Here is a 41,626-nt window from a genome sequence, read left to right on the forward strand (position 1 = left end):
CGCCAACGACGTCGCGAAGTACTTCGCGATCATCCCCGCGATGTTCGCGGTCGCCTACCCCGGCCTGGACAAGCTCAACATCATGAGCCTGCACTCGCCGCAGTCCGCGATCCTCTCGGCCGTCATCTTCAACGCGCTGATCATCGTGGCCCTGGTGCCGCTCGCCCTCAAGGGCGTGCGCTACCGGCCGATGAGCGCGGACGCGATGCTCCGGCGCAACCTCTTGATCTACGGACTGGGCGGCCTGATCTCCCCGTTCATCGGCATCAAGATCATCGACCTGCTCATCTCCCTCATCCCTGGCATCGGGTGACGTCATGAACAACTCCGTACGCAGCACGGCACGCCTGCTGATGGCGGGGCTCCGGGCCCTGCTGGTGCTCACCGTGGTCTGCGGTGTGATCTACCCGCTGGTCGTCACCGGCATCGCCCAGGCCGCGTTCAACGACAAGGCCAACGGCTCCGAGATCAAGGTCGACGGCAAGTCCGTCGGCTCCGAACTCCTCGGCCAGAGCTTCTCGCTGGACAAGAAGGACAAGGACGGCAACCCGCTGCCCGACCCGCAGTACTTCCAGCCGCGGCCGTCGGCGGCCGGGCCCAACACCGAGAACACGCAGTACAAGCTGCTGGTCTCCGGGGCCTCCAACCTCGCCGCCGACAGCAAGGTGCTGCTCGACAGCATCAAGCAGCGCCGCGCGGACATCGCCGCCTTCAACGGCGTCTCGCCGGCGGACGTCCCGACGGACGCGGTGACCGCCTCCGGCTCGGGTGTCGACCCCGACATCTCGCCGGCGTACGCGCGGCTGCAGGCCGAGCGGGTGGCCAAGGCGAATCACCTGCCGGCGGCCAAGGTGCGTCAACTGGTCGAGGACCACGTCGACGGACGGCAGCTGGGCTTCATGGGCGAGCCGCGGGTGAACGTTCTCAAGCTGAACGTCGCGTTGCGGGAGCTTGCGAAGAACTGACGGTCGTCGGTGGCTGATCACGCAGTTCCCCGCGCCCCTTGACGGGGCGCGGGGAACTTGTCGTTCACCAGACGTCGCCCGGACGCCAGTCGCACACCAGCTCCCCGTCGAGGGCCGGCTCCGAGCGCATGGGCAGGACGTAGATGTGGCCGTCCTCCTCCGGTGTGCGTACGACGCCGTCGGGGCTGAGGACCGCGGTCCGCCCCCGCCACTGCTGCCAGCCGCGGCCCGTGTAGAGGGGGACGGCCGCAGCCGCGGCGCCGAGTGCGCCGATGTGGTAGCCGCCCGAGTGCAGCACGCGCTCCAAGGCCTCCATCACGGCGCTCGCCAGGCCCTGCCGGCGGTGGCCGGGGTGGACGGCCACCGCCTCCACATAGCCCGTGCGCAGCGCCCGCCCGCCGTGCAGCAGCCGCCGCTGCACCAGTGAGCCGTGGGCCAGCAGCTCGCCGCCGTCCCCGTGGACGGTGGCGTGGATGCCGCAGAGGGTGTGGTCCCAGTCATCGGCGGTGAAGTCGCCCTCGAAGGCGAGGTCCAGCAGGGCCCGGATCCTCTCCAGGCCGGCAGGTGTGAATTCCGACGTGTGAGCCGTGGATGCCCGGTGCATCGGGGCATCCTCGCAGAAGGACACGGCGGGCGGCGTCAGAACTGCGTCAATACCCGGCCCACGACCGCCTTGCGCCCGATATGTCCCGAACCTTGGTCGTAAGGTCGACGTGCGCGCGGCAGTGCTGCACCTCGCGGCGGAAAACCGCCCAGAACACGGCCGCGCATCGTGAAAGACAATGGGGCCATGGGACGCGGCAATCTCCGGATCTATCTCGGCGCGGCACCGGGCGTCGGCAAGACCTACGCCATGCTCTCCGAGGCACACCGCCGCGTCGAGCGCGGCACCGACGCAGTCGTCGGCTTCGTCGAGCACCACGGCCGCCCGCGCACGGAAGTCATGCTGCACGGCCTGGAGGAAGTGCCGCGCCGCGAGATCGTCTACCGGGACTCCGTCTTCACGGAGATGGACGTCGACGCCGTTCTCGCCCGCCGCCCCGAGGTCGTCCTCGTCGACGAGCTGGCCCACACCAACGTGCCCGGCTCGCGCAACACCAAGCGCTGGCAGGACGTCGAGGAGATCCTCAAGGCCGGCATCGACGTCGTCTCGACCGTCAACATCCAGCACCTGGAGTCGCTGGGCGACGTCGTCGAGTCCATAACGGGCGTGCGGCAGCGCGAGACGGTGCCCGACGAGGTCGTGCGCCGCGCCGACCAGATCGAGCTCGTCGACATGTCGCCGCAGGCCCTGCGCCGCCGCATGGCGCACGGCAACATCTACAAGCCCGACAAGGTCGACGCCGCCCTCTCCAACTACTTCCGGCCCGGCAACCTCACCGCGCTGCGCGAGCTGGCCCTGCTGTGGACCGCCGACCGCGTCGACGAATACCTGCGCCAGTACCGCACCGACCACAGCGTCTCGACCATCTGGCACGCGCGTGAGCGCATCGTCGTCGGCCTCACCGGCGGACCCGAGGGCCGCACCCTCATCCGCCGCGCCGCCCGCATGGCCGCCAAGGGCTCCGGCAGCGAGATCCTCGCCGTCTACATCGCCCGCAGCGACGGCCTGACCTCGGCCTCGCCCAAGGAACTGGCCGTCCAGCGCACCCTGGTCGAGGACCTCGGCGGCACCTTCCACCACGTCATAGGCGACGACGTGCCCGCCTCGCTGCTGGAGTTCGCGCGCGGCGTCAACGCCACCCAGATCGTGCTGGGCTCCAGCCGCCGCAAGACGTGGCAGTACATCTTCGGCCCCGGCGTCGGCGCCACCGTCGCCCGCGACTCCGGGCCCGACCTGGACGTCCACATCGTCACCCACGAAGAGGTCGCCAAGGGCCGGGGCCTGCCCGTCGCCCGCGGCGCCCGGCTGGGGCGCGGGCGGATCGTGGCCGGCTGGCTGGTCGGCGTGGTCGCACCCGTCGCGCTCAGCATGCTGCTGACGACCGTCGTGCCCGAGGTCGGCCTCGCCAACGACATGCTGCTGTTCCTGTGCCTGACGGTCGGGGCGGCGCTGCTCGGCGGCCTCTTCCCGGCCCTGGCCTCCGCGGCCGTCGGCTCGCTGCTGCTCAACTACTACTTCGTCGAGCCGCTGCACGAGTGGACGATCACCGACCCGAAGAACATCGTCGCGATCGTGATCTTCGTGTTCGTCGCGGTCTCCGTGGCCTCCGTGGTGGACCTCGCCGCCCGCCGCACCCACCAGGCGGCCCGGCTGCGCGCCGAGTCCGAGATCCTCTCCTTCCTGGCCGGCAGCGTCCTGCGCGGCGAGACCAGCCTGGAGGCCCTGCTGGAGCGGGTCCGGGAGACCTTCGCCATGGACTCCGTGGCCCTGCTGGAGCGGGCCAGCGAGGTGGACCCGTGGACCTGCGCGGCGAGCGAGGTGACCAACTCCGGCAGGCCGCTGCTGCGCCCCGAGGACGGCGACGTCGACATGCCCGTCGGCGACAACATGGCCCTCGTGCTCTCCGGCCGCGTCCTGCCCGCCGAGGACCGCCGCGTGCTGGCCGCCTTCGCCGCCCAGGCCGCCGTGGTCCTGGACCGGCAGCGGCTGGTCGGCGAGGCCGAGCGGGCCCGCGAGCTGGACGAGGGCAACCGCATCCGCACCGCCCTGCTCGCCGCCGTCAGCCACGACCTGCGCACCCCGCTCGCGGGCATCAAGGCCGCCGTGACCTCTCTGCGCTCCGACGATGTGGCCTGGTCCGAGGAGGACGAGGCCGAACTGCTGGCGGGCATCGAGGACGGCGCCGACCGGCTCGACCACCTCGTCGGCAACCTGCTCGACATGTCCCGACTGCAGACCGGCACCGTCACCCCGCTGATCCGCGAGATCGACCTCGACGAGGTCGTCCCGATGGCCCTGGGCGGCGTCCCCGAGGGCAGCGTCGCGCTGGACATCCCCGAGACGCTGCCGATGGTCGCCGTCGACCCCGGCCTGCTGGAGCGCAGCGTCGCCAACATCGTCGAGAACGCCGTGAAGTACAGTCCCGACGGCGTGCCCGTCATGGTCTCCGCCAGCGCCCTCGGCGACCGCGTCGAGGTCCGGGTGGCCGACACGGGCCCCGGCGTGCCGGACAGCGCCAAGAACCGGATCTTCGAGCCGTTCCAGCGCTACGGCGACGCGCCGCGCGGCGCCGGGGTCGGCCTGGGCCTGGCCGTCGCGCGCGGCTTCGCGGAGGCCATGGGCGGCACGCTCACGGCCGAGGACACCCCCGGCGGCGGCATGACCATGGTCCTCACCCTGCGGGCCGCCGCCGGCCTGGCGCCGGTGCGCGCCGACCTCCCGGCGCAGGCCACGACATGACCCCCCGGCGCACCGCCGTACGCACAGCACAGCACGCACAGACCGACAGACCGAGACCGCGCGCCCAGCGGATGGGCCGCATGAACAGCAGAGGTGGTTCAGCATGAACCGGGTGCTCGTGGTTGATGACGAGCCGCAGATCGTCCGCGCGCTCGTCATCAACCTCAAGGCGCGGAAGTACGAGGTCGACGCCGCGCCCGACGGCGCCACCGCCCTCCAGCTCGCCGCCGCCCGGCACCCCGACGTGGTCATCCTCGACCTCGGTCTGCCCGACATGGACGGCGTCGAGGTGATCAAGGGCCTGCGCGGCTGGACCCGGGTGCCGATCCTGGTCCTCTCCGCCCGCCAGACCTCGGACGAGAAGGTCGAGGCGCTGGACGCCGGTGCCGACGACTACGTCACCAAGCCGTTCGGCATGGACGAACTGCTGGCCCGGCTGCGGGCCGCCGTGCGGCGCGCCGAGCCGACGGGGCCGTCGGCCACGGGCGACGACGCGATCGTGGAGACGGAGGTCTTCACGGTCGACCTCGCCGCGAAGAAGGTCAACCGCGACGGGCGGGACGTCCGGCTGACCCCGACCGAGTGGCACCTGCTGGAGGTCCTGGTCCGCAATACGGGCCGTCTCGTCAGCCAGAAACAGCTCCTCCAGGAGGTCTGGGGCCCGTCCTACGGCACCGAGACCAACTACCTCCGCGTCTACATGGCCCAGCTCCGCCGCAAGCTGGAGCGCGACCCGTCGCACCCGAAGCACTTCATCACGGAGCCGGGGATGGGGTACCGCTTCGAGGTCTGAGTGGCCGGGGGTCTCCGGCCGGGGGTCCGGGGGGTGCCCCCGGGAATTGCAGCATCACGGAGCCGGGGATGGGATACCGGTTCGAGGTGTGACGCAAGTGGTCACGGGAGGGGATCGGGCGGGGGCCGCCCCGGTAGGCTGGATTCATGAGCGCCGCACCACGTTCCGACAAGCCGACCGGCCGTTTCCGCCGGATGCTCGACCGGCTGTCCAGCTCGCAGGAAGAGCTGCACCACGCCGAGCTGCAACAGGACACGGAGGCCGCGGGCTGCACCCGGATCTGTGACTGCGACGACCGCCAGATCGTCAAGGTCACCGGCACCCTGCGCACCGTGACGCTGCGCCCCCGCGCCGGTGTCCCCGCGCTGGAGGCCGAACTGTTCGACGGCTCGGCCCCGCTGGACGTGGTCTGGCTGGGACGGCGGTCCATCGCCGGCATAGAGCCCGGCCGCAAGCTGATCGCCTCCGGCCGGATCTCCATGAGCCGCGGCCGCCGGGTGCTGTTCAATCCCCGATACGAACTCCGACCCGTCGGACAGGAGTAGCCGTTGACGTCCCCCGACAAGCCGGTGGTGGACCGGCAGGAGCAGGGCCCCGGCAGCGATGCGAGAGCGGCCACCGAGGCCGCTCTCTTCGAGGCCTTCGGCGGGGTGCGCGGCATGGTGGAGACCACCGTCCCCGGCCTCGTCTTCGTCGCGTTCTACACGGTCAAGCGGGACATCCACCTCGCCGCGATCGCCGCACTGGGCCTGTCCCTGGTGCTGGGCGTGGCCCGGCTGGTGTCCCGGGACACCCTCAAGCACGCCTTCAGCGGTGTCTTCGGGGTGGCCTTCGGCGCCGTCTTCGCGATGATGTCCGGCGACGCCAAGAATTTCTACCTGCCGGGCATGCTCTACACCCTCGGGCTGGCGGTGGCGTACATCGTCACCGCGCTCGCGGGCTTCCCGCTGCTCGGCGTGATCCTGGGCCCGCTGTTCAAGGAGAACCTCTCCTGGCGCACCCGTAACCCCGGCCGCAAAACGGCGTACACCAAGGCCAGCTGGGCCTGGGGGCTGATCCTGCTCGCCAAGTCGGCGATCCTGTTCCCGCTCTACTGGTGGGGCGACGCGACCCAGCTGGGCTGGGTGAAGGTGGCCCTGGGCATCCCGCCGATGCTGCTGTCGGTCTACCTGACCTGGATCTTCCTGGCCAAGGCCCCCGCGCCGATCGACGTCTTCGCGGAAATGGAGGCGGCGGAGGCCGCCGAGCGCGAGAAGGCACAGGCTTAAAAAAGGCACAGGCCTAAAAGCCGAAGGGCCCGGGAACCGATTCGGTTCCCGGGCCCCTTTCGCGCCCTGAAGGGGCGCGGGGAACTGCGCGACCAGCCACAACCGACCCGCAGCCGAAGCACCGCACCCCGGCAGAGCCGCTAGGCGTCCTCGCGCCGCACCGACAGCAGGTCCTCCAGCTGCTCCTCACGTGCCGGGGCGGCGACGAAGAGGAGCTCGTCGCCGGCCTCCAGGACGTCCTCCTTGTTCGGCGTGAGCACCCGGTTGCCGCGGATGATGGTGACCAGCGAGGTGTCCTCGGGCCAGTCCACGTCGCCGACCCGGGTGCCGGCCAGGGCCGCCTCCGGCGGGAGGGTGAGCTCGACGAGGTTGGCGTCGCCCTGGCTGAAGCGCAGCAGCCGCACCAGATCGCCGACGCTCACGGCCTCCTCGACCAGCGCGGACATCAGACGCGGGGTGGAGACGGCGACGTCCACGCCCCAGGCCTCGTTGAACAGCCACTCGTTCTTGGGGTTGTTCACGCGGGCCACGACCCGCGGCACCCCGTACTCGGTCTTCGCGAGCAGCGAGACCACGAGGTTGACCTTGTCGTCACCGGTCGCCGCGATGACGACGTTGCAGCGCTGCAGCGCCGCCTCGTCCAGCGAGGTGATCTCACAGGCGTCGGCCAGCAGCCACTCGGCCATCGGCACCCGCTCCACGGAGATGGCGGACGGAGCCTTGTCGACCAGCAGGACCTCGTGCCCGTTCTCCAGCAGCTCGCTCGCGATCGAGCGGCCGACGGCACCGGCACCGGCAATCGCAACCCTCATCGGTGCGCCTCCTCAGGCCCCTGCGCGAAAGCGGCTTCCACCTTCTCGACCTCGTCGGTGCGCATCATCACGTGCACCAGATCGCCCTCCTGCAGCACCGTCGAGGACGACGGCAGCATCGCCTCGCCCAGCCGGGTGAGGAACGCGACGCGCACCCCGGTCTCCTCCTGGATCAGGCTCACCTTGTGGCCGACCCAGGCCTCCGAGACGGTCACCTCGGCGAGCTGGACGCCGCCGCTCGGGTCGCGCCAGAGCGGTTCGGCCCCGGAGGGCAGCAGCCGGCGCAGCATCTGGTCGGCCGTCCATCGCACGGTGGCCACGGTCGGGATGCCCAGGCGCTGGTAGACCTCGGCGCGGCGCGGGTCGTAGATGCGCGCCGCCACGTTCTCGACGCCGAACATCTCGCGGGCCACCCGGGCCGCGATGATGTTGGAGTTGTCGCCGCTGCTGACCGCGGCGAAGGCGCCCGCCTCCTCGATGCCCGCCTCGCGGAGGGTGTCCTGGTCGAAGCCGACCCCGGTCACCCGCCGCCCGCCGAAGCCGGAGCCCAGGCGACGGAAGGCCGTCGGGTCCTGGTCGATCACGGCGACGGTGTGGCCCTGCTGCTCGAGGGTCTGCGCGAGGGCCGAGCCGACCCGCCCGCACCCCATGATCACAACGTGCACGTCGATGCCCCCGTATTCCGGAATACCGCGCTGACCTGCACCAACACCCTGCTCACACTTCCTTGCTTCGGCTCATGACACACCCATCGGAGCATCATCCGAATCGGTGCACGACACCACCGTATCCGTTGTGCCGCGCCGACCGGAGGCCAGGACGGCCGACCGTGCACCGGGAGCATTTCAACGGGCGGTGAAATTTTTGGCCCCCACCGGGGCCGCGGCCGGAGCCGATCGTCGAGGACCGGCCACCCCCGTCGTGGGCCGGGCGGGGGCTCACGAGGGGTAATGGTCCAGACCGGCACCGTCAACACCGCTGCAAAAGTCCGGAATTGGGCTTTCCTTCGCGCGAACTCCGTGCCGGGCGACCCGAAAGCGGAAGTCTGTTCGTCTTTCGTGACGAAGATCGGACACACGGTCACCCGCGTGGTTAGGATGATCCGCGTATTCCGCTTCTGGACGGGTCGTCAGGTCGTTTCCCTGTCCCGGCGTCCCCAATGCCCCCGTCGTCCAAGAGGAATTGATGTCACATCACATACCGGAGGTGGTGATCTGGTGTCTGGCCATCGCCCTGACCGTTGCGGTCGTGCTCCTGATGCGCCAGCGGACGATCACCACCGGTGTGCGCAGGCGAGCCGACCAGCTGGAGGACGGCCTCCGGGCGCGTGACGAGGAGATCGGACACCTGGTCCGGGTCCGGCTGCCCGCCGTCGCCGACTCCGCGGACCAGTCCGTGCCGCTCCCCGGGCTGCTCGACGAGCGGCTCGCCGGCACCGTGTTCGCCCAGGGCATGCAGTCGGTGATGGAGCTGTTCACCCGGGCCGTGGACAAGGCGCAGGCCCGCGCGGACCAGTCCGCCAAGGCCGCGCTCAAGGCGTCCATGCGCTCCCTCCAGGGGCTGGCCCACGAACAGCAGCTGGCCATCTCCGACATGCAGGACCGGCACGACAACCCCGACGTGCTGCGCGACCTGCTGGAGATCGACCACGCCAACTCCCAGTTCGGCCGCCGCGCCCAGGCCATCGCCGTGCTGTGCGGCTCCTGGCCCGGCCGGCAGCGCGTCGCCTCGCCGCTCACCGACGTCGTCCGCGGCGCGACCTCGCGCATCCGCGACTACCGGCGCGTCCGGGTGCACAGCCAGGCTGACGTCGCCGTCGTCAGCCGGGCCGTCGAGCCCGTGGTGCTGGCCGTCGCCGAGCTCCTCGACAACGCCGCCCGGCACTCCCAGCCGAACACCACCGTCGAGGTCAGCCTCCAGCCGGTGCACAACGGCGCCTGCATCGTCATCGACGACGCGGGCGTCGGCATGGACGGCCAGGAGGTCCAGCAGGCGGTCGCCTTCCTCACCGGACGCCGCACCGTGGACGTCTCCCGGCTCGGCGACCCGCCCCAGTTCGGCTTCCCCGTCATCGGCGTGCTCGCCGCCCGCTACGGCTTCAGCGTCTCCGTCGACACCCGCTCGCCCTACGGCGGCGTACGGACCGTCGTCTTCCTGCCCAGCAGCCTGCTGACCCAGCTCGACGTCGACGGGCCGGACACCACGCCGCTGGCCCCGCCGTCCCGGCAGAGCACCAGGAGCCAGCGCCCGGGCGGCCGTCCGCACCCGCGCCCCGTGGAGCGCACCCACCCCGGCCCCGTGCCGCCCGCGCCGGACGCCCCGCCGCCGGTCACCGGATCCACGGCGGGCGGACTGCCCAAGCGCCGCCGCCGGCAGCCCGCCGCCGGCCACGGCCGCACGCCGTCGGCGCCGCTGCCCGCCGAGGCACCCCAGGAGCGGACCGCGGAGGAGACCGCCCGGCGCATGGGCGCCTTCGCCCGCGGCACCCGCAACGGCCGCGCCGACCGCCACCAAGGACTTGACCGGCACGAAGGCCCCGCCCGGCACCCGGACCGGGCACCCGGAGAAGACGAAGGGAACCCCTACGCGTGAACGACCACATGAACAAAGAGCTCGGCTGGATGCTCGACGAGGTCGTGAAGATGCCGGAGGCGCGCCACGCGATCCTGCTCTCCGCCGACGGCATGCTGCGCGCCCACTCCCGGGGCATCGACCGGGACGAGGCCGAGCGCCAGGCCGCCGCCCTCTCCGGGCTGCAGTCCATCAGCCGTTCCACCAGCGACTTCTGCACCCACCCGGCACACCAGGAGAGCGCCTGGCGGCAGACGCTGGTGGAGTTCGCCCACGGCTACGTCTTCCTCATCGCCGCCGGCCCCGGCGCGTACCTCGCCGTCTCCGCGGGCGAGAACGTCGACATGGAGGCCGTCACCTACCGCATGCAGAAGACGGTCGACCGGCTCGGCAAGGAACTCGTCAGCCCGCCGCGGCAGGACAGCTGGCAGGGCAACCGGGCATGACCCCTCCTGCGCCGAGGCACGAGAGAGGGCTGGTGCGCCCGTACGTCGTCACCGACGGGCGTTCCCACCCGACCCGCAACACCTTCGACCTGGTCACCCTGGTCATGGCGCACGAGGACCGGCCGCTCGGCGGCCTCAGCCCGGAGAAGCGCAGGCTCATGGAACTCTGCCTCGGCGGTGCCCTGTCCGTCGCCGAGATCGCCGGCCACCTGATGCTGCCCGTCAGCGTCACCAAGGTGCTGCTCGGCGATCTCGTCGACAGCGGCCACCTGTCCACCAGGGCTCCCATTCCCTCGGCGCAGCTGCCCGAGGCCCAGATCTTGCAGGAGGTGCTCGATGGACTCCGTGCTCGCCTCTGACGGAGACCTCTATCTGCGACGGACCGTGCAGACCGCCGTGAAGATCCTCGTCGTCGGGCACTTCGCGGTGGGCAAGACCACCTTCGTGGGCTCGCTGTCGGAGATCCGGCCGCTGCGCACCGAGGAGACGATGACGCAGGCCGGCGCGTCCGTCGACGACCTGGCCGGCATCGAGGGCAAGACCACCACCACGGTCGCCATGGACTTCGGCCGGCTCACCCTCAGCGACAGCCTCGTCCTCTACCTCTTCGGCGCCCCCGGCCAGCAGCGCTTCACCCGGCTCTGGCAGGACATGACCCAGGGGGCGCTGGGCGCGCTCGTCCTCGCCGACACCCGGCGCCTGGACCAGTCCTTCGACGTCATGGGCCTGCTGGAGGAGCAGGGCCTGCCGTACGCGGTGGCCGTCAACCACTTCGACGGCGCCCCGGCGTACCCGGAGGAGGAGATCCGCGAGGCCCTCGACCTGCTCCCGGAGACGCCGCTGATCACCTGTGACGCCCGCGACCGGATCTCCTCCACGCACGCGCTGATCACCCTCGTGGAATACCTGCAGAACCGCACCGTCCAGGAGCACGTGTGACCCACCGTCCGCCGCCCGGCTGCCCCGCGCACCAGGGGGACCGACCGGGCCCGCCCGTCACCCCGCTGTACGGGCCGGACTTCGCCGCCGACCCGCAGGCCGTCTACCGGCGGCTGCGCATGTACGGGCCCGTCGCCCCGGTGGAGCTGGCGCCCGGCGCGCAGGCCACCCTCGTCACCGACTACCGGGCCGCGCTCGACGTGCTGCGCACCCCCGAGCGGTTCGCCAAGGACGCCCGCCGCTGGCGCGCTCTGGCGGACGGCCGCGTGGCGCCGGACAATCCCGTCGTGCCGATGATGGCCTACCGCCCCAACTGCCTCTTCTCCGACGGGGACGCGCACCGCCGCTACCGCGAGGCCGTCAGCGACAGCCTCGGCCGGATCGACCCCAACGCCCTGCGCGGCTACGTCGAGCGCAGTGCCGACAGCCTCATCGACCGGTTCACCGCCAAGGGCGAGGCCGATCTGCTCCGCTCGTACGCCAAGATGCTGCCGCTGCTGGTCTTCCAGCAGCTCTTCGGCTGCCCGCCCGAGCTCGGCGACCGGCTGGTGGAAGGTTTCTCCGGCATCTTCGACGGCGTCGACGCCGAGCGGGCCGACGCGCTGATCACCAGCAGCCTCGTCGAACTCATCGCCCACAAGCGGGAGCAGCCCGGCGCCGATATGACGTCATGGCTGATGGCCCACCACGCCGAGCTCACCGACGAGGAGATGATCCACCAGCTCGTCGTCCTCATCGGCGCCGGCACCGAGCCCCAGCAGAACCTGATCGCCAACGCGCTGCGGCTGCTGCTGGCCGACGACCGTTTCGCGGGCGACCTCCGCGGCGGCAGCATGCCCGTCGAGGACGCCCTGGACGAGGTGCTCTGGCTCGACCCGCCGATGGCCAACTACGCCGTCCACTATCCCGTCGAGGACCTGGACTTCGGGGGGACGCGGCTGCGGGCCGGCGAGCCCGTCGTGGTGAGCTTCGCCGCCGCCAACACCGACCCGGCCCTGCACTCGGAGAACCGTTCCGGCAACCGCGCCCACCTCGCCTGGAGCGCGGGTCCGCACCACTGCCCCGCCAAGGACTCCGCACGGCTGATCGCGGCCGTCGCCGTCGAACGGCTCCTGGACCGGCTGCCGGACCTGGAACTGGCCGTCCCCGTCGACCGGCTCGTCTGGCGCCCGGGTCCGTTCCACCGCGCGCTCACCGCGCTGCCCGTGCGCTTCCCGCCGGTGCCGCTGCCCGTACCGGCACCGGCGCCGCAGACCGTCCACCCCGGTTACGCCGGTGCCGGGGAATCGCACGTCGATCCGTCAGCAGCAGCATCAGCCGCATCCGCATCCGCAGCCGCACCCGCAGCAGCAGAGACCTCTGGAGACAGCCGATGGAACGTCAGACCTGCCCCGTCGCATCAGTCGCATCCGTCACCATCGACCCCTCAGGCCGCGACATTCACGGAGAGGCAGCCCGCATCCGCGCCCACGGCCCGGCGACCCCTGTGGAGCTCCCTGGCGGCGTGGTGGCGTGGGCAATAACGTCCCAGCCCCTGATCAAGCAGCTGCTCACCGATCCGCGCGTCTCGAAGGATGCGCATCAGCACTGGCCCACGTGGATCAACGGGGAAGTCTCCCCGGAATGGCCGCTCTACACCTGGGTGGCCGTCCGGAACATGTTCACCGCCTACGGGCGTGACCACCGGCGTCTGCGCAGCCTCGTCGCCACCGCCTTCACCGCCCGCCGCACGGCCGCCCTGCGGCCCCGCATCGAGCAGATGACCGCCGACCTCCTCGACGGTCTCGCCGCCCGTCCGCACGGCGAGATCGTCGACCTGCGCGAGGAGTACGCGTACCCGATCCCCATCCAGGTGATCTGCGAGCTGTTCGGCGTCGACGACGAGGCGACCCGCGAGGGCCTGCGGCACTGCGTCGACTCGATCTTCCACACCTCCGCCGACCCGGAGGAGGTCACGGCCACCTACGCCAGGATCTACGAACTGCTCGGCTCGGTCGTCGCCAGAAAGCGCGAGACCCCCGGCGACGACATGACCAGCGTCCTGATCTCCGCGCGCGACGAGGAGGACGGCAGTCGGCTGAGCGAGCAGGAGCTCGTCGACACCCTGCTGCTGATGATCGGCGCCGGGCACGAGACCACCGTCAACCTCCTCGACAACGCCATCCACGCACTGCTCGCCGACCCCGGACAGCTCGACCTCGTCCGCGAGGGCAAGGCCGGCTGGAACGACGTGGTCGAGGAGACCCTGCGCTGCCAGGCACCCGTCGCCAGCCTCCCGCTGCGCTACGCCGTGGAGGACATCGCCCTGGAGAACGGTGTGACCCTCCGCAAGGGCGACGCGATCCTCGCGGGGTACGCGGCGGCCGGACGCGACCCCGGGCTGTACGGCGACGACGGGGGCCGGTTCGATGTGACTCGTGCCACCAAGGAGCACCTGTCCTTCGGGCACGGAGTGCACTTCTGCCTGGGCGCCCCGCTGGCCCGGCTCGAGGCGGCCGTCGCCCTGCCCGCTCTCTTCGAGCGCTTCCCCGCGATGTCCCTGGCGGCGGCCCCCGACCAGCTCCGACCGGTGGACTCCTTCATCTCCAACGGCCATCGCGCACTGCCCGTCAGGCTCCACGCCTGAGCGGCCATTTGAATCGCCCTTTACCTTCCGGGAGCGGTCGCGTAACGTACAAAGGATCGACTCCCGGAGGGTGGCGGGTGGGCGCCAGGGATACCGACCCTTTACGATCCTCTGCGTGTCCAAACTGACCGACCTGCCGAAACGGATTCTCATCGGCCGGGCGCTGCGCAGCGACAGGCTGGGAGAAACGCTCCTGCCGAAACGCATCGCGCTCCCCGTCTTCGCCTCCGACCCCCTGTCCTCCGTGGCGTACGCGCCGGGCGAAGTGCTGCTCGTCCTGTCCGTGGCGGGAGCGTCGGCCTACCACTACAGCCCGTGGATCACCCTCGCCATCGTCGCCCTGATGGTCACGGTCGTCGCCTCCTACCGGCAGACCGTGCACGCCTACCCGGGCGGCGGCGGTGCCTACGAGGTGGCCACCACCAACCTCGGCCAGAAGGCCGGCCTCTCCGTGGCCAGCGCCCTGCTGGTCGACTACGTCCTGACCGTCGCCGTCTCCGTCGCCTCCGGCGTCGAGAACCTCGGCTCGGCCCTGCCCTTCGCCGTCCAGCACAAGGTGCTGTTCTCGCTGGTGGTCATCGGGCTGCTGGCCCTGATGAACCTGCGCGGCGTGAAGGAGTCCGGAACGCTCTTCGCGATCCCCACCTACGCCTTCGTGGGCGGCGTGATCGTCATGGTGCTCTGGGGCGGCTTCCGCGGCATCGTCATGGGCGACGTCATGCGCGCCCCGACCGCCGACTACCAGATCAAGGCGGAGCACGCCGGACTCGCCGGCATCGCCCTGATCTTCCTTCTGCTGCGCGCCTTCTCCTCCGGCTGTGCCGCGCTCACCGGCGTCGAGGCGATCAGCAACGGCGTCCCCGCCTTCCGCAAGCCCAAGAGCAAGAACGCCGCGGCGACGCTGTCCCTGATGGGCGTCCTCGCCATCGTCATGTTCGTCGGCATCATGATCCTGGCCATGACCACCAAGGTCCGGATGGCCGAGAACCCGGCGACCGACCTGCTGATAAACGGCAAGCCGGCGGGTGACGGCTACACCCAGAACCCCGTGATCGCCCAGGTCGCGGAGGCGGTCTTCGGCGGCGGCTCGTTCCCGTTCATCTTCCTGGCCGCGGCCACCGCCCTGGTGCTGTTCCTGGCCGCCAACACGGCCTACAACGGCTTCCCGGTGCTCGGCTCGATCCTCGCCCAGGACCGCTACCTCCCGCGCCAGCTGCACACCCGCGGCGACCGGCTCGCCTTCTCCAACGGCATCGTGCTGCTCGCCCTGCTGGCCGGTGCGCTCGTCTACGCCTTCGGCGCGGACTCCACCAAGCTGATCCAGCTGTACATCGTGGGCGTCTTCGTGTCGTTCACCTTCAGCCAGGGCGGCATGGTCAAGCACTGGAACCGCCACCTGGCCGCGGAGACCGACCCCGCCGCCCGCCGCCGGATGCACCGTGCCCGGGCGATCAACGCCTTCGGCATGGTCTTCTCCGCGCTCGTCCTCGTCGTCGTGCTGCTCACCAAGTTCACGCACGGCGCCTACGTCGCCGTGATCGGCATGGTCGCCTGGTACGCGGTGATGACCTCCATCCGGCGCCACTACGACCGGGTGTCGGAGGAGATCGCCGCCGAGGAGGAGGGCGTCGGCGACGAGACGGTGCGCCCCTCGCGCGTCCACTCGATCGTCCTGGTCTCGAAGATCCACAAGCCCACGCTGCGTGCCCTGTCGTACGCCAAGCTGATGCGCTCCTCCGGCACCCTGGAGGCGCTGAGCGTCAACGTCGACACGGCCGAGACCAAGCTCCTCCAGGACGAGTGGGAGCGGCGCGGCATCGACGTCCCGCTGAAGATCCTCGACTCGCCCTACCGCGAGGTGACCCGCCCGGTCATCGACTACGTCAAGGGCCTGCGCAAGGAGAGCCCGCGCGACGCGGTGAGCGTCTACATCCCCGAGTACGTGGTCGGCCACTGGTACGAGCACCTGCTGCACAACCAGAGCGCCCTGCGCCTGAAGGGCCGGCTGCTGTTCACGCCGGGCGTGATGGTGACGTCGGTGCCGTGGCAGCTCGACTCGTCCGAGGCGGCTCGCAAGCGGGCCCGCAAGCGGGCGGAGTGGAGCGCGCCGGGTGCGGTGCGGCGGGGGCCGGTGACGCCGCCGAAGAAGGAGAAGGCGGCGAAGAAGTAGGGCGCTGCCGAATTAACAGGTGAGGTGCGGCGGGACGTAGACTGGACGGCTGTTGTCCAGGCGGATCCCGCCGCACCTTTTCTCGTCTTTCTCGTCTTTCTCGTCTTCTGGAGCTGACCACCATGCAGCAAGACCCCAACGCATCGCTGGTCGGTACGGAGTACGAGGTCGAGGTGGGCCCGGTGGCGCACGGCGGCCACTGCGTGGCCCGCACGGAGTCGGGCCGCGTCCTGTTCGTGCGGCACACGCTGCCGGGGGAGCGGGTGGTGGCCCGGGTGACGGAGGGCGAGGAGACGTCCCGTTTCCTGCGGGCGGACGCGGTGGAGATCCTCGAACCGTCGAAGGACCGGGTGGAAGCCCCCTGCCCCTTCTCGGGCCCGGGCAAGTGCGGCGGCTGCGACTGGCAGCACGTCAAGCCGGGCGCGCAGCGCCGCTTCAAGGGCGAGGTCGTGGCCGAGCAGCTGAAGCGGCTGGCGGGCCTGACCCCGGAGGAGGCCGGCTGGGACGGCACGGTCGTGCCGGCGGAGGGCGACAAGCTCCCGGCGGGCCAGGTCCCGGCGTGGCGTACGCGCGTGCAGTACGCGATCGACGCGGAGGGCCATGCGGGCCTGCGCAAGCACCGCTCGCACGAGGTCCAGGTGATCGACCGCTGCCTGATCGCGGCGCCGGAGGTCACGGAACTGGGCGTCGAGAAGCGGGAGTGGCCGCAGATCGCCTCGGTCGAGGCGATCGCGTCGACCGGCTCGACCGACCGCCAGGTGGTTCTCACCCCGAAGCCGGGCGGCCGCCTGCCGATCGTGGAGCTGGACAAGCCGGTGTCGGTGCTGCGGGTCGGCGAGAAGGACCAGCAGATCCACCGCGTCCACGGCCGCCCCTTCGTCCGCGAACGCGCGGCGGACCGCACGTGGCGCGTCTCGGAAGGCGGCTTCTGGCAGGTCCACCCGAAGGCGGCGGACACGCTGGTGCAGGCGGTCATGCAGGGCCTGATGCCGCGCAAGGGCGACATGGCGCTTGATCTGTACTGCGGCGTGGGCCTGTTCGCGGGCGCGCTCGGCGAGCGCGTGGGGGAGAAGGGCGCGGTGCTGGGCATCGAGTCCAGCAAGCGGGCGGTGGAGGATGCCCGCCACAATCTGCGCGACCTGGACCGGGTGCGGGTGGAGCACGGCAAGGTGGAGTCGGTGCTGCCGCGGACGGGGATCGACAAGGCGGACGTTGTGGTGCTGGACCCGCCGCGGGCGGGCGCGGGCAAGCAGACCGTTCGGCACTTGGCCTCGCTCGGGGCGCGGCGCATCGCGTACGTGGCGTGCGACCCGGCTGCGCTGGCGCGGGACCTCGGGTACTTCGCGGAGGCGGGGTACCGGCCGGTTACGTTGCGGGTGTTTGATCTGTTTCCGATGACGCATCATGTGGAGTGCGTGGCGATTTTGAAGCCCACGGGAAACCGCGTCTGACGTGCGATTTTCCCGATGCGCATGATGAGCGCCAGGGGCGGTGGGGGCGGATTTCTCACGCTGGAATGACGCCCGTGACGTCTTCCTGACGCTCGTCGGGGGCATCCGTAGGGCATGAATCCGCCCGCCGACTGGGCCGTTGGGCCCGTCGGCGGACGGTCGCGCAGGTTTGGGGGAGACGCTTCGCGTTGTGCCGTGGGCGCGGCGGTGGGCCGAGCCGGGTTTCGTGGAGTGGAATTGCCCGCCGCCCCGGGTGTCCGCTCGCCGCCGATCCGCCGCCGGCCCGGATCCACCGCGTGATCATCGTCGTACGACAGGTCCGGACTCCTGGCAGCGCTCGGCCCCTCCCGCATGGAACATCTGGTCGCGGCCGTCGCCCAGCGGCGGGACAGGTGCCGCTCACTGCGTGACGGCATCAACTACTCTGTCACCAGTTGCGCGGCCGGTTCCCGGTTCCGGGATCAAGGTCGCTTGACCATCTCCTGAAGGCGCCTGGAGGAAGCAGTGACCGCCGAACTCCCCGACTGGATGATCCCGCCCAGGCCGAGTGGCTGGGAGGCCGGCGATCTCGACAACCTCCACCAAGCGCCGCGGCACACCGAACTCATCGACGGAGCCTTGATCTTCATGATGTCGCCGCAGCGGTCCTGGCATTCCCGGCTCGTGGAGAACCTCACCTTCGCCCTGCGGCAGGCGACCCCTGCGGGGTTCGAGGCCGAACGCGAGATGACCGTCCGCCTCGACAGGAAGAGCCGTCCCGAGCCCGACATCCTGGTCTCCACCGCCGCATACGACCCGGATCGCACATGGTACGCACCCGAAGACGTCCCCCTGGTCGTCGAGGTCGTCTCGGAAGAGTCAGCGGACCGCGACCGGTCCCTGAAGCCCTTCAAGTACGCACAGGCCCGGATTCCCCACTTCTGGCGCGTCGAGGACGAGGCCGGATCCCCGGTCGTCCACACCTACGAACTCGACACCATGACCAGTTCATACGTGCCCACGGGCATCCACCGGGGCAGGCTGAAGGTCTCCGTCCCCTTCTCCCTCGACATCGACCTCGACGCCCTCGTGCCCTGACCCGGCCGTGGCCGGGGAACGGGGGCTTCTGCCGTCCGTTCATGCGCACATGACTCCCTGTCCGGCTGTTGCAAAAGGTCCACGGAAGGCCGAGAAGCCCTTGGGAGGGCCGTCTGGCTCCGCGCGCCGTGCTATCGGGGGTTGTTGACCGGGGCTAGGAGTTCGCTCCGCTGACCGAAGGGGAACTACCGCCCGAGGAGGGCGAGTTCGCATCGACGGCACCTTACCCAGTGGTGTTCAGCTGGGCGTGGGTGGATTCGGGGACAACAAGGGACGACACGGAGGCGCGGTATCCCTTCCGCCCCTGCGGCCACTGGCGCGGCTGTCAGTGCCGCCAGGTACTCTCGGATGCATCGTCTAATGCGGCCCGACGGGCTTCCGCTCCGCCCCGGTGGAGTCTCGAAGGACATGCCCCCACCCGCGCGAGTCACTTCGTGCTGCCTGGGGGGAAGTCCGTGCTGTTCCGCGCGTCCGCGAAAACGGTCGCCGTCATGGCGTTCGACGGTTCGCTGTTCCTGCACCTTGTCGATCAGTTTGTCCACATGCAGGGCTACCGGCCCAACGCCTCGGAAGTGCGTTCCTGGGAGCGCAGCCTTCCTGCCCTGGCCGCTGCGCTCAACGACGCGAATCTGGGCGACGTGGAGGTCATGCTGGAGTACGCGCTCCCACTCAACAGCAAGCGCGCCGACGTTGTGCTGGCCGGGGTGCACCCGGTCACGGGAGAGCCGTCGTACGTCGTCGTGGAACTGAAGCAGTGGAGCCAGGCACTTCCGTATGAGGGCGACCTGACCCTGTGTCATGTCGACGCCTACGCCCACCCGGTCCTCAACCCCGTTGAGCAGGTGCGCCGCTACTGTGAGTACCTGGTCAACTTCAATGGGGCGGTCGCCGGTCACGGGAATCGGGTCCACGGGGTGGCGTTCCTGCACAACGCCACCGAGTCCGGTGTGTCCGGTCTGAGGGAGATCGAGCGTGACGGCCACGGGTTGCTCTTCACCGCGGAACGCCGCGGCGCCTTCCTCGACCATCTCCGTACGGTGCTGAGCGACAAACACCCAGGGGCCCGAGAGGCGGATGAACTGAGAGCAGGCGCCACCGTGCCGTCGAAGCAGCTGATGTCCGTGGCCGCCGAGGAAGTGCGTGAACGCCAGCAGTTCGTGCTCCTCGACGAGCAGCAGGTCGCGTACCGCATGGTGCTCAACGCGGTGGAGAAAGCGAAGCATGCGGACCGCAAGGAGGTCGTCGTCGTCACGGGCGGTCCCGGCACCGGCAAGAGCGTGATCGCTCTTCAACTGCTCGGCGACCTGTACCGGCGCGGGGTTCCGGCACTGCACGCCACCGGTTCGCAGTCGTTCACGAAGACGATGAGGAAGGTCGCCGGAGCCCGTAAACCGGAGGTCCAGGACCTGTTCAAGTACTTCAACAGCTTCATGACGGCCGAGAAGAACAGCTTGGGCGCCCTGATTTGCGATGAGGCGCACCGCATCCGGGAGACCTCGGCCAACCGGTACACCCGTGCCGAGCACCGGAGCGGCCGGGCGCAGATCGACGAACTCATTGATGTCGCCTACGTTCCCGTCTTCTTCCTCGACGAGCATCAGGTGGTGCGACCTGGCGAGATGGGCACCGTCGCCGAGATCAAAGCGGCAGCGGCGAGGCGAGGCATCCCCTGTCGTGTCGTCCCGCTGGACAGCCAGTTCCGCTGCGGCGGCAGTGACGCCTACCTGCGCTGGGTGGTCCGGCTCCTCGGTCTGGAGCCTGGTGGGCCGGTTGTGTGGGAACCCGACGACCGCATGCAACTGCTCGTCGCCGACAGTCCACAGGAGATGGAGGCGTTCCTTGAGGCGCGTCGGGCCCAGGATTACGGCGCCCGCATGTCCGCCGGCTATTGCTGGCGTTGGTCCCCGGAGCCCAAGCCCGGCGACCCTTTGCCGCCCGATGTGGTCATCGGCGGCTGGGCCCGCCCCTGGAACCTGCGCGGCGACCGCTCCGTCTCCGGTGCGCCCCCGGCCGCGCTGTGGGCCACGGACCCGGCTGGATTCGGACAGGTCGGTTGCGTTTACACCGCCCAGGGCTTCGAGTACGACTGGTCCGGCGTCATCATTGGCCCTGACCTGGTCTGGCGTGGTGACCGTTGGGTCACGGACCGTACGGCGTCCAAGGACCCGGTCTTCAAGCGGTCCACGCCGGATTCCGACGTGGACCGCCTGATCCGCAACACCTACAAGGTGCTGCTGACTCGGGGCATGGTCGGCACGATCGTGTATTCGACGGATCTGGAGACGCGGCAGAAGCTGCGCGAGCTGGTGGAGGGTCGTCAGGAACGGCAACCCGTCACGGCCTGACCGCGCGGGGCGCGAGGCGTGGCCGGGCCGCTCTTGTGATGCGACGGCTCGTATTCCGGACGCAGCGAGGACGGGTCACACTCGCCGCCGCCTGGGAACGGTCCCCCCGGTCAGCCTGATCACCGCCGCACGTCATGGGCGCCAGCGGTAAGGATTTGCCGCGGAAATCAGTGCCCCAACCGCTCCAGCGCCTGGACCGGGTACCGTTCGCCCGCCACCGCCTCCTCCGGCACGGCCTCCCGCAGCAGGGCGAGGTCGCTCGGGTCCAGGCGCAGGTCGACCGCACCGGCGTTCTCGTCCAGGTACCGGCGGCGCTTGGTGCCGGGAATGGGCACGATGTCGTCTCCCTGGGCCAGCAGCCAGGCCAGTGCCGCCTGGGCCGGGGTGCAGCCGATCCGCGCGGCGACGTCCCCCACGGCCTGGACGAGTGCCAGGTTCCGGGCGATGTTGTCGTCGGCGAACCGCGGCCAGCGGCGCCGGTTGTCGTTCGGGTCCAGGTCATCGCGGGAGGAGAGCGCCCCGGTGAGCATGCCGCGTCCCAGGGGGGAGTACGCCACGACCGCGATGCCCAGTTCCCGGCAGGTGTCGAGGAGTTCGCCCTCCACCACGTTCCGGGTGAAGAGGGAGTACTCGACCTGCACCGCGCTGACGGGATGAACGGCGTGCGCCCTGCGGAGCGTGTCGGCGCTGACCTCGCTCAGGCCGACGTGACGCACCAGCCCTTCGTCCACGAGACGGGACAGCGCGCCCATCGTCTCCTCGACGGGAGTGTCCGGGTTCCTGCGGTGCGCGTAGTAGACGTCGATGTGGTCGGTGCCCAGGCGACGCAGGGAGGCGCGGCAGGCGACCGGGACGTAGGCGGCGGAGGTGTCGACGTCGCCCACCCGGCCGGTGGCTGCGTCGTGGCGCAGGCCGAACTTCGTCGCGACCACCACCCGGTCCCGGTCTCCCGTGTGCCGGCGCAGCCAGCGGCCCACCAACTCCTCGTTCAGGCCCTGTCCGTAGGCATCCGCGGTGTCGAGCAGGGTGACGCCCGTCTCCAGGGCGCGGTCCAGGGTGCGCTGGGACTCCTCCTCGTCGGGGACGCCGTAAGCGATCGACATGCCCATGCAGCCCAGGCCTATCGCCGACACGTCGGGCCCGTCGGCCCCGAGCTTGCGGTACTTCATCGAGTGGTCCTCTCAGTGGTCTCGGCGGATGTCTCGGTGGAAGTCTCAGTGGATGGAAGGACGGTGTACGCCTGGGCGACCTTCAGCAGCCACGCCACCTCGTCGGCGTAGCCACCGCCCCTCGTCGCGTCCGGGCCGAGAGGCGCGGGCTCCTCTCCCGGCTGCTGCCGGTGGTCGCGCTTCGCGCGCAGGGCTGCTGCCAGCGACACGGCCTGTGCCTGGGCCTGCAGCGCGTCGCCCGACAGCCCCGCCTCGTCTGCCGACCGCCGGGCGGCGGCGATGATGTCCGAATCCATGTAGGGACGCAGGGCGAGCAGGCCGTCCTGTATCTCGATGACCCTGCGGTAGAGCCGGAAGTTGATGTCGCCCGGCAGCAGACGGGCGAGGCGGCCGGCCGGCTGCGGATCGAGCGCGATGCCGGGGACCGCCGTGGACAGCGCATGCCACAGCGGGTGCAGCCGCTGGTACGTGATGAAGTTACGGGCCATGCGCCGCCCGTCGGACACCCGGGGACCCCACGACGGCATGGTGAGCCCCGCCACCAGGAAGAAGATGCCCACGCCGTTGGCGACCGGCGTCAGCAGCTCCCACTCCAGCGGGTCGAGCCCGCACTGCGAAGTGATCAGGGCGAGCAGGCGGTTGAGGCAGTAGACGAGGCACGCGCCCGCGCCGACCGCCGTGGTGTGCAGCCCTCTGCGCAGCCACTGTCGCCCCGCCACCCGCCCGTACCTCAGGCACAGGCGGATGATCTCGATCATCCCGGAGCCGAAGGCGCTGACGTACAGGAGCAGATATGCGGCCACGACCGGGCGGTGCGCGTTCTGCACGAGGTAGTGCGCACTGCGCTGCTGGCCCCCGTGCTTCGCCGCGACCCACAGACCGATCATGACGACCGCCACTGCGGCCGCGGCCAGGAGCCGTACGAGCGCGCGTCGTTGGGCCTCCTCGCGCGGGTACACCCAGTAGACGATCGCGGTGAGGAATGCGGCACTGGAGGCCACGCCGCCGAACAGATGGATGCCCAACGCCCCCAGGTCGTCCACTCCCAGGGCGACGTCCACCTTTCGCGCGACGAGCGGCGTGGAGAGCGTGAAGGAGACACCCTTGCAGGAAAAGGCGACGAGCAGCGCCAGCAGCGCCGGGTCGTCCCGCCGGTGCCGTACGTCGCGCAGCTTGTAGAGGAAGGCCAGCGCGCACAGGGCCGCGCACGCCGGGAACACCACGGCCTTCACGTCGGCCATGACACCTCCTGGCATCGCCGCAGTCCGACGACGAGAGGGCGGCGGTGTGCGCGAGCTTCGGCAGGGACCGCGAGTTCAGTCGGGTCAGCCGGATTTGCCGGGATTACCGGGATTGAGGGAGTGATCGATGCGCGCGACGGTCTCGGCGTCGACGGGCGGGACGTCCCAACGGGGCTCCACCGGTGGGCGGGTGACTTGTTCGAGGATGAGGGAGGCGACGGTTTCCGCCTCCTGCTCCTCCGTACTGGAGTAGCTCGTACGCCCGAGTATCTCGCGGACGCGCCGAGGGTCCAGACTCGGCAACAGGTGCCCGAGCCCCGTCGGGTCCGGTCCGGTGGAGTCGCGATGCCCGCACAGCATGTGCGCGAGCTCGTGGGCGATGATGTGATCACGATGCAGCCGGCTGGTGTTCGCTTCGACGACGATGATGTCGGCTTCGTCGGTCGCCAGCCACATGCCGCAGGGCGACTTCGCTCCCAGAGGGAGTTCCACGAGCTGGATGGGGCGGCCGCGATCCGCGCTGAGCCGCTCCATGAGCGTGGCGATGCTGCATCCGTCGGGCAGATCCAGACGGGCCAGGACCGCTTCCGAAGCCCTGCGCAGTCGTTTGAGGTCTCCTCTGCAGACCTGCTGCTGTTGCGCCGGGGAGAGAGCGGCCGCGGCTGAAGTCTCCCGTGTGCCCGCCAACGGCGCGCCGAGCCTTTGCAAGAGAGCGTGTTTTCTGTGCACGCGCGAACCCCGCGACATGTCATTCTCCCTGACGCACCATTCCACTAACGCTGTCCGTGCAACTGCGCGGCTGTCGGCGATGGTAACTCGCGCCGCCGACGGCTCATGGGCGGCGGCCGAAACCATTCGGCAGCGGAACGCTGCGAGGCGAGCCTGAACGTCCGAACGTGGGTTGCCGGTTCCCGACTCGCTGGGCGCATTGGCTGTCCGGTGCGCCGCTGGTGTGTCTTCGGGCCAGCAGTCTGCGGCTGCCCTCGTATGAGGGCGGCGTGTCGGAGAGGAGCGCGGTCCCAAGGCAACTGCCCTACGCTCCTGCCTGTTCTCCAGCCCCCCGCCCCCCATATCCCCGCGCCAAATACCCCTGCAACCGCGCATGCCGGAACTGGTACACCGCCCCGGCCTGTCGCAGCACCCCCCGCTCGTACGCGTCCTCCAGGAACGCCATGACCGACCACGGCAAGCGCCCCGTCAACGGCAGCCAGATGCGGGCGAAGACCACCCACTGTCCCCACGCCGTCAGGCCGAGTGCGTAGCCGAGGCCGCCGCCCAGGGCGCTGGCCGTGCCCAGTTTGAGGGCTGCCGAGGTGTTCCAGTTGTACTCGCCCAGGAAGGCCGGCAGGTTGTGGATGACCGTCCCGGAGCCGGAGCCGACCAGGAGGCCGAAGGCCGGGGCCCAGATGGCGAATTGGGTGATGACCGTTCGGCTGTTCTCGCGCAGGAGGCTGACCGGGTTGACGGCGGACCGGATGTCGAGAGGCGTTTCGAGGAGGGCCAGGATGCCGAAGGCGGGGCCGGCTCCCAGGGCGAACACGGTTCCGAAGAAGACGCCGTCGGCGAGGCCGGCACGTAGGCAGGATGAGAGGGGCGCGCCGTACAGGATGTGGGACAGCCCGTCCAGGACGCCGAAGCCGGAGCCGAAGGCGAGTCCGAAAGTCAGGCCGATCAGGAATCGGTGGACGGCTCTCCGCAGCGGCCTGCCCGCTTTGCCGAACAGCCTCATGCGCACGCTCGTCGGCGCCACCGCCGCCCCCTTGGCCGCGACCATGAACCAGTACGTGACCCCGAAGATGAGTCCGGCGAAGAGCCCTGCCGCCAGCCCGTCCAAGAGCTGGAAGGAGAGGATGTCGCCGACGAGTCCGACGAGAACGTCGGTCAGGCCTATGACCACGCATATCACCACCGCCGTCGCCAGCGTGCGCGTCGAGCGCCGCGCCGCGCAGCCGAGGCGCCACCACTCCAGGTTGGGGGTGTCGAGCCGTGTGAGGTGGTCGGCCAGGTAACCGAGCCAGTACCTGGCCCGGTCGGGGTCGAACTCGTGGCGCCGGTCCCCGGGCCTGGGGCGGTAGGCAGTCGTGGTGAAGTTGTCGAGGAGATGGTCCTCCAGTTCCTCCGGGCTTCCGAAACGCTCCGTGTCCAGGAGTGCGGCCGGGTCCTGCCCGGGGGTGTCGCTGTACACGGCGCGGGCGAGGGTGACCATGAGGGGAGTGGTCAGTACCGCAGCCAGGTTGGCGCCGGCCCGGCCCTCCGGGCGTTCGCGCAGTTCGGTCAGGACCGGGTCCCAGGCCGTCGCGGTGGGGTCCCCGCCGCGGGTCTTGCGTGTGGTGCGCGGCAGGTAGTCCGCCAGATCGTCCAACGTCAGATCGGTCAGCTCCACCGCCGCGGCGGCGGTGAGCACGTCCGTCTCCGCCACTGCCGCCGCGTACTCGGACGGGCGGCTCGTCAACACCAGTGGGAGCGTCGTGGCGTTGAGCGATTCCAGTGCCGGGCGGCGCAGGCCGTCGGCTATCTCGTCGAAGCCGTCCAGCACCGGGAGCACCCGGCCCGTCTCGACCAGGACGGCCGCAAGGGTCGAACCGCCCGGTGCCGGGGCGGCGAGGCCCGGGTAGTCCCGCGTCAACTGGGCGGTCAGCCAGGCGCGGAACGTGATGACCGTGGGGTCCCACGAGCCGATGCTGAAGATCACCGGTACGGCGTCCGCACGGGTACGAGACTTCAGGCAATCCAGGACGAAGCGGACGGTCAGTACCGTTTTCCCTGAACCGGACCGGCCCAGCAGCACCAGCCGGCCCGACGGGATCCTCCGGTACACCGCCACGATTTCGTCCAGGCGCCCGCTCAGGTCAAGCGGAGTGTGCGCGCTCCCCGCCGGCAGGCGGCGGATGTTGGCCCAGTGGTCCGTCAACTCCTCCGGAACCGACTGCCAGCGCACCGGCAGCGGGTACGGATCATGGACCTGGCGCTGCTCCTCCTCCCGCTGCCACCGCGCCGCCACCGCCTGTGCCAGTTGATCGGCGACATCGGCCAGGGCTTCGTCCAGTGCCGAAGCGGGAAGCATCGGGGCGGGGGCGGCCACCGGTTCCGCCGAAGACCCGGGTTCCGCCGGAGGCTCAGGTTCCGCCGGAGGCTCCCCTCCCCGCCGCACCGCCGCCGCCAGCAACTCCTCGCGCTCCTCCGGCTCCAGCCCCAGCGCGTCCGCCAGCAGCCGCACCGTGGTCACCCTCGGGTCGGCGCGCTCGCCCGTCTCCAGCCCGCGGATCGTGCGCACCCCCACCCCCGCGCGCTCCGCCAAAGCCTCCTGAGTCATCCCCGCCCGGCGCCGGAACCGCCGCAACAGGCTGCTGAACTCACTGGTCACCAGTCCCGACCTTCCCGCCCCTGGGCATGCCGATTTTCCCAGGTGAGGGACTCTATCGCGGCCACCGGCCGGATACGGCCGGTCCCATGGCCTGTCTGTTTTCCCGCGCTGCGGCGAGCGTCGGCGGCATGCGTCAGACCGCCCAGCACACCGAGCCGTCCGGAGTCCGGGGAGCCACGATGCCGACGAGCGCAACCACCTCCCAGCCGACCGCCACCACCCTCCCCACCCTCTCCCCTCTCACCCGTCAGGAGCGTGACGTGCTCTACGCAGTCGGCTGCGGAATGCGGGACTCCGAGATCGCCACCGCACTCTCCCTCCCCCAGGACACCGTCGCCGGACACCTCGCGCGCATCCTCGCCGCCCTCGGGCTGCGCGACCGGGCTGCCGCCATCGTCCACGCCTTCGACTGCGGCCTCGTCACGCCCGGCCGCGGCCCCCGTCGGCAGACGAAGGTCCCCGCACCGCGCGCGGCCGTCCGCCGGGCGACGGAACGTCATGCTCCGGAACCGCCGTTGCGCATATCCGTTCTCGGGCCGCTCCAGGCGTGGCGCGGCGGACAGCCCGTCGATCTGGGGCACCTCCGTCAGCAGTCCGTCCTAGCGGCGCTGGTGCTGTGCCCCGGCCGGGCGGTCAGTCAGCAGGAACTGCTCGACGGGGTGTGGGGGATGGAGCCTCCCGCGACGAATGTGGTGCCGGTGTACATCTACCGGCTGCGCAAGCTCCTGCGCGGCGGGGACGGTCCGGGCCCGGTCATCGAGCACAGCCGGTGCGGCTACCGACTGCTCCCCGGTGCGGCCGAAGTGGACATGGCGCGCATGGAGGAACTGGTCACCGCCGCCGGTGCGGCCGAACGGGCCGGCGAACCGGCCGAGGCGGTCCGATTCTGCTCCCAGGCGCTGGGCCTGTTCCGCGGGGAGCTCCTCGCAGGCCTGCCCGGGCCGCTGCCCGAACTGGAACGACTGCGGCTCACCGAGCGCAGGACCGCCCTCGCGCAACGGAAGCTGAACTGGCAGCTGCAGCTGGGCCGGCACGCCGAGGCGATCGAGGAGCTGTGGGCCCTGGCCGTGGCGCAGCCCCTCAACGAACCGGTCGCCGCGATGCTGATGCGCGCGCTGTACCTCGACGGCCGGCAGGCCGACGCGCTGAACGTGTTCGACCGGACCCGCCGCCGCCTGTCCGACGACCTGGGCGTGTCCCCGGGCCAACTGCTCCGGCGGACGCATCAGATGATCCTGCGCGGGTACGACGCCGGTCTCGGCCTCGCCGGAGCCACGCCGTGACCGGGGGGACGCCGCCGCAGCGCGGCGAGGAACTGCTGCTGGCGAGGATCTCCGCAGCGGCCGGCCGTGCGCACCTCGGCAGACGGTGTGCCACCTACACGGCACACGCACATGCCGCGCCGGTCGGAGGGATCCGTGGCCTGCTGGCCCACGTCCGCAACGGCCTTCCCCCCGTGAGGAGGCCGCGTCCGGACGCGCGGCTGGATCTGTACGAGCGCGGAATGACGGTCATCGTCAAGGGGCGGATCCGCATCATCCGCTACGACACCACCTCCGTGTTCCGGCAGGACCGCACGTTCGCGCTCACGCTCACCGACGCCGACGGAGAACGGATCGCGCTGTCGCGCGGCGAAGCGGATGAATGGATTCCGGAAATCCAGCGGGCCGTCACCGGTGCCCAACTGCCGCCGGCCCTCGCCCGTCTCGACGCGGGCGAGCGGCTCGCCTTCGGGGACATCTGGCTGACGGGGGAAGAAGTTGGGACCGGAGTGGTGTCCGCGCGGTGGTCGCAGGTGCAACGGATCGAGATCCGGGACGACGTCGTCATCATCGGCGTCACCGGGATGCGGAACGGGCCGGAGGCCGCCGCGTCCGCGACCCCGAACCTCTTCGTCCTCCGTGCCCTCGTCGAGTACCTCCGGACGGAGAGCGGTCACCCGTAGCCCCGGCAGCTGCAGGTTCATCGCAATTTCAAAGCCGTCACCAAGTCTGTGTGCAGGACAAGGAAGTTGAGTCCCCGCCGTGACCGGACGTGACTGGAGGAGAAGCACAGCAATGACTCTGGCCAGCAGATGGAAGAAGGCGACGGGCGCTGCCGGTGCGGTGGCGGTCATGATGGCCGCCACCGTCGTCGCAGCACCCGCCGCCCACGCGGATCCGGTGCACCACTACTACCTGGAAGTGGGCGGCACCGGCTCGGCGGCCTCCGCGCCCGACTGCACGAGCACCTACACCTTCGCCAACAAGCACCTCGACGGCGGCATCCCGGTGCCGGTCTGCTACCCGGCGAGCGCCGGCCCCTGGCTCAACGGCCACAACGTCCCGGACGCGACCGCCCTCAGCTTCGACGCGAGCGCGCGCGAGGGGTACCGCAATCTGCTGGCCGCCGCGGAGGACACGTACCGCCGCGACCCCGGCGCCCGCTTCACGATCGTCGGCTACTCGCAAGGCGCGCAGATAGCCGACCAGGTGCTCCGGAAGATAGCCGCCGGCGCCACCGCCATACCCCGCTCACAGGTGAACGGCATGCTGTACGCCGACCCCATGCAGCCCGGCACCGGCATCTGGGCCCGCGTGCCGAACGGCTGGAGCGCCTTGGGATTCACGTCTCCCGGCGCCGGTCCTGCGACCTTCGAGGGCGTACCGGTGCAGCGGTTCTGCATCCGCACCGACGGCGTGTGCGATGCCACCTCGGTCCAGTCCATCGGCGGCTTCCTGGCCCAGCACCCCAAGTACTGGCAGGACGGCAACGTCATGACGCAGACCATCGGGCACGACGGCGGTGACGGAGTCGTCTGGTACGACTCCTGATCAACCGCCCCACAGGCTCCGCAATTCGGGGGATTGCGGGGGAGCGGTCCGGCCGGTGCAGCCCCGGCCGGACCGTTCACGTACGGTCTCGGTCTCGTACGAGGTCCCGCAGGATCCGCTCCCCGTGTGTCCACAGCACCAGGCCCCCCGCCTCCGCCACGACACGGCGGCGCGCCGTCGGGATCGCCTCCGCCAACGCCGCGCCCAGCACCGGCGAATGGAACATGCTGGTGTCCAGGCCGCCGTGCCACACGTCCACCGGCCCCGTGATGCTCCCCACGTCGAACGGCCACCGTCCCATCGTGAGCACGGTGTCCCGTGCGTAGCCCCCCGGGCCCTGGGCGAAGCCCTCGGCGAGGGCTTCGCGGTACGCGGCCGCGAACGACGGGGTGTCGAAGAGGGCGCGGTCCGGTGCCGCGCAACTCCCTGTCACCATCGCCCACATCGCCTCCGCGTCCGCCCCCGCGGCGAACGCCGCCTCCGCCGCCGACGGGTCGGCCGCCACCGCCTCCACCATGGCGCGGATCTCCGGGGGCAGGGATGCGGACATAAGACTCATGTCGGGCCCGCCCGAGGCGACGGCCGTGGCCGTCGCGATGCCGCGGGCCGCGCAGGCCAGCGCGAACGGTACGCCCTGCGAACAGCCCACCACCCGCAGGCCGTCGAGGCCGAGGTCCGCCGCCAGTGCGCTCACGTCGTCCGGCCAGTCCGCCAGTGTGCGGCCGGGCGCCGGGTCCGAGGCGCCCAGGCCCGGGCGGTCCGCCGAGACCAGGCGGACACCCAGCGCGTGCACCGCCCCGGCACCGAAGCCCAGCCGGCGGCTCGTCGCGCCGCCCGGGCACAGCAGCACCGGGACGCCGTCGGCCGGGCCCCACTCCGCCCAGGCCAGCCGGCGGCCGTCCGGCATCCGGGAGCTGCCCAGGCGTTCCGGAGGGGCGACGACGGTCACGCGAGCGCCACCAGATCCGCGTAGTCCGCGCCCCACAGGTCTTCAACACCGTCCGGCAGGAGAATGATGCGTTCCGGCTGGAGGGCCTCGACGGCGCCCTCGTCGTGCGTGACCAGAATGACGGCACCCTTGTAGGTGCGCAGGGCGCCGAGGATCTCCTCGCGGCTGGCGGGGTCGAGGTTGTTGGTCGGCTCGTCCAGCAGCAGCACGTTCGCCGAGGAGACCACCAGCGTGGCGAGGGCGAGACGGGTCTTCTCGCCACCGGACAGGACGCCCGCGGGCTTGTCCACGTCGTCGCCGGAGAACAGGAACGAGCCCAGCACCTTGCGGATTTCGGCCAGATCCATGCCGGGCGCCGCCGACCGCATGTTCTCCAGGACCGTGCGGTCGGCGTCCAGGGTCTCGTGCTCCTGGGCGTAGTAGCCGCGCTTGAGGCCGTGGCCCTCCACCACCTGGCCGGTGTCGGGTTTGTCCACGCCCGCCAGCAGCCGCAACAGGGTCGTCTTCCCCGCGCCGTTGAGGCCGAGGATGACCACCCGCGAACCCTTGTCGATCGCGAGGTCGACATCGGAGAAGATCTCCAGCGAGCCGTACGACTTCGACAGGCCCTCCGCCGTCAGCGGCGTCTTGCCGCAGGGCGCGGGCTCGGGGAAGCGCAGCTTGGCGACCTTGTCGGTGCGGCGCTCCGGCTCCAGGTCGGCGAGCAGCTTCTCGGCGCGGCGGGCCATGTTCTGCGCGGCGACCGCCTTGGTGCCGGCACGCAGCTTGTTGGCCTGGAAGCTGAGGGCGGCCGCCTTCTTCTCGGCGTTGGCCCGCTCGCGCTTGCGGCGGCGCTCGTCGGCACTGCGCTGGGCCTGGTACTGCTTCCAGCTCATGTTGTAGACGTCGATGACCGCACGGTTCGCGTCCAGGAGGAACACCTTGTTGACGACGGTCTCGACGAGGTCGACGTCGTGGGAGATCACGACGAAGCCGCCCTGGTAGGTCTTGAGGAAGTCCCGCAGCCAGAGGATCGAGTCCGCGTCCAGGTGGTTGGTCGGCTCGTCGAGCAGCAGGATGTCGGCGCTGGAGAAGAGGATCCGGGCGAGCTCGACGCGGCGGCGCTGGCCGCCGGAGAGGGTGCGCAGGGGCTGTTCCATGATCCGGTCGGGCAGGCCCAGGCTGGCGGCGATGGTGGCCGCCTCGGCCTCGGCCGCGTAGCCGCCCTTGGCGAGGAACTCGCTCTCCAGCCGCTCGTACCGCTTCATCGCCTTCTCGCGCGTCGCGCCCCGGCCGGAGGCGATGCGCTCCTGGCACTCGCGGATCGAGCGGATCACCGTGTCCAGGCCGCGGGCGGACAGCACGCGGTCGAGCGCCAGCACCTCCAGGTCGCCGGTGCGCGGGTCCTGCGGCAGATAGCCGATGTCGCCGGTGTGGGTGATGGTGCCGGCCGCCGGGATGCCCTCGCCCGCGAGGCACTTGGTGAGGGTGGTCTTGCCGGCGCCGTTGCGGCCGACGAGGCCGATGCGGTCGCCCTTGGCGATGCGGAAGGACGCCGACTCGATGAGGACGCGGGCGCCGGCGCGCAGTTCGAGACCGGTGGCAGTGATCATGGAAAGGGGGCTCCAGGGCCGTAGTTCGGGGGTGGTACGGGGCTCGGGGCATGCCGGTTCCCGCCCCGGAGCGGGAACCGGCATGCCCCGTCAGGCCGTTGCCTGGTGCGTCACTTGACGGCGGTGACGATGGGCAGGACGCCGCCCGCGTTGTAGCGGACCGCCTGCACGGTGAAGCCCGCGGCTTCGAGCTGGGCCCGTACCTCGTCCTCGCTGGAGAAGTTCAGGTACGTCACCTGGACGATGTCGCCCATGATGGACAGCTCGCGGCGCAGGTCGGCCTCCGGGATGTCGTACTTCTCCCAGGCGGCCGCGTGCTCGGGCGCCACCCACGGCGGCGGGGGCGGCGGGGTGAGGAAGCTGAGCAGCAGCCGGCCGCCGGGGCGCAGCGCCTGGTGGAAGCTGCGGTAAAGGTCCGTCAGCCGCTGCGGGTCCGACTCGTACATGTTCAGGCCGTTGCTGACGATCAGGTCGAACTCGCCGTCCACGCCCAGCTTCCAGGCGTCGCGCACCTCGAACTCGGTGTGTGCGGAGAGCCCTCGCTGCTCCGCGTTCTCCCGGGCGTAGGCGACGGACTCCTCGTCGATGTCGATGCCGACGATCCGGAACTTCCCGACTCCGCTGTAGTCCTGCTGCAGCAGGTCGTCCATCACGCCGCAGGGTATGGACGCCAGGGCCGCACCCTCGGTGATGCAGCCCGCGATCTCCTCCTTGAAGCGGTGGTAGCGCTCGCGCGCCTGGCACAGCAGGGAGTCGTTGAGCAGCCAGTGCTCGAGCGGGGTGACGGGCCCCTCGGGGGCGTTGCGGAAGATGTACGAGGTCCAGTAGCCGTTGAGGCCCCGGTTGTGCAGCAGGAAGCGGCCGAGCTCGAACTCCTGCAGCTGGTCCAGGATGTCCAGGGTCTCGTCGAGCGGCAGCACGAGCTGTTCCGCCCGGCGGAGCCGGTCCGCGATCTGCGCCGCGAGTTCCTTGGTGGCGACGTCGTCGGAAATGCGGGTGGAGGTGCGGTGGGAAATGGTGGAGGCGGGGGAAGTCGTGGGTTCCATGGGTGCGTCCTCAGTGGTTCCTGGGCTGGGCGGAAAGGCGGTGTACCGGACCGGGGTTCAGACGGTCCAGCCGATCCGGGCGAAGCTCTCGCGGACGGCGGGGTGGGCGAGCATTCCGGCATTGCGCAGCGCCCGCAGGACGTTCTTGACGATCGGCACGTCCGGGGTGATCTCGAAGCCCGCGTAGAGGGCCTCGACGGATTTCTGTGCCTGCTGCCGGTCGTCGATGAAGGAGTCGAGCAGTCCGATGTTGAAGAGCTTCTCCGACTCCACGGAGAGGTAGAGCGTTGTGAACTCCGCCAGGTGCGTGCCGATCGCTTCCCGGTAGTCCTCCGGGATTTCCGCCCACAGGTAGGTCATCAGGTCGTAGAAGAAGGCGTAGTGCCGCGACTCGTCGTTCATGTGGTCGTTGACGTAGTACTTGATCGACGGGTGCACGCCGGGGCTGTTGAAGAATTCGACCAGCTCGCGCACGAGCGTGGTCTCGAAGCAGCAGTTGGCGAGGATCTCGAAGATGTCGTGGTACTTGGGGTCGAGCTTCTTCTTGATTTCGAGGACCGCGCGCTGCGAGTCCGATATCGGGTGCTCCAGTGTGCGCAGGTCCGGGTAGTGCTGCTGCAGCTGCAGGATCATGTCCTGGGCGATGTAGACGTGGTAGTACTCGTCGATGATGACCGAGTGGGTGTTGAGCTTCGTCTCCGCCGTGAACTCCACCGGAAGGTCCGCATAGAGGATCTTCGAGCAGGCGGAGACGATCTCCTTGATCTCCAGGTTCACGATGTCGTGCAGGTATTTGTAGAAGGACTGGACGAGGATCTCCTCCTTGCCCGCCCGGCCCAGCGACGCGACCTCGTCGGCCAGCAGCAGCGGCTGCTTGTCCTCCGGGAAGAAGAAGCCCTCCTGCGTGAAGTCGATGGTCTTGCGCGGGCGGGTGCGGACGGAGGAGCGGGATTCCCACCTGGCGACGTACTCCGCGGTCAGGCTGGGCAACGTCCGGTCGGCTGCGGGGTTCTCCTGGCCGATGACGCTCATGACGGGCCTCTTTCCGGGCGCGGGGCATGACGGTGCAGCCCCGCGCCCTCGGTGCGTGTGCGTCCGTGCGGCGGCGGCGAGCGAAGTCGCCGCCGCGCTGTCGGAAAAGGGAAGGAGCAGAAGGGGGTTGTGTACGGCGGAGCCGCCGGCTCAGCCGGCCTCGGCCACTGCTTCGGCCTCGGGCGTTTCGGCGCCCGCTGCGGCCGCCTTGGGCTTGAGGAAGGCCAGGGGCGCGGCGACGGCGACGGCGACGGCCATCACTCCGGAGGTCACGATGGAGTGGCCGGTGAACAGGCTGCTGGCGACGCCTGTGAGCAGGGTGACCAGCAGGGCCCGCCCGCTCATGGTGAGCGAGGAGGCCGCTCCCTGAAGTTCGGGGAAGACGTTCATGGAGCGGCCGAAGACGACCGGGTAGACCGCGGCGAAGCCGATGCAGAAGACGGCGATCGGGCCGGTGGTCGCCCAGGCGCCCTCGCCGAAGACGAGGAAGAGCAGGATGCCGACGGCGGTGACGGCCATGCTCCAGGCCACCGTGCGCTCCGGGCCGCCCAGGAGCGTGACGATCTTCGAGGCCAGCAGGCTGGTCACCGCGAACGAGGCCACGATGATCAGCAGATGGCCGGCGAACTCCACCGTCGACAGGCCGAACGTGTCGGTGTAGAGGAAGGAGCTGGACGCGATGAAGACCATGTAGGAGGCGAACAGCAGGCTGGGGACGAGCGAGGCGGCGATGAACTCCTTGCTCGCCAGCAGCCTCCGGTAGTCGGCCGCCACCTTCCGCGCGCTGACCTGCTCCAACTCGCCCTTGGTCTCGGGCAGGAGGAACGCCATCAGCAGCAGGGACACCAGTGTGATGCCGAAGACCGTCGCGTAGTTGCCGCGCCAGCCGATCGTGCGGTTGATGAGGCCGCCCAGCGCGGGCGCCGCCGTCATGAAGGCGGACATCGCGGCGTTGGTGAGCCCGAACATCTTGAACAGCTGGTTGCCCTTGTAGACGTCGGCGATGATGACGAAGACCAGGACCACGGACGTGCTCGCGCCCACGCCCTGGACGAGCCGGGAGGCGAGGAGGGCGGTGATGTTCGGCGCCACCGCGCAGCCCAGCGCGCCGATCAGCATGACGGTGTTGCCGGCGAGCATCACCGTGCGCCGGCCGAAGCGGTCGGACAACGGGCCGTAGGCCAGGGCGCCCAGGCAGTAGCCGAAGAAGTTGTACGTGATCGTCAGCTGCACCGAGGAACCGGACGTGCCGAGACTGTCGGCGATGTCCGGGAAGCTCGGCACGGACATGTCGAGTTCCATGATCGTGCCGATGAGCGAGATGACGAGCAGGGCAGGCAGAAATCTGTGTCTGTTCATGGCCTCAAGAGGGACGGACCGGAAGGGGAGAAGTGTGCGAGGGCACGCCGAGCCGAGCCCTGCCGGGAGTCGGCAGAGCTCAGCGATGCGCCGGCACCGGTCTTCGGACCAAGGGCCACCAGGTGGCGTGGGCGTTGCGAGGCCTGCGGCTCGCCCTTGCACCACCCACGGCAGATAACGCCGGTCGCACCGTGTCCCCTTCTGGGAGTCGAGGCATTCGTCGCACCAACGTAAGCATGTGGCCGCTTGGTCCCACAAGTCATTTTTGACCTGCGGCGTTGCAGTCGAAATCGGCGATGCGGGACAGCAGTTCCTTGGCGAAGAGCTCCGGCGCCTCCACGTGGGGCATGTGCGAGGCGCCCGGGATCACCACGGCCTCCGCGCCGGGGACCGCCCGCGCGTACGCCTGGCAGGCCCGCGGCGGCACGAAGTCGTGCTCGCCGCACAGGAACAGGGTTTCCGGCCCCAGTTCGGCCAGCTGCGCGGTCCGGTCGTACGTGCGCAGGTTGCCCGTCAGGCGGAACTCCGTGGGGCCCCACATGGCGTCCCGTACGTCCGTCGCGCTGCCGACGGTGGCGTCCAGCAGCTCGTCCGGCCACTCGGTGCGGCACATGTGGCGCTCGGCGAAGTCGATCGACGCCTCTGCGAACGCCGGTGTGTCGTACCGGCCGGTGCGCATGGCGTCGGTGAACGCCTGGGCCGTGTCCGGCGGCAGCCGGAACAACAGGTTCCGCATGTCGTCCTCGTACTTGCGGACGTTCAGCACCGGCGAGACCAGGACCAGCCGGTCGGGTCGGCGCGGTCCGCCGCGCAGGGCGAAGTCGCAGGCGATCATCGTGCCGAAGGAATGCCCCAGCAGATGGAAGCGCTCCAGGCCCAGCGCAGCGATCAGCGCGTCGAGTTCGTCGACGAAGCGCTCCAGGTGCCACAGCCCGGGGTCCGCCGGCCGCGTCGAGCGGCCGCACCCCAACTGGTCGTACACGACGACCGGATGGCCGGGCAGCAGGTCCGCCAGGGACCGCAGATAGCCGTGCGGGGTGCCGGGTCCGCCGTGGACGGTCACCACCGGGGTGCCGGGGGCACCGGCGTTGAGCACCTCGTACCAGATGCTGCCGCCGGGGACGTCGCACAGCGCGCCGGCCGTCTTCTCACTCACCGTCTTCTCCCTGGGTCGTTGCGAGGCGGGCGCCGATCGCCGCCACGTGCGGCATGCCGTTCATGCTCAGGTGGTTGCCGGTCACCGGCACATGCGCCCAGCCGCCGCGCGCCAGCCGCCGCCAGTGCGGGGCCTGGTCCGCCGGGAACTCCGGGATCTCCTCCTCGTGCGAGAAGAACACGATGTCACCGGCGTACGGGCGCGGTTCGTAGGCGTGCATGGCCCGGCTGTGCTGCTGCCAGGCGTGGATGTAGCGGGGCAGGAAGTCGGCGGAGAGCATGTCCTCGAACTCCGTGCCGCGCGCCTTCTCCGCGATGTAGCCGATCTTCGCCTCGACCGTCTCCAGCGCCTCCAGCTCCGCCATGGGGAAGTCCAGCCGGGCCAGGCCGTAGCGCAGCAGGTAGTCGATGATGTCCTGACCGGTCATGTCGGCCGGCAGGTTGCCCCGGGCCGGGCTGTCGATCAGCACCACCTCCGGCCGGTACCCGTCGCGGGCGTCCAGCAGCTGGGCCATCTCGTAGGCGACGATGCCGCCGAAGGACGAACCGCCCAGCCGGAACGGGGCCGTGAGCCCGAACTCCGCCAGCTGCTCCAGGTAATGGGCCGCCATGGCCTCGACCGTGGTCAGCTCCGCGGTGCCGTCGAGCATCGGCGAGCGCACCGCGTACACCGCTTGGTCGTCCGGCAGACAGGCCGCCAGCTCCCGGTAGAAGTACACGTCGCCGCCGATCGGATGGACCAGGACCAGGGGCGGCCGCGACTCCGGGTCGCCCTTCTTGACGACGACCACCGGCGAAGCCGCCTCCGGCGCATACCGGTTGCCGAGGTGCTCGGCCAGCCGGTCCGCGAGAGCCTGAGGCGTGTGACGCTCCAGTGCCATGAACTCCACCCGGACGCCGGTGCGTTGCCGGATGCGGGCCACGAGCTGGACGGCGGCCAGCGAGTCGCCGCCCTGGACGAAGAAGTCGTCCTCCGGCCGGACGCTCTCGACGCCCAGGACCGCGCGCCAGGCCTCCGCGACGACGGCTCCGACCTCGTCCTCCTCGACGGGCACCGGCACCGGTTCCGGCGTCCGCACGGGCTGAACGGCCGTTCCGGAAGGGTCGATCCAGTGCTCCTGCCGGTCGAAGACGTAGCCGGGCAGCCGCACCCGGTCCGCGGCCGTCAGGCCGTGGAACGCCTCGGCGTCGACGTCGGCACCCGCGGCCCACGCGGTGCCGAGGGCCGTCAGGGCCACGGCGGGCTCCTCGCCGGCCCGGTCGGCCCGGGGCATGGCCGGCGCCACCGGGCGTCCGGCGCGGTCCGGGTGCCGGCGGGCGGGCCGGCTCAGGATGCGGCCCGGGCCCAGTTCGAGCAGAACCGCGTCCCGGCCGGCCTCCGAGCCGTACAGCGTGGTCAGTCCACGGTGGAACTGCACCGTGCTGCGCAGCTGCGCCGTCCAGTACTCCGGTGTGCGGACCTGCTCGGGGTCGGCCCAGTCGCCGGTCAGGTTGGAGACGAACGGGACGGCGGGCGCCCGCAGTTCGATCCGGGCCAGCACCGCGGCGAACTCGTCCAGCACCGGGTCGAGCAGCCGGGAGTGGAACGCGTGCGACACGGCGACCCGTCGGGCGGTGACGCCGTCGGCGGCCAGTTCCGCCGCCAGCGCGTCGACCGCCCCGGGCGGGCCCGAGACCACGCAGCTGCCCGCGTCGTCGACGACGGCCAGGTCGAGGCCGTGCTCCTGTGCGCGCGACTGCACCTGTCCGGCGGGCAGCGGCACCGCGAGCATCGCCCCGGGGGCGGTGCCTGCGAGCAGCCGGCCGCGCTCCAGGACGAGCGTCAGCGCGTCCTCCAGTGAGAACACACCGGCCAGACAGGCCGCCACATACTCGCCCAGGCTGTGCCCGAGCATCGCGGTCGGCCGGACGCCGAGGTCCATGAACCACCGGGCGAGCGCGTACTCGACGATGAACAACGCGGTCTGCGTGTAACGGGTGTTGCCGACCTGTGCGGTACGGCCGAGCAGATCGGCCTCGTCGACGCCCTCCGGGAGATGCGGCCGGACGAGCTCCAGACAGCGGTCCACGTGGACCCGGAAACCGGGCTCGGCCGCATAGAGGGCCTGCCCCATCCCCTGGTACTGGGCGCCCTGTCCGGGGAACAGGAACACGGCCGGCCGCCCCGCTCGCCGGGTGACCGTCTCGTGCTCCCCGGCCGTCAGCCGGTCCACGAGCTCCTGCCGGCTGCCGCCCACGACCACCCGGTGGTACGGGAAGCGGTGCCGGGCCGTGTGCAGGGTGTACGCCACACGCTCCAGCGGCACGTGCGGATGACCGGCCAGATGACGCGCCAGGGCCTCGGCCTGCGCGCCGAGGGCGTCGGCGGTGTGCGCCGACACCATCAGCAGCTGCTGCCCGTCCCGGCCGGACGCGTTCCCGCCCTCCGGCGCGGCAGACTGCGGTGCCTCCTCCAGCACCACATGGGCGTTGGTGCCGCCGATCCCGAAGGAGCTGACGCCTGCGCGCAGCACCGGGTGCTCACTCGTCCACGGCGTGCAGGCCGTGTTGACGTAGAACGGGCCCTTCTCCAGTTCGAGCGCCGGGTTGGGGGCGGTGTGGTGGAGGGTGGGCACCAGCGTGCGGTGCTCCAGGCACAGCACCGCCTTGATCAGCCCGGCGATGCCCGACGCGACGTCCAGGTGGCCGATGTTGGTCTTCACCGAGCCCAGGGCGATCCGGTCGCCTGTGCCGCTGTCCGTGCCGAACGCCTGGTGCAGGGCGGCCACTTCGATGGGGTCGCCGAGCGCCGTGCCCGTGCCGTGCGCCTCCACGTAGCCGATGGTCGACGGGTCGATGCCGGCCTTCTCGTGGGCGCTGCGGATCACCGCGGCCTGCCGCTCCTGGCTGGGCGCCGTGTAACCGATCTTGTGCTGGCCGTCGTTGTTGACGGCCGTCGCCTTGATCACCGCACGGATGGGATCGTTGTCCGCGAGCGCCCGGTCGAGCGGCTTGAGCACCACGATGCCCACGCCCTGGCCCTCAAGGGTGCCCTGCGCCGCCTCGTCGAAGGCGCGGCAGGTGCCGTCGGGGGAGAAGACCATGCCCTCCTGGTGGACGTAGCCCTCCGTGCCCAGCTTGCCGATCGACACACCGCCCGCCAGGGCGATGTCGCAGTCGCCCGCCAGCAGGGCCACGCACGCCTGGTGCACCGCGACCAGCGAGGTCGAACAGGCAGTCTGCACCGTCACCGCGGGGCCGGTCAGGTCGAGCTTGTAGGCGGCCTTGGTGGACAGGAAGTTCGCCTGGTTGTTGATCATCACCTGGTAGCGGGTGGCCAGATCGGCCTCGCCCAGGCCGGGCAGGACATGTCCGGCGGCGTAGTCGTTCTGCCCCGCACCCGCGTACAGCCCGATGTCACCGGTGTAGGCGTACGGGTCGCACAGCGCGTCCTCCAGTGCGTGCCACGCGCACTCCAGGAACACCCGGTGCTGCGGGTCCATCTGCTCGGCCTCGCGGCGCGAGTAGCCGAAGAACGCCGCGTCGAAGCCCCGGATGTCCCGCATGCAGCTCTGCGCGCGCACATAGCCGGGCTGGTCGAGCTCCTCCTCCGGCACGCCGGCCGCGAGCAGTTCCTCCCGGCCGTACCGCACGATGGACTCGTGCCCGGCGGTCAGGTTCCGCCAGTACTCCTCCAACGTGTCGGCGTCCGGGAAGCGGCCCGCCATGCCGATGACGGCAATGTCCCTGCTGCCCGCCCCGGCCGTCCCGCGCACGACCGGTTCGCGGCGCGGCCGGTCCTCCTCCTGCTGCCGTCCGCTGATGCGGGCGGCGAGGGAGGCGATGGTCGGGTGGGCGAACATCTCGGTCAGGCTCACCGCCTGCCGGACCTCCTCCGGCAGCCGGGCGTGCAGCTTGGTCAGCAGGATGGAGTTGCCGCCCGCCTCGAAGAAGCGGTCGTGCACTCCCACCTCGTCCAGGCCGAGCACCTCCTGCCACAGCCGGGCCAGCATCAGTTCGGTCTCACCGGCCGGGGCCACGGTCGCGGCGGCCCGCTTGCGGCGCGGCCGCGGCAGCGCCTTGGCGTCGAGCTTGCCGCTGTAGGACAGCGGCAGTTCGGCCAGGTGCACCAGGGCGGCAGGCCGCATGTACTCCGGCAGCAGGCCGGCCAGATGCTCCTGGAGCGCCTCCTCGTCGAGGGCCGCGTCGGCCACGTAGTAGCCGATCAGGGCCTGCGCGGCGGCGGACGTGTCCGGGCCGCCGTCGAGCGTGCCGACGATCACCGCGCTCTGCCGCACGCCCGGGTGGGCCGAGAGCGCGCTCTCCACCTCGCCCAGTTCGATGCGGTGGCCGCGCAGCTTCACCTGCGTGTCGACACGGCCGACGAACTCGATCTCGCCGTCCTCCAGCCAGCGGGCCAGGTCACCGGTGCGGTAGAGGCGTACGTTCCCGCCGGACGGGCTCTCCACGAAGCGCGCGGCGGTCAGTTCCGCGTCACCGAAGTAGCCACGGGCCAGCGCGGCGCCACTCAGGTACAGCTCGCCGACCGCGCCCACGGGCAGAGGACGCAACTGAGCGTCCAGGACGTGCGCCTGCTCGTTCGGCAGGGCACGGCCGATCGTCGCCGCAGGGCGCTCCGCCGCCTCCGCGGCGTACTCCCGGGAGGCCGACCAGATGGTGGTCTCCGTCGGGCCGTAGACGTTCACGACACGCGGGCAGTACTCCAACGCGGCGTGCAGCAGGTGCCGTTCGAGCCGTTCGCCGCCCACGAGCAGACGGGTGTCCGACAGGCCGCGCAGCGCGTCCAGCTTCATCTCCAGCAGGCTGGGCGTCATCTGCACGAAGTCGTACGCCGCACAGTCCAGTTCCTCGAAGAAGTGGTCGCCCATGACCATGCTGCCGCCGCCCAGCAGCGTCAGACCGTACTCCAGGCCGAAGATGTCGAAGACGTAGTTGGTCAGGCTGTACGTGTGCAGCGCCCCCGGCTCCGGGAAGTGCCGCGCACGCAGGGCCGCCATCGTCGAGGTGAACGCCCGGTGCTCGACCATCACGCCCTTGGGCTGACCGGTGGTGCCGGAGGTGTAGAGGACGTACGCCAACCCGTTGCCGTCAACCGGCAGT

Annotated in this window: 32 protein-coding genes and 1 pseudogene; 19 read left to right on the forward strand and 14 right to left on the reverse strand. The window is 70.6% G+C overall.

Translation table 11 applies throughout. From position 1 onward, the window contains the following. Both HG542_RS30060 and kdpC read left to right on the forward strand, forming a co-directional pair. A pseudogene (locus tag HG542_RS30060) lies at nt 1–313 on the forward strand (potassium-transporting ATPase subunit B); the annotation flags it as partial. Nucleotides 314–317: 4 nt separating this feature from the next. Further along, nucleotides 318–965 carry a potassium-transporting ATPase subunit KdpC gene (gene kdpC, locus HG542_RS30065; RefSeq protein WP_171086972.1) on the forward strand — a complete coding sequence of 216 codons (648 nt, stop codon included), beginning with the start codon at nt 318–320 and terminating at the stop codon, nt 963–965. A 64-nt stretch (nt 966–1,029) separates the two neighbouring features. Here the strand turns inward: kdpC and HG542_RS30070 are convergent, their stop codons facing one another. After that, entirely contained in the window at nt 1,030–1,569 is a 540-nt protein-coding gene (locus HG542_RS30070; protein ID WP_171086974.1) for a GNAT family N-acetyltransferase, read from the reverse strand. Nucleotides 1,570–1,755: 186 nt separating this feature from the next. On the opposite strand from HG542_RS30070, the gene HG542_RS30075 reads away from it, so the two are divergent. The 4 genes from HG542_RS30075 (at nt 1,756) to HG542_RS30090 (ending at nt 6,369) form a co-directional block, all read left to right on the forward strand. Further along, nucleotides 1,756–4,308, forward strand: coding sequence for an ATP-binding protein (locus tag HG542_RS30075; protein ID WP_171086976.1), 2,553 nt, complete (start codon nt 1,756–1,758; stop codon nt 4,306–4,308). A gap of 103 nt (nt 4,309–4,411) precedes the next feature. Beyond that, nucleotides 4,412–5,101 carry a response regulator gene (locus HG542_RS30080; RefSeq protein ID WP_171086978.1) on the forward strand — a complete coding sequence of 230 codons (690 nt, stop codon included), beginning with the start codon at nt 4,412–4,414 and terminating at the stop codon, nt 5,099–5,101. Between the two features lie 146 nt (nt 5,102–5,247). Beyond that, nucleotides 5,248–5,646, forward strand: a complete 399-nt coding sequence (locus tag HG542_RS30085; protein ID WP_171086981.1) for an OB-fold nucleic acid binding domain-containing protein — start codon at nt 5,248–5,250, stop codon at nt 5,644–5,646. A 3-nt stretch (nt 5,647–5,649) separates the two neighbouring features. Then, complete coding sequence (locus HG542_RS30090) at nt 5,650–6,369, forward strand: DUF3159 domain-containing protein (protein WP_171086983.1); 720 nt, start codon at nt 5,650–5,652, stop codon at nt 6,367–6,369. A gap of 140 nt (nt 6,370–6,509) precedes the next feature. Here HG542_RS30090 and HG542_RS30095 read toward each other — a convergent pair whose 3' ends face one another. After that, nucleotides 6,510–7,181, reverse strand: a complete 672-nt coding sequence (locus tag HG542_RS30095; protein ID WP_171086984.1) for a potassium channel family protein — start codon at nt 7,179–7,181, stop codon at nt 6,510–6,512. After that, the gene (locus HG542_RS30100) at nt 7,178–7,846 is read right to left on the reverse strand and encodes a potassium channel family protein (protein ID WP_171086986.1); all 669 of its coding nucleotides are present in this window, start codon (nt 7,844–7,846) and stop codon (nt 7,178–7,180) included. The genes HG542_RS30095 and HG542_RS30100 overlap by 4 nt, the downstream gene beginning before the upstream one ends. Before the next feature lie 520 nt (nt 7,847–8,366). Here HG542_RS30100 and HG542_RS30105 point away from each other — a divergent pair. The 10 genes from HG542_RS30105 (at nt 8,367) to HG542_RS30150 (ending at nt 20,806) form a co-directional block, all read left to right on the forward strand. Then, nucleotides 8,367–9,773: an ATP-binding protein gene (locus HG542_RS30105; protein ID WP_171086988.1), complete on the forward strand. Its 1,407-nt coding sequence runs from the start codon at nt 8,367–8,369 to the stop codon at nt 9,771–9,773. Beyond that, nucleotides 9,770–10,198: a roadblock/LC7 domain-containing protein gene (locus HG542_RS30110; protein WP_227727514.1), complete on the forward strand. Its 429-nt coding sequence runs from the start codon at nt 9,770–9,772 to the stop codon at nt 10,196–10,198. Before HG542_RS30105 ends, HG542_RS30110 begins: the two co-directional genes overlap by 4 nt. Continuing rightward, nucleotides 10,195–10,557 carry a DUF742 domain-containing protein gene (locus tag HG542_RS30115; protein ID WP_171086990.1) on the forward strand — a complete coding sequence of 121 codons (363 nt, stop codon included), beginning with the start codon at nt 10,195–10,197 and terminating at the stop codon, nt 10,555–10,557. Before HG542_RS30110 ends, HG542_RS30115 begins: the two co-directional genes overlap by 4 nt. Next, a complete protein-coding gene (locus tag HG542_RS30120) occupies nt 10,535–11,137 on the forward strand; it encodes a GTP-binding protein (protein ID WP_171086992.1) in 603 nt (200 codons plus the stop codon). Before HG542_RS30115 ends, HG542_RS30120 begins: the two co-directional genes overlap by 23 nt. Nucleotides 11,138–11,256: 119 nt before the next feature. Continuing rightward, on the forward strand, nt 11,257–12,660 hold the full coding sequence (locus HG542_RS30125; protein WP_373313249.1) for a cytochrome P450: 1,404 nt from the start codon (nt 11,257–11,259) through the stop codon (nt 12,658–12,660). Beyond that, nucleotides 12,642–13,763, forward strand: a complete 1,122-nt coding sequence (locus HG542_RS30130; RefSeq protein WP_227727512.1) for a cytochrome P450 family protein — start codon at nt 12,642–12,644, stop codon at nt 13,761–13,763. The genes HG542_RS30125 and HG542_RS30130 overlap by 19 nt, the downstream gene beginning before the upstream one ends. 115 nt (nt 13,764–13,878) lie before the next feature. Then, the gene (locus tag HG542_RS30135; protein WP_171086997.1) at nt 13,879–15,933 is read left to right on the forward strand and encodes an APC family permease; all 2,055 of its coding nucleotides are present in this window, start codon (nt 13,879–13,881) and stop codon (nt 15,931–15,933) included. A gap of 122 nt (nt 15,934–16,055) precedes the next feature. Next, nucleotides 16,056–17,384 carry a class I SAM-dependent RNA methyltransferase gene (locus tag HG542_RS30140; protein WP_171086998.1) on the forward strand — a complete coding sequence of 443 codons (1,329 nt, stop codon included), beginning with the start codon at nt 16,056–16,058 and terminating at the stop codon, nt 17,382–17,384. A 528-nt stretch (nt 17,385–17,912) separates the two neighbouring features. Then, nucleotides 17,913–18,461 (forward strand): Uma2 family endonuclease, encoded by a 549-nt coding sequence (locus tag HG542_RS30145; RefSeq protein ID WP_176607144.1) that lies wholly within the window; start codon nt 17,913–17,915, stop codon nt 18,459–18,461. Between the two features lie 455 nt (nt 18,462–18,916). Further along, nucleotides 18,917–20,806: a DUF2075 domain-containing protein gene (locus HG542_RS30150; protein ID WP_171087003.1), complete on the forward strand. Its 1,890-nt coding sequence runs from the start codon at nt 18,917–18,919 to the stop codon at nt 20,804–20,806. Nucleotides 20,807–20,973: 167 nt separating this feature from the next. Here HG542_RS30150 and HG542_RS30155 read toward each other — a convergent pair whose 3' ends face one another. The 4 genes from HG542_RS30155 to HG542_RS30170 form a co-directional block, all read right to left on the reverse strand. Beyond that, on the reverse strand, nt 20,974–21,975 hold the full coding sequence (locus HG542_RS30155) for an aldo/keto reductase (protein WP_171087005.1): 1,002 nt from the start codon (nt 21,973–21,975) through the stop codon (nt 20,974–20,976). Continuing rightward, nucleotides 21,972–23,216 carry an MAB_1171c family putative transporter gene (locus HG542_RS30160; protein ID WP_176607141.1) on the reverse strand — a complete coding sequence of 415 codons (1,245 nt, stop codon included), beginning with the start codon at nt 23,214–23,216 and terminating at the stop codon, nt 21,972–21,974. Before HG542_RS30160 ends, HG542_RS30155 begins: the two co-directional genes overlap by 4 nt. Before the next feature lie 84 nt (nt 23,217–23,300). Next, nucleotides 23,301–23,963 carry an ImmA/IrrE family metallo-endopeptidase gene (locus HG542_RS30165; RefSeq protein ID WP_171087016.1) on the reverse strand — a complete coding sequence of 221 codons (663 nt, stop codon included), beginning with the start codon at nt 23,961–23,963 and terminating at the stop codon, nt 23,301–23,303. Nucleotides 23,964–24,249: 286 nt separating this feature from the next. Then, nucleotides 24,250–26,580: an NACHT domain-containing protein gene (locus tag HG542_RS30170; RefSeq protein ID WP_171087017.1), complete on the reverse strand. Its 2,331-nt coding sequence runs from the start codon at nt 26,578–26,580 to the stop codon at nt 24,250–24,252. Nucleotides 26,581–26,759: 179 nt separating this feature from the next. Between HG542_RS30170 and HG542_RS30175 the strand changes: the two genes are divergently transcribed. The 3 genes from HG542_RS30175 (at nt 26,760) to HG542_RS30185 (ending at nt 29,393) form a co-directional block, all read left to right on the forward strand. Next, nucleotides 26,760–27,863 carry an AfsR/SARP family transcriptional regulator gene (locus tag HG542_RS30175; protein WP_171087019.1) on the forward strand — a complete coding sequence of 368 codons (1,104 nt, stop codon included), beginning with the start codon at nt 26,760–26,762 and terminating at the stop codon, nt 27,861–27,863. Continuing rightward, a complete protein-coding gene (locus tag HG542_RS30180) occupies nt 27,860–28,525 on the forward strand; it encodes a DUF6585 family protein (protein WP_171087021.1) in 666 nt (221 codons plus the stop codon). The genes HG542_RS30175 and HG542_RS30180 overlap by 4 nt, the downstream gene beginning before the upstream one ends. 112 nt (nt 28,526–28,637) lie before the next feature. After that, a complete protein-coding gene (locus HG542_RS30185) occupies nt 28,638–29,393 on the forward strand; it encodes a PE-PPE domain-containing protein (protein ID WP_171087023.1) in 756 nt (251 codons plus the stop codon). A gap of 76 nt (nt 29,394–29,469) precedes the next feature. Here the strand turns inward: HG542_RS30185 and HG542_RS30190 are convergent, their stop codons facing one another. The 7 genes from HG542_RS30190 to HG542_RS30220 form a co-directional block, all read right to left on the reverse strand. Next, a complete protein-coding gene (locus HG542_RS30190) occupies nt 29,470–30,342 on the reverse strand; it encodes an alpha/beta fold hydrolase (protein WP_229922917.1) in 873 nt (290 codons plus the stop codon). Further along, on the reverse strand, nt 30,339–31,934 hold the full coding sequence (locus tag HG542_RS30195; RefSeq protein WP_171087025.1) for an ABC-F family ATP-binding cassette domain-containing protein: 1,596 nt from the start codon (nt 31,932–31,934) through the stop codon (nt 30,339–30,341). The genes HG542_RS30190 and HG542_RS30195 overlap by 4 nt, the downstream gene beginning before the upstream one ends. A gap of 110 nt (nt 31,935–32,044) precedes the next feature. Next, nucleotides 32,045–32,980, reverse strand: coding sequence for a class I SAM-dependent methyltransferase (locus tag HG542_RS30200; RefSeq protein ID WP_171087026.1), 936 nt, complete (start codon nt 32,978–32,980; stop codon nt 32,045–32,047). Nucleotides 32,981–33,037: 57 nt separating this feature from the next. After that, nucleotides 33,038–34,012: a diiron oxygenase gene (locus HG542_RS30205; protein WP_171087028.1), complete on the reverse strand. Its 975-nt coding sequence runs from the start codon at nt 34,010–34,012 to the stop codon at nt 33,038–33,040. Nucleotides 34,013–34,162: 150 nt separating this feature from the next. Beyond that, nucleotides 34,163–35,371: an MFS transporter gene (locus HG542_RS30210; RefSeq protein ID WP_229922918.1), complete on the reverse strand. Its 1,209-nt coding sequence runs from the start codon at nt 35,369–35,371 to the stop codon at nt 34,163–34,165. Nucleotides 35,372–35,630: 259 nt separating this feature from the next. Continuing rightward, entirely contained in the window at nt 35,631–36,527 is an 897-nt protein-coding gene (locus HG542_RS30215; protein ID WP_171087030.1) for a proline iminopeptidase-family hydrolase, read from the reverse strand. Next, a partial coding sequence (locus HG542_RS30220; protein ID WP_171087032.1) for a type I polyketide synthase occupies nt 36,520–41,626 on the reverse strand: 5,107 nt, incomplete at its 5' end. The genes HG542_RS30220 and HG542_RS30215, both read right to left, overlap by 8 nt.

The organism is Streptomyces morookaense (assembly GCF_013030945.1).
Taxonomy (GTDB): Bacteria; Actinomycetota; Actinomycetes; order Streptomycetales; family Streptomycetaceae; genus Streptomyces; species Streptomyces morookaensis.

What these genes read in the sequence shown, in the direction of transcription:
- HG542_RS30205 (WP_171087028.1), bottom strand. Translation starts at nt 34,012, where the DNA reads ATGAGCGTCATCGGCCAGGAGAACCCCGCAGCCGACCGGACGTTGCCC.
- HG542_RS30185 (WP_171087023.1), top strand. Translation starts at nt 28,638, where the DNA reads ATGACTCTGGCCAGCAGATGGAAGAAGGCGACGGGCGCTGCCGGTGCG.
- HG542_RS30165 (WP_171087016.1), bottom strand. Translation starts at nt 23,963, where the DNA reads ATGTCGCGGGGTTCGCGCGTGCACAGAAAACACGCTCTCTTGCAAAGG.
- HG542_RS30125 (WP_373313249.1), top strand. Translation starts at nt 11,257, where the DNA reads ATGTACGGGCCCGTCGCCCCGGTGGAGCTGGCGCCCGGCGCGCAGGCC.
- kdpC (WP_171086972.1), top strand. Translation starts at nt 318, where the DNA reads ATGAACAACTCCGTACGCAGCACGGCACGCCTGCTGATGGCGGGGCTC.
- HG542_RS30120 (WP_171086992.1), top strand. Translation starts at nt 10,535, where the DNA reads ATGGACTCCGTGCTCGCCTCTGACGGAGACCTCTATCTGCGACGGACC.
- HG542_RS30070 (WP_171086974.1), bottom strand. Translation starts at nt 1,569, where the DNA reads ATGCACCGGGCATCCACGGCTCACACGTCGGAATTCACACCTGCCGGC.
- HG542_RS30115 (WP_171086990.1), top strand. Translation starts at nt 10,195, where the DNA reads ATGACCCCTCCTGCGCCGAGGCACGAGAGAGGGCTGGTGCGCCCGTAC.
- HG542_RS30175 (WP_171087019.1), top strand. Translation starts at nt 26,760, where the DNA reads ATGCCGACGAGCGCAACCACCTCCCAGCCGACCGCCACCACCCTCCCC.
- HG542_RS30105 (WP_171086988.1), top strand. Translation starts at nt 8,367, where the DNA reads ATGTCACATCACATACCGGAGGTGGTGATCTGGTGTCTGGCCATCGCC.
- HG542_RS30200 (WP_171087026.1), bottom strand. Translation starts at nt 32,980, where the DNA reads ATGGAACCCACGACTTCCCCCGCCTCCACCATTTCCCACCGCACCTCC.
- HG542_RS30095 (WP_171086984.1), bottom strand. Translation starts at nt 7,181, where the DNA reads ATGAGGGTTGCGATTGCCGGTGCCGGTGCCGTCGGCCGCTCGATCGCG.
- HG542_RS30155 (WP_171087005.1), bottom strand. Translation starts at nt 21,975, where the DNA reads ATGAAGTACCGCAAGCTCGGGGCCGACGGGCCCGACGTGTCGGCGATA.
- HG542_RS30080 (WP_171086978.1), top strand. Translation starts at nt 4,412, where the DNA reads ATGAACCGGGTGCTCGTGGTTGATGACGAGCCGCAGATCGTCCGCGCG.
- HG542_RS30140 (WP_171086998.1), top strand. Translation starts at nt 16,056, where the DNA reads ATGCAGCAAGACCCCAACGCATCGCTGGTCGGTACGGAGTACGAGGTC.
- HG542_RS30160 (WP_176607141.1), bottom strand. Translation starts at nt 23,216, where the DNA reads ATGGCCGACGTGAAGGCCGTGGTGTTCCCGGCGTGCGCGGCCCTGTGC.
- HG542_RS30075 (WP_171086976.1), top strand. Translation starts at nt 1,756, where the DNA reads ATGGGACGCGGCAATCTCCGGATCTATCTCGGCGCGGCACCGGGCGTC.
- HG542_RS30145 (WP_176607144.1), top strand. Translation starts at nt 17,913, where the DNA reads ATGATCCCGCCCAGGCCGAGTGGCTGGGAGGCCGGCGATCTCGACAAC.
- HG542_RS30195 (WP_171087025.1), bottom strand. Translation starts at nt 31,934, where the DNA reads ATGATCACTGCCACCGGTCTCGAACTGCGCGCCGGCGCCCGCGTCCTC.
- HG542_RS30085 (WP_171086981.1), top strand. Translation starts at nt 5,248, where the DNA reads ATGAGCGCCGCACCACGTTCCGACAAGCCGACCGGCCGTTTCCGCCGG.
- HG542_RS30210 (WP_229922918.1), bottom strand. Translation starts at nt 35,371, where the DNA reads ATGAACAGACACAGATTTCTGCCTGCCCTGCTCGTCATCTCGCTCATC.